At 52.8% G+C, this 56,727-nt stretch carries 56 protein-coding genes (2 of these 56 cut by a window edge); 50 read left to right on the top strand and 6 right to left on the bottom strand.

Translation table 11 applies throughout. The features are described 5' to 3' along the window. The 7 genes in view from ACN06F_RS10815 to murB are tightly spaced (at most 56 nt apart) and all read left to right on the top strand, a layout consistent with a single transcriptional unit that may run on beyond the window. Window positions 1-1,623: the 3' portion of a DNA internalization-related competence protein ComEC/Rec2 gene (locus tag ACN06F_RS10815; RefSeq protein ID WP_198349119.1), read on the top strand. It extends 645 nt beyond the left edge of the window; 1,623 of the gene's 2,268 nt are visible here — the last part of the coding sequence; its start codon lies beyond the left edge, outside the window; its stop codon occupies window positions 1,621-1,623. Window positions 1,624-1,679: 56 nt separating this feature from the next. After that, window positions 1,680-3,416, top strand: a complete 1,737-nt coding sequence (gene msbA / locus ACN06F_RS10810) for a lipid A export permease/ATP-binding protein MsbA (protein ID WP_038485347.1) — start codon at window positions 1,680-1,682, stop codon at window positions 3,414-3,416. Continuing rightward, a complete protein-coding gene (lpxK, locus tag ACN06F_RS10805; RefSeq protein WP_198349118.1) occupies window positions 3,413-4,429 on the top strand; it encodes a tetraacyldisaccharide 4'-kinase in 1,017 nt (338 codons plus the stop codon). The genes msbA and lpxK overlap by 4 nt, the downstream gene beginning before the upstream one ends. After that, complete coding sequence (locus tag ACN06F_RS10800) at window positions 4,422-4,631, top strand: Trm112 family protein (protein ID WP_038485341.1); 210 nt, start codon at window positions 4,422-4,424, stop codon at window positions 4,629-4,631. Before lpxK ends, ACN06F_RS10800 begins: the two co-directional genes overlap by 8 nt. Further along, window positions 4,631-5,422 (top strand): 3-deoxy-manno-octulosonate cytidylyltransferase, encoded by a 792-nt coding sequence (gene kdsB, locus ACN06F_RS10795; RefSeq protein ID WP_089037746.1) that lies wholly within the window; start codon window positions 4,631-4,633, stop codon window positions 5,420-5,422. The genes ACN06F_RS10800 and kdsB overlap by 1 nt, the downstream gene beginning before the upstream one ends. After that, the gene (locus ACN06F_RS10790; protein WP_433923897.1) at window positions 5,419-5,904 is read left to right on the top strand and encodes a low molecular weight protein-tyrosine-phosphatase; all 486 of its coding nucleotides are present in this window, start codon (window positions 5,419-5,421) and stop codon (window positions 5,902-5,904) included. Before kdsB ends, ACN06F_RS10790 begins: the two co-directional genes overlap by 4 nt. Then, on the top strand, window positions 5,891-6,946 hold the full coding sequence (gene murB, locus ACN06F_RS10785) for a UDP-N-acetylmuramate dehydrogenase (RefSeq protein WP_232482821.1): 1,056 nt from the start codon (window positions 5,891-5,893) through the stop codon (window positions 6,944-6,946). Before ACN06F_RS10790 ends, murB begins: the two co-directional genes overlap by 14 nt. A gap of 50 nt (window positions 6,947-6,996) precedes the next feature. Here the strand turns inward: murB and rne are convergent, their stop codons facing one another. Continuing rightward, a complete protein-coding gene (gene rne, locus ACN06F_RS10780; protein ID WP_433923896.1) occupies window positions 6,997-10,470 on the bottom strand; it encodes a ribonuclease E in 3,474 nt (1,157 codons plus the stop codon). A 434-nt stretch (window positions 10,471-10,904) separates the two neighbouring features. Here rne and ACN06F_RS10775 point away from each other — a divergent pair, with 434 nt between their 5' ends. The 4 genes from ACN06F_RS10775 (at window position 10,905) to sppA (ending at window position 13,936) form a co-directional block, all read left to right on the top strand. Then, window positions 10,905-11,045, top strand: coding sequence for a hypothetical protein (locus ACN06F_RS10775; protein ID WP_157697981.1), 141 nt, complete (start codon window positions 10,905-10,907; stop codon window positions 11,043-11,045). A 101-nt stretch (window positions 11,046-11,146) separates the two neighbouring features. Then, window positions 11,147-12,088 (top strand): RluA family pseudouridine synthase, encoded by a 942-nt coding sequence (locus tag ACN06F_RS10770; RefSeq protein ID WP_038485329.1) that lies wholly within the window; start codon window positions 11,147-11,149, stop codon window positions 12,086-12,088. Window positions 12,089-12,097: 9 nt separating this feature from the next. Further along, window positions 12,098-12,748, top strand: a complete 651-nt coding sequence (locus ACN06F_RS10765) for an HAD-IA family hydrolase (protein ID WP_038485326.1) — start codon at window positions 12,098-12,100, stop codon at window positions 12,746-12,748. Window positions 12,749-12,808: 60 nt separating this feature from the next. Beyond that, window positions 12,809-13,936 (top strand): signal peptide peptidase SppA, encoded by a 1,128-nt coding sequence (gene sppA, locus ACN06F_RS10760; RefSeq protein ID WP_433923895.1) that lies wholly within the window; start codon window positions 12,809-12,811, stop codon window positions 13,934-13,936. Between the two features lie 3 nt (window positions 13,937-13,939). On the opposite strand, the gene ACN06F_RS10755 is transcribed toward sppA, so the two are convergent. Further along, window positions 13,940-14,542 (bottom strand): Maf family protein, encoded by a 603-nt coding sequence (locus ACN06F_RS10755; RefSeq protein ID WP_433923894.1) that lies wholly within the window; start codon window positions 14,540-14,542, stop codon window positions 13,940-13,942. A 162-nt stretch (window positions 14,543-14,704) separates the two neighbouring features. On the opposite strand from ACN06F_RS10755, the gene ACN06F_RS10750 reads away from it, so the two are divergent. The 15 genes from ACN06F_RS10750 (at window position 14,705) to ACN06F_RS10680 (ending at window position 27,857) form a co-directional block, all read left to right on the top strand. Further along, window positions 14,705-15,253: a YceD family protein gene (locus ACN06F_RS10750; RefSeq protein WP_038485316.1), complete on the top strand. Its 549-nt coding sequence runs from the start codon at window positions 14,705-14,707 to the stop codon at window positions 15,251-15,253. 36 nt (window positions 15,254-15,289) lie between these two features. Next, entirely contained in the window at window positions 15,290-15,460 is a 171-nt protein-coding gene (gene rpmF / locus ACN06F_RS10745; protein WP_009099300.1) for a 50S ribosomal protein L32, read from the top strand. A gap of 42 nt (window positions 15,461-15,502) precedes the next feature. Next, entirely contained in the window at window positions 15,503-16,522 is a 1,020-nt protein-coding gene (plsX, locus tag ACN06F_RS10740) for a phosphate acyltransferase PlsX (RefSeq protein WP_120386781.1), read from the top strand. A 150-nt stretch (window positions 16,523-16,672) separates the two neighbouring features. Further along, the gene (fabD, locus tag ACN06F_RS10735; protein ID WP_095603137.1) at window positions 16,673-17,632 is read left to right on the top strand and encodes an ACP S-malonyltransferase; all 960 of its coding nucleotides are present in this window, start codon (window positions 16,673-16,675) and stop codon (window positions 17,630-17,632) included. A 66-nt stretch (window positions 17,633-17,698) separates the two neighbouring features. Then, window positions 17,699-18,442 (top strand): 3-oxoacyl-ACP reductase FabG, encoded by a 744-nt coding sequence (gene fabG / locus ACN06F_RS10730; protein ID WP_038485281.1) that lies wholly within the window; start codon window positions 17,699-17,701, stop codon window positions 18,440-18,442. A gap of 124 nt (window positions 18,443-18,566) precedes the next feature. Continuing rightward, a complete protein-coding gene (gene acpP / locus ACN06F_RS10725) occupies window positions 18,567-18,800 on the top strand; it encodes an acyl carrier protein (RefSeq protein WP_008956801.1) in 234 nt (77 codons plus the stop codon). A gap of 193 nt (window positions 18,801-18,993) precedes the next feature. Next, window positions 18,994-20,232: a beta-ketoacyl-ACP synthase II gene (fabF, locus tag ACN06F_RS10720; protein WP_038485274.1), complete on the top strand. Its 1,239-nt coding sequence runs from the start codon at window positions 18,994-18,996 to the stop codon at window positions 20,230-20,232. Window positions 20,233-20,238: 6 nt separating this feature from the next. Continuing rightward, window positions 20,239-21,045: an aminodeoxychorismate lyase gene (gene pabC / locus ACN06F_RS10715; RefSeq protein ID WP_433923893.1), complete on the top strand. Its 807-nt coding sequence runs from the start codon at window positions 20,239-20,241 to the stop codon at window positions 21,043-21,045. Window positions 21,046-21,075: 30 nt separating this feature from the next. After that, window positions 21,076-22,083 carry an endolytic transglycosylase MltG gene (gene mltG / locus ACN06F_RS10710; protein WP_433923892.1) on the top strand — a complete coding sequence of 336 codons (1,008 nt, stop codon included), beginning with the start codon at window positions 21,076-21,078 and terminating at the stop codon, window positions 22,081-22,083. Window positions 22,084-22,146: 63 nt separating this feature from the next. Further along, on the top strand, window positions 22,147-22,800 hold the full coding sequence (gene tmk, locus ACN06F_RS10705) for a dTMP kinase (protein ID WP_433923891.1): 654 nt from the start codon (window positions 22,147-22,149) through the stop codon (window positions 22,798-22,800). Next, on the top strand, window positions 22,791-23,774 hold the full coding sequence (locus ACN06F_RS10700; RefSeq protein ID WP_433923890.1) for a DNA polymerase III subunit delta': 984 nt from the start codon (window positions 22,791-22,793) through the stop codon (window positions 23,772-23,774). The genes tmk and ACN06F_RS10700 overlap by 10 nt, the downstream gene beginning before the upstream one ends. Before the next feature lie 38 nt (window positions 23,775-23,812). Continuing rightward, complete coding sequence (locus ACN06F_RS10695; protein WP_095603132.1) at window positions 23,813-24,148, top strand: PilZ domain-containing protein; 336 nt, start codon at window positions 23,813-23,815, stop codon at window positions 24,146-24,148. Window positions 24,149-24,221: 73 nt separating this feature from the next. Continuing rightward, a complete protein-coding gene (locus ACN06F_RS10690; protein ID WP_433923889.1) occupies window positions 24,222-25,055 on the top strand; it encodes a TatD family hydrolase in 834 nt (277 codons plus the stop codon). A 31-nt stretch (window positions 25,056-25,086) separates the two neighbouring features. Continuing rightward, window positions 25,087-25,653 (top strand): DUF1285 domain-containing protein, encoded by a 567-nt coding sequence (locus ACN06F_RS10685; RefSeq protein ID WP_253485488.1) that lies wholly within the window; start codon window positions 25,087-25,089, stop codon window positions 25,651-25,653. Then, window positions 25,650-27,857 (top strand): ATP-dependent helicase, encoded by a 2,208-nt coding sequence (locus ACN06F_RS10680; protein ID WP_433923888.1) that lies wholly within the window; start codon window positions 25,650-25,652, stop codon window positions 27,855-27,857. Before ACN06F_RS10685 ends, ACN06F_RS10680 begins: the two co-directional genes overlap by 4 nt. Before the next feature lie 50 nt (window positions 27,858-27,907). Here ACN06F_RS10680 and ACN06F_RS10675 read toward each other — a convergent pair whose 3' ends face one another. Next, window positions 27,908-29,572, bottom strand: a complete 1,665-nt coding sequence (locus ACN06F_RS10675; RefSeq protein WP_095603130.1) for an electron transfer flavoprotein-ubiquinone oxidoreductase — start codon at window positions 29,570-29,572, stop codon at window positions 27,908-27,910. A 422-nt stretch (window positions 29,573-29,994) separates the two neighbouring features. Here ACN06F_RS10675 and ACN06F_RS10670 point away from each other — a divergent pair, with 422 nt between their 5' ends. The 14 genes from ACN06F_RS10670 (at window position 29,995) to ACN06F_RS10605 (ending at window position 42,608) form a co-directional block, all read left to right on the top strand. Next, a complete protein-coding gene (locus tag ACN06F_RS10670) occupies window positions 29,995-30,744 on the top strand; it encodes an electron transfer flavoprotein subunit beta/FixA family protein (protein WP_038485245.1) in 750 nt (249 codons plus the stop codon). A 14-nt stretch (window positions 30,745-30,758) separates the two neighbouring features. Further along, a complete protein-coding gene (locus tag ACN06F_RS10665) occupies window positions 30,759-31,685 on the top strand; it encodes an electron transfer flavoprotein subunit alpha/FixB family protein (protein WP_038485241.1) in 927 nt (308 codons plus the stop codon). 232 nt (window positions 31,686-31,917) lie between these two features. Next, window positions 31,918-32,529 carry a superoxide dismutase gene (locus ACN06F_RS10660; RefSeq protein ID WP_198349106.1) on the top strand — a complete coding sequence of 204 codons (612 nt, stop codon included), beginning with the start codon at window positions 31,918-31,920 and terminating at the stop codon, window positions 32,527-32,529. Between the two features lie 372 nt (window positions 32,530-32,901). Beyond that, complete coding sequence (gene nrdH / locus ACN06F_RS10655; RefSeq protein ID WP_009722061.1) at window positions 32,902-33,123, top strand: glutaredoxin-like protein NrdH; 222 nt, start codon at window positions 32,902-32,904, stop codon at window positions 33,121-33,123. A 9-nt stretch (window positions 33,124-33,132) separates the two neighbouring features. After that, entirely contained in the window at window positions 33,133-33,582 is a 450-nt protein-coding gene (gene nrdI / locus ACN06F_RS10650) for a class Ib ribonucleoside-diphosphate reductase assembly flavoprotein NrdI (RefSeq protein WP_051626497.1), read from the top strand. Beyond that, on the top strand, window positions 33,549-35,762 hold the full coding sequence (gene nrdE, locus ACN06F_RS10645) for a class 1b ribonucleoside-diphosphate reductase subunit alpha (RefSeq protein ID WP_433923887.1): 2,214 nt from the start codon (window positions 33,549-33,551) through the stop codon (window positions 35,760-35,762). Before nrdI ends, nrdE begins: the two co-directional genes overlap by 34 nt. Before the next feature lie 43 nt (window positions 35,763-35,805). Continuing rightward, on the top strand, window positions 35,806-36,777 hold the full coding sequence (nrdF, locus tag ACN06F_RS10640; protein WP_038485235.1) for a class 1b ribonucleoside-diphosphate reductase subunit beta: 972 nt from the start codon (window positions 35,806-35,808) through the stop codon (window positions 36,775-36,777). A 58-nt stretch (window positions 36,778-36,835) separates the two neighbouring features. Then, entirely contained in the window at window positions 36,836-37,246 is a 411-nt protein-coding gene (locus ACN06F_RS10635) for an NUDIX hydrolase (RefSeq protein ID WP_433923886.1), read from the top strand. A 278-nt stretch (window positions 37,247-37,524) separates the two neighbouring features. Further along, the gene (locus ACN06F_RS10630; RefSeq protein ID WP_433923885.1) at window positions 37,525-38,307 is read left to right on the top strand and encodes a DUF3450 domain-containing protein; all 783 of its coding nucleotides are present in this window, start codon (window positions 37,525-37,527) and stop codon (window positions 38,305-38,307) included. After that, window positions 38,304-39,674: a MotA/TolQ/ExbB proton channel family protein gene (locus ACN06F_RS10625; RefSeq protein ID WP_433923884.1), complete on the top strand. Its 1,371-nt coding sequence runs from the start codon at window positions 38,304-38,306 to the stop codon at window positions 39,672-39,674. The genes ACN06F_RS10630 and ACN06F_RS10625 overlap by 4 nt, the downstream gene beginning before the upstream one ends. 1 nt (window position 39,675) lies before the next feature. Continuing rightward, window positions 39,676-40,218 carry a MotA/TolQ/ExbB proton channel family protein gene (locus tag ACN06F_RS10620; RefSeq protein WP_089037770.1) on the top strand — a complete coding sequence of 181 codons (543 nt, stop codon included), beginning with the start codon at window positions 39,676-39,678 and terminating at the stop codon, window positions 40,216-40,218. After that, window positions 40,211-40,618 carry an ExbD/TolR family protein gene (locus ACN06F_RS10615; protein ID WP_038485222.1) on the top strand — a complete coding sequence of 136 codons (408 nt, stop codon included), beginning with the start codon at window positions 40,211-40,213 and terminating at the stop codon, window positions 40,616-40,618. The genes ACN06F_RS10620 and ACN06F_RS10615 overlap by 8 nt, the downstream gene beginning before the upstream one ends. After that, entirely contained in the window at window positions 40,615-41,373 is a 759-nt protein-coding gene (locus ACN06F_RS10610; protein ID WP_433923883.1) for an energy transducer TonB, read from the top strand. The genes ACN06F_RS10615 and ACN06F_RS10610 overlap by 4 nt, the downstream gene beginning before the upstream one ends. 95 nt (window positions 41,374-41,468) lie before the next feature. Beyond that, window positions 41,469-42,608: a hypothetical protein gene (locus tag ACN06F_RS10605; RefSeq protein ID WP_370687183.1), complete on the top strand. Its 1,140-nt coding sequence runs from the start codon at window positions 41,469-41,471 to the stop codon at window positions 42,606-42,608. Between the two features lie 69 nt (window positions 42,609-42,677). Here the strand turns inward: ACN06F_RS10605 and xthA are convergent, their stop codons facing one another. Together xthA and ACN06F_RS10595 are read right to left on the bottom strand one after the other, a co-directional pair. Next, window positions 42,678-43,511 carry an exodeoxyribonuclease III gene (gene xthA, locus ACN06F_RS10600; RefSeq protein WP_095603123.1) on the bottom strand — a complete coding sequence of 278 codons (834 nt, stop codon included), beginning with the start codon at window positions 43,509-43,511 and terminating at the stop codon, window positions 42,678-42,680. Then, window positions 43,511-43,759 carry a hypothetical protein gene (locus ACN06F_RS10595; RefSeq protein ID WP_038485210.1) on the bottom strand — a complete coding sequence of 83 codons (249 nt, stop codon included), beginning with the start codon at window positions 43,757-43,759 and terminating at the stop codon, window positions 43,511-43,513. The genes xthA and ACN06F_RS10595 overlap by 1 nt, the downstream gene beginning before the upstream one ends. A gap of 145 nt (window positions 43,760-43,904) precedes the next feature. On the opposite strand from ACN06F_RS10595, the gene rhlB reads away from it, so the two are divergent. Continuing rightward, window positions 43,905-45,179 carry an ATP-dependent RNA helicase RhlB gene (gene rhlB, locus ACN06F_RS10590; protein ID WP_038485207.1) on the top strand — a complete coding sequence of 425 codons (1,275 nt, stop codon included), beginning with the start codon at window positions 43,905-43,907 and terminating at the stop codon, window positions 45,177-45,179. Between the two features lie 5 nt (window positions 45,180-45,184). Continuing rightward, window positions 45,185-47,314 carry an ATP-dependent DNA helicase DinG gene (gene dinG, locus ACN06F_RS10585; RefSeq protein WP_038485204.1) on the top strand — a complete coding sequence of 710 codons (2,130 nt, stop codon included), beginning with the start codon at window positions 45,185-45,187 and terminating at the stop codon, window positions 47,312-47,314. 78 nt (window positions 47,315-47,392) lie between these two features. On the opposite strand, the gene ACN06F_RS10580 is transcribed toward dinG, so the two are convergent. After that, window positions 47,393-48,469 (bottom strand): 3-deoxy-7-phosphoheptulonate synthase, encoded by a 1,077-nt coding sequence (locus tag ACN06F_RS10580; RefSeq protein WP_038485201.1) that lies wholly within the window; start codon window positions 48,467-48,469, stop codon window positions 47,393-47,395. Window positions 48,470-48,847: 378 nt separating this feature from the next. On the opposite strand from ACN06F_RS10580, the gene rpoE reads away from it, so the two are divergent. The 8 genes from rpoE to rnc form a co-directional block, all read left to right on the top strand. Further along, window positions 48,848-49,447, top strand: coding sequence for an RNA polymerase sigma factor RpoE (rpoE, locus tag ACN06F_RS10575; protein WP_038485199.1), 600 nt, complete (start codon window positions 48,848-48,850; stop codon window positions 49,445-49,447). Between the two features lie 296 nt (window positions 49,448-49,743). After that, complete coding sequence (locus tag ACN06F_RS10570) at window positions 49,744-50,484, top strand: sigma-E factor negative regulatory protein (RefSeq protein WP_120386795.1); 741 nt, start codon at window positions 49,744-49,746, stop codon at window positions 50,482-50,484. A 116-nt stretch (window positions 50,485-50,600) separates the two neighbouring features. Then, entirely contained in the window at window positions 50,601-51,497 is an 897-nt protein-coding gene (locus tag ACN06F_RS10565; protein WP_231657091.1) for a MucB/RseB C-terminal domain-containing protein, read from the top strand. Between the two features lie 14 nt (window positions 51,498-51,511). Beyond that, on the top strand, window positions 51,512-51,958 hold the full coding sequence (locus ACN06F_RS10560) for a SoxR reducing system RseC family protein (RefSeq protein WP_245846638.1): 447 nt from the start codon (window positions 51,512-51,514) through the stop codon (window positions 51,956-51,958). A gap of 80 nt (window positions 51,959-52,038) precedes the next feature. Next, window positions 52,039-53,457, top strand: coding sequence for a DegQ family serine endoprotease (locus ACN06F_RS10555; protein WP_433923882.1), 1,419 nt, complete (start codon window positions 52,039-52,041; stop codon window positions 53,455-53,457). A gap of 191 nt (window positions 53,458-53,648) precedes the next feature. Next, window positions 53,649-55,466, top strand: coding sequence for a translation elongation factor 4 (gene lepA / locus ACN06F_RS10550; RefSeq protein ID WP_433923881.1), 1,818 nt, complete (start codon window positions 53,649-53,651; stop codon window positions 55,464-55,466). Window positions 55,467-55,481: 15 nt separating this feature from the next. Next, entirely contained in the window at window positions 55,482-56,285 is an 804-nt protein-coding gene (gene lepB / locus ACN06F_RS10545; protein ID WP_038485188.1) for a signal peptidase I, read from the top strand. Window positions 56,286-56,346: 61 nt separating this feature from the next. Then, window positions 56,347-56,727, top strand: the 5' portion of a protein-coding gene (gene rnc, locus ACN06F_RS10540) for a ribonuclease III (RefSeq protein WP_009722084.1). Its footprint extends 312 nt past the window's final position; 381 of the gene's 693 nt are visible here — the first part of the coding sequence; it begins with the start codon at window positions 56,347-56,349; its stop codon lies beyond the right edge, outside the window.

The raw sequence follows: 56,727 nt of genomic DNA, 5'->3' as shown, positions 1-56,727 counted from the left end.
GATAGTGAGCAGTTGTCTCAAGAAGATTGGACCTTACTCAACGCAACAGGTACGACGCATTTAGTGGTTATCTCTGGATTGCATGTTGGGCTTGTCGCTTCATTTGTGCTGCTGCTGGCTCGTTTTAGTGCCAGGCTGATGACGCCTACCAATTGGCGTCTGCGTGTTTGGCCCTGGTGGCTAGCAGGAGCGGCGGCTGTGGGGTACGCCATGTTAGCTGGACTAGCGCCTCCTGCCATGCGAGCTATGATCATGACGCTGTTAGGCTTGTGGGTGCTTAGCGGACGGCATGCACCAGGAGCTTGGCAAGGTTGGTGGCTTGCACTTGGGATAGTGTTAGTGGTTGATCCGCTTGCACCGTGGCGGCCCGGTCTATGGCTATCGTTTATTGCGGTAGGTTGGTTGATTATTATTTGGCAAGGCCGCCCCCGCCCACAAGGGCTCAAAGGGTGGTGCTGGGCGCTACTGCGTTCTCAACTACTCATCGCACCGCTGATGGCGGCAGCAGTGCTGGTGGCGTTTGGCAGAGTTGCCCCTGCGGCCCCGTTGATTAATCTTGTTGCTGTACCTTGGGTCAGCTCCGTCATGGTACCCAGTGCGTTATTGGGGTGGGTGCTATCGCCACTGCCTGGAATAGGGCTTTTTGTGTGGTGGTGTTTTGAGCAGGCACTGCAGATTTTTCATCAGTTGCTAGTCATTACCGTGCAGTGGGCGCCGCTTTGGCAGCCACCGTCAATATTGGTATTCCCGTTGGTAGGTGCACTGTTATTAATGTCGCTGTGCTGGGGGCTTCCTAATGTTCCGGGGTGGCTACGTATTGGCGCGACCCTGCTACTGTTAAGCTTTCCGTGGTGGTCAGCGGATGAGCAGCTTAACCAAGGTGAGCTACGCGTCATTGTTTATGATGTCGGGCAAGGTCAGCTGATTGAGTTACGTAGCGCCAACTATCGATTGCTGTACGACACAGGACCTCGCTTTCGCAGTGGTTTTATGCCATTGCAAACTCTTTGGCCTCCAGGTCAATCGTTCGATCACGTTATTGTCAGTCATGCCGATACCGACCATGCGGGAGGGATTAGTGCGCTCTTAAAAGACCATCAAATAACGCAGTGGTGGGCTCCCCATGGAGAGCTTCTGCCTGTTGCTAGTACAGAGTGTGTTCAAGGACAGCAGTGGCGGCGTGATGGCATTGACTACAAGATGTTATGGCCCCCAAAGGGAGATAACGTACTGTCCTCAAATGATCGCTCCTGTGTGCTTCAGGTAAGCGTTGGTGAGCAGAGTTTGCTGATCACGGGAGATGCGGGCAAGGACATCGAAAGGAGAATCTTAGCGAATGTTACTATGCCGATTAGCGTGTTAGTGGCTGGGCATCATGGCAGCAATACAAGTTCGGGTGTTCAGTTCGTTCAAGTAAGCCGTCCTCGGCATGTCATTTTTAGTGCCGGGAAAGATAATCCCTTTAACCATCCGGTCGACGCGGTAGTGCGCCGCTTTCGGCAACAACAGAGCTGCTTGTGGAGTACCGCCCAGGATGGCGCTCTCGAATTTAGCCTCACAGCGACTCAGCCAATTCAGATCATTCCCATGCGAAAGCAACAGGGCGTTCGTAAGCGGTGTTGATGCGCGTCACCATAAGGTAGAATTCTCGCAACTGCACACTATGGCCGGGAGCGCGTGTGACTGATTCAGGTTGGGTTCTCTACAAGCGATTATTAACTTACGTCAAACCTCACTGGCGCGCATTCGCGTTAGCGATAATAGGGTTTGTTATTTATGCTGCATCGAGTACAGCATTGGCCGAAATGATGAAGCGATTGATTGATGGCATCCAGAACCCTGATGCTGCCTTTCGTTTCTTTTTGCCTTTGTTTGTCGTGATTATGTTTGCGGCGCGAGGGCTAGGGACATTTTTAAGTACCTACTTTATGGCGTATGTGGGGCGCTATGTGATTCATACGCTGCGCTGTGATGTGTTTGCTCATTTACTACACCTACCTGGGCGGTTCTTCGATCACCATTCCAGCGGCCATTTGGTATCGCGGGTGACTTATCATGTGGAGCAAGTAGCGGGTGCAGCTACCAACGCGGTTACCATTATTCTTCGTGAAGGATTATTTGTTATTGGGTTGATTAGCTATTTGTTCTGGACTAACTGGATGTTAACGCTGCTTTTTTTAGGTGTAACACCAGTGATCTCTGTTGTAGTGGGGTACGTTAGTAAGCGTTTTAGGCGTATCTCTAAGCGTATCCAGCACTCTATGGGAGATGTTACTCACGTCGCTTCTGAAGCGCTCTCCGGCTATCGCGTCGTGCGCACGCATGGTGCTGAGGAGTATGAAAAACAGCGCTTTGAACGAGTAAGTGAAGAAAATCGTCGTCAAAGTATGAAAGAGGCGATGACGCGTGCCGTGAGCTCACCTGTGATTTTGATGCTGGTAGCGATTTCCATGGCTATTCTGGTTTGGCTTGCCATGGCGCCTGCGCTTATGGAAAACATGACGCCGGGAGAGTTTGTTGCCTTTATTACCGCGGCAGCGCTAATGATCAAGCCTGTGCGCCAGCTCACAGAAGTGAATAGTGAGATTCAAAAAGGCATTGCGGCGGCTTCTGAGCTATTTGGCTTGCTTGATTTGACTCCTGAACAGGATGAAGGTAAGACAATTCCCCATCAGCTAACAGGCAGCGTGGTGATCGATAATGTCAGTTTCCGCTACGCTGATGATCAGCCTAATGTATTGCACGATATTAATATAAGCGTTGCACCGGGTGAGTTAGTGGCGATTGTTGGCCGCTCTGGCAGCGGTAAATCAACCTTGGTCAGCCTGCTGCCGCGTTTTTATCAGCCCAGCGAAGGGCGCATTTTGATTGATGGTGTGAATGCCGGTGATTATGCGTTAGGCCCTTTGCGCCAGCATATTGCATTGGTATCGCAACAAGTCACGCTATTTAATGCAACCATTGCTGACAACATTGGCTATGGCGTTACTAACCCAGACCCAGCCGCTATTGAAGCGGCTGCTCAGGCGGCTTACGCCAGTGAGTTTATTGAGAAGTTGCCTCAGGGCTATGCAACGGTGGTAGGTGAAAACGGTGTGATGTTATCCGGTGGCCAGCGCCAGCGCCTAGCAATCGCTCGGGCGATTTTTAAAGATGCACCTATTCTTATCCTGGACGAAGCGACATCGGCACTGGATACCGAATCCGAGCGCTATATCCAGAAAGCGCTGGAGCATGTGTGTGAAGGGCGTACCACATTGGTCATTGCCCACCGTCTATCCACCATCGAACGGGCTGACCGTATTTTGGTGATGGATCAAGGGCGCATTATTGAGCAGGGTACCCACCAGGCGTTGCTAGATGCGGGAGGGGCCTACGCGGCACTGCATCAGCTCCAGTTTCAGGAGAGTGAATGAGCCTGGAGCAACGTTGGCTTAAGGCGGCCTATCACGGAAGCAAATGGCTAACGCCACTGTATCCGCTGGGTGCTTTATACCGTTATCTTATGACGCGCCGTAGCTCTCACTACCATGCTGGTAAAAAGCTAGCTGTTAAAGCATCCGTACCCGTTATCGTGGTGGGTAATATTACCCTTGGTGGAACCGGCAAGTCGCCGCTAGTGGCATGGCTGGTCAACTGGCTAGTAAGGCAAGGGTGGTCGCCAGGTATTATTACCCGTGGTTACGGTGGTAAAGCATCGCACTATCCGTTACTGGTAACTGCAATCACTGACCCTGCGCAAAGCGGCGATGAGCCATTAATGTTGGCGCAACAAACGGGCTGCCCGGTCGTGGCTGATCCGCGCCGTCCACGAGGCGTTCAAGCCCTGGTTGATAGTGGGTGCGACATTATTGTCAGTGATGATGGATTACAGCATCTGGCGTTAGGGCGTGATATTGAGTTGGTTGTTGTTGATGGAGCCAGGGGGTTAGGGAATGGGCGCTGCTTACCTGCTGGGCCGCTGAGAGAATCACCCAGTAGATTGGCTCAAGTTGATGCTGTGATTATTAATGGTCAGCAGTGTCGCCCTCTGCCTATAGAGGGAGTATCGATGCAACTAGCGCCGCTAAGCTGGCGCCGAGTGCAGGATGGTAAACGTATGCCGCTTACCCCTCTGCCATTTACGCTACCTGTGAATGCTGTGGCGGGAATTGGCCATCCTGAGCGTTTTTTTAATACGCTGCGCAGTTTAGGTTTGGACGGCGAGATGCGTCCGCTAGCAGATCATCAGCGTTTTGATGACCAGACTTTCCGTTTTAGTCATCAGCGCCCCGTTGTGATGACCGCCAAAGACGCAGTGAAGTGCCAAGCGTTAGCGCCACCCGATAGCTGGGTGCTAGAGGTAGAAGCCGTGCTTCCACCAGAGTTTGAACACTGGCTGGCAGCTAAATTGTCAGCGCTTTCTGAAAAGGGATACACCGATGGATAAAGAACTACTGGCAATGCTGGTTTGCCCGCTTTGCAATGGCAAGCTCAAGTATAATCGTGAAGCCCAGGAGCTTTGCTGCCACTACGACGGTTTGGCGTATCCTATTCAAGAAGGCATCCCTGTGATGCTTCCTGAAGAGGCGCGCGCGATGGATGCCGATGAAAAGTTACCTATCTCGCCTGGTCGTACCGGAGAGGTGTAATGTCAGTCGCTAAGACCGAATTTATTGCAGTTGTTCCCGCGCGTTTTGGCTCATCCCGCTTGCCGGGTAAGCCACTGCTGGATATCGCGGGTGAGCCTATGGTTGCCCATGTCTGGCGAAGAGCCTGTCAAAGCCAAGCAAGTCGTGTCGTGGTAGCAACTGACGATCCTCGTATACGTGATGCGATGTTGCCCTACGGTGCGGATGTCGTTATGACTCGCGCGGATCATCCTTCTGGTACCGACCGACTGGCCGAAGTGGCAGAGCAGCTCGGGCTAAGCGACGACACTTTAGTGGTGAATGTGCAAGGCGATGAGCCGCTTATCCCACCGGCCTTAATTGACCAAGTGGCGATGCGTTTAGCCGAAGATCGAGAAGCGGCCATTGCGACGCTTGCTGAGCCTATTACTGATGTTGAAACGTTATTTAACGCTAACGTCGTCAAAGTTGTTCGCTCCTTGCAGGGGCGTGCTCTGTACTTTTCTCGTGCTCCCATTCCTTGGGATCGAGAGCAATTTAAAGTCCAACCCGCGCTTTTAGCCACCGATGCATGGTTGCGTCATATTGGTATATACGCCTACCGTGCCAGTTTTCTTGCCGCTTACCGTGAGCTGGCGCCGTCGAGCCTTGAGCAGTTGGAGCAGCTAGAGCAGCTGCGCGCGCTACAGCATGGCTATGCCATTCAAGTTGCGCTAGCCAGCACTATCAATCCTCCTGGTGTGGATACGCCGGAAGACTTAGCCAGGGTGAGAGCGCTTCTGGCGAGTGAAAGTGAAGGTGGAAGCGAATGAAGCGCGTCCTATTTGTCTGCTTGGGCAATATTTGTCGTTCGCCAACGGCCGAAGGCGTCTTTTGGCACGCTGTTGAAGAGGCTGGCTTAAATCGTCATATCAGCGTTGACTCTTGTGGTGTAGGTGACTGGCATGTCGGAAAAGCGCCAGACAGCCGTGCCCAGGTAGCTGCTTTACAGCGTGGTATCGATATTAGTCATTTGCGCGCTCGTCAGCTAAGCGCCAGTGACTTTCTTGAGTTCGACTATGTGCTAGGCATGGATCGCGACAACCTCGAGGCAATGCGAGCGCTACAGCCGAGTACCAGTCGTGCCCATGTAGGGCTCTTGCTAGATTTTGCCGACTTGCCTGATGCTGAAGTGCCTGACCCTTATTACGGTGGTGATGAGGGCTTTGAACATGTCCTGAATTTAATTGAGGCGGCTTCTACAGAGCTAATTGCCCAGCTGAGAAATGACGGGCTGAGAAATGACAGGTTGTGAAATCACGAGTTGTGAAAGAAGTAATAATGATCTGCTTAGTCGTTGCCAGTCAGTCGATTTAACCTCCGCGAACACGCTGCGTTTACCCTGTCAGGCGGAGCGGTATGTTGCCCCTAAAACGCTAAGTGCACTCCAGCATGTGGTGCGTGAAGCCGTTGCTAAGCAGTGGCACATTACGCTCTTGGGAGGTGGCAGTAATGTGCTGCTTCCCGCTAAGCTGAAAGGCATTGCGATTCGGCCTGCTATGCAGCAGTGGTGGCTAGAAAGTTGCGGAGAGTCTGTTGTTGCTCATGTGGGAGCTGGCGTTAATTGGCATTCGTTAGTAATGACGCTATCGGCTCGCGGCCTGTGGGGCATTGAAAACTTAGCGCTGATTCCCGGTGATTGCGGCGCAGCGCCAGTACAGAACATTGGTGCATACGGTGTCGAGCTTAAAGACGTTCTGGTAGGGGTGCAGGTAGTAGAGTTGGCGTCGGGTAATGTACGTTGGTTAAGCGCCGATGCTTGCCAATTTGGTTACCGAGATAGCATCTTCAAAAAATCGCTAGCGGATAAAGTCGTTATTACTCAGTTGGCGCTGCGGCTATCAAAAACACCGCTGCCAAGACTGGGTTATGGAGATTTAGCTGCCCGAGTAGCCGCTTCGGCGAATTGCTTGGCGGTGGCTCAAGCAGTGTGTGCTATTCGTCAGGAAAAACTGCCGGACCCTCAGGTGCTCGCAAATGCGGGTAGCTTCTTTAAAAACCCGCTAGTTAACAGCGATCAGTTATCGCGCTTGCTACAGGCATTCCCTAGCATGCCATATTTTCCGCAGGTTAACGGTCAAAGCAAGCTGGCAGCGGGGTGGTTGATTGATCAGTGTGGGTTGAAAGGGATTCGGCAAGGGGCTTTCGGTGTTCACGCGCGGCAGGCCTTGGTGCTTGTGCATTTTGGCGGTGGTGATCGGTGTGAGCTACTGCAGTTTGCAGAGCATATTGCCCACAAGGTCTATAATCAATTTGGTGTTGAGTTAGAGCCTGAGCCACGCTTGGTACAAGCATAAAAAAACCCCGCTTAGCGGGGTTTTTTAGTGCTAGTGTCGAGTGCTAGCGATCACTCATTAGTCGTGTTCTGTGCTTGTTTGCGCAGTTCACGAGGATCGTTATGAGCGCGACGACGGCGGCGACGTGGCTTAGGTGCCTCGTCTTGGGTAGAAGCAGCAGGCGCTTGCTTTGCTTCTTCAGGTGCCACTGTTTCAACGGGGGCCTCTGGTGAGGGCGTTTGAACCTCTTCATTAGTCGCCAATGTAGGCTGCTCTGTGCTTTCTTGAGCAGCAGCGCTGTTATTCGCGGTTTCTGAAGCAGCTGTCGTGTCTGAAGCAGTTGTATTGCTCACTGCGTCACTGTCTAAAGAAGGTGCTTCCGGCTGTTCAGCAAACTCTGGTGAGCTTGCTTCAATGCTAGCTGCTACGCTTTGCGAGAGTGTCTGAGTGTTAGCGTCACTGTCGGCAGTCTCAGCAGTCTCAGCAGTCTCAGCAGTCTCAGCAGCTTTCGGCGCTTCTGCATGTGTGTTGGCGTCTGCGGATGTCTCTTGTGCCGTCTCCTGCGGTTCTTGAGACGCAGGTTCTTGAGACTCAGAAGGTTCTTGAGACTCAGCAGCTTGAGATGCCGACTGCTGGGGCTTGTCAGTCTCTTTTGCAGTTTCTTCGCCACGTGAGCTTACTGATTCGCTGTTGGCGGTATCAAACTCTTTCACGTTTGAACTACTCTCTTCCTCCAGCTCTACTCCCGCATCAGCTTTCACAACCTCAGACGAACCGCTAGCCGCCTCTTGGGGCGCTTCTTGAGCAGCAGTTGCGTCATCAGTTGGCTGTTGAGGTTTGGCCTCAGCGCTTTTCTCTACACGTTCCTCTGCTTCAGGTTCCGCTTTCTCTGCCGCTTGCTGAGGTTGGCGACGCTGGCGCGTAGCCTTGCGTGCTTTCTCCGCCTTTTCGGCAGGGCGCTCAGCCGTTGTTCCATCGGCAGCTGCTGATTCCTCTACAGCTGGTTCAGGCGCTTCAGTCACTGCTTCGGCGGTTGGTGCAGCTGTTGTGCTGGCCCCATCTTGTAAAGAGGGGCTGGCCGGCGCTGCTTTACTGCTGTTCACTTCAACAGCAGGCGCTTCAACAGCAGGCGCTTCAACAGCAGGTGATTCAACAGCAGCCTCAGCAGAAGGAGCGTCTGCAGAGGGAGCTTCAGCCGCTGCGGCTTGCAGTTTCAGCTGTTCCGCTTCGGCTTGAGGATTAACGGCCTGTTTACGCGTGCGGTTGCGCGGATTGTTACGCGTGCGTTTCGGCTTGCCGTCATCCTGTTTGTCGTCCGTTTGTGATGCAGACTCACGGGTAACTTCGTTTTTCGGCTTGGCATCACGTGGTTTGTCGCGACGATTTTCTGGTTGAGCAGTAGGTTTAGCCGCCTCATCTTTAGGTGACTCTTTAGCCGCTAGGTTTGTCTGCTGCTCTTTTTGACGACTGCTCTTTTGATCATTGTCCTGGAGCTTGGCATCGTCTTGCTGAGGGTGGCGTCGACGGTTGCGAGTACGACTAGGACCGCTACGTTTATCGTTAGCGTCGTCGTTATTATCAGCGTTGCGCGGTTGGCTAGGCTGCGGGTTACTCGGCTGTTGATTGCTCGATTGCTGCTGACTGCGCTGCTCGTTTCTGCTGGCGCTTTCGCCACGTTCACGGGCAGGCTTTGGCTTGCTTTCGCTGCGTTGTGAGCGATTTTTGCTCGTTCTCTCAGGCTGCTTGCGGGCAACAGGAGCTTCCGGTTCAGGCTGGCTCGTGCTGGTATCTTCACCGCCTAGCAGTTTGGCGAAGCCTCTGATAAAGCGGCCAATCACACTGGGTTGCTCTTCAGTGGAGGGGGGAGTCGCTGTAACGGCTTTATCTGCTTTGGCAGCTCTCTCTGCCTTCTCTTCAGTCTGAAGAGAGGCGGGCGCTGGTGCGTTATGTACAACGCTTTTAACCGCTGCTTCAGCACGCATGGCGGGCGGAGTGAAGCTAGGATCGGGTTCTTTACCTACTTCAGTATCAGTCGAAAGCTCGAAGCTGGATAGCGTCAGGCTTTCATCATCGTCTAGGTGGTCATCACGTAGTCGCTGAACGTCGTAATGCGGCGTATCCATTTCGGGATTCGGCAGTAGAACTACGCGTACGCCTTGACGTGATTCGATGTCTGCTAGAACGCTGCGCTTTTCATTCAGTAGGTAGGTCGCGACAGGTACTGGAAGAATGGCGCGGATTTGTGCGCTGCGCTCTTTCATAGCTTCTTCTTCAATCAGGCGCATGATAGAGAGCGAAAGCGAGCGAACATCGCGAATAGTGCCTTGGCCGTTACAGCGCGGACAAACAACACCGCTGGTTTCGCCTAGCGAGGGGCGCAGCCGCTGACGTGACATTTCCATTAAGCCAAAGCGAGAAATCCGACCAATCTGAACGCGAGCACGATCCAGCTTCAGGGCATCGCGCATGCGATTTTCAACCTCGCGCTGATTGCGCGCAGGGCCCATATCGATAAAGTCGATAACGACGAGGCCACCGATATCACGCAGGCGCAACTGTCGAGCAATCTCATCGGCTGCTTCAGAGTTGGTTTGCAGCGCGGTTTCTTCAATATCGCTGCCACGTGTAGCCCGGGCAGAGTTGATATCAATAGAGACCAGCGCTTCGGTGTGATCGATAACAATGGAGCCACCAGAAGGAAGTTTTACTTCGCGCTGGTAAGCAGTTTCGATTTGCGACTCAATTTGGAAACGCGAGAAAAGCGGAACTTCATCGGCGTAGAGTTTAATTTTCTGCTGGTAAGAGGGCATTACCTGACGAATAAAGCCCAGTGCTTCTGCATGAATCTCGGGGCTGTCAATTAACACCTCGCCAATGTCTTGGCGTAGATAATCGCGCATGGCGCGGATAATGACATTAGACTCGCGGTAAATCAGGAATGGGGCTGAGCGCTTGCCAGCTTCAGTGGTAATGGACTCCCACACTTGGACGAGGTAATCCAAGTCCCACTGCAGCTCTTCTGGGCTACGGCCGATACCGGCGGTGCGAACGATCAGGCCCATTTTGTCTGGCACTGTCAGTTGGCCCATGGCATCTTTCAACTGGCTGCGGTCATCACCTTCAATGCGGCGTGAAATGCCGCCTGCACGGGGATTGTTCGGCATCAGAACGAGAAAACGGCCCGCTAAGCTGATAAAGGTAGTCAGTGCTGCCCCTTTATTGCCACGCTCTTCTTTATCAACTTGGACGATGACTTCCTGGCCCTCTTTCAGCACCTCTTTGATGCTGGGGCGACCAGACACATCTTTGATAAAATATTCGCGGGAAATTTCTTTTAGTGGCAGGAAACCGTGGCGTTCGGCGCCAAAATCAACAAAAGCGGCTTCAAGGGAGGGTTCTACCCGGGTGATTTTACCCCGGTAAATATTGGCTTTCTTCTGTTCTCGAGCGCCAGATTCGATGTCTAAATCGTAAAGGCGTTGCCCGTCTACCAGCGCAACCCGCAGCTCTTCTGGCTGGGTTGCGTTAATCAGCATCCGTTTCATATTGTCTCACATAGCATTGCGAGCCGACGAGCCGTCTGGGCGTGGCGTAGACGAATCGCTGGGTGCTGCGTGCTTGTGCTCGGCGCATTGCTATGCTGACGCATTAAGCCGGGAAGGCAATCATGCCGACCCGGCCGTAAGGGCGTTGAGTACGTGGCGGAGGCAGAACATGTTTCGGTGGCTGTCACGTCCATCCGGCTCTGCTGACACCGCCAACACCTGGCATTCATCGATTCGTCAACGCCGGTCATCGGCACAGCGTTGAACTTGGCGCCCCAAGTCAAGCAGCACCTTGTGACGAACAGGATAGGCTGCTTGGGGCGTGACGTTTGTTAATTCAATTGCCTGCCATTGCGGGCGAAGCAAAAGTGTCTCTGCCGTCAAAAAGCATGCGACAGAGTAACTGTATATCCAGTACGTAAGGCGCGTGGGTAATGCGTACACTACGCCATTTTGCCTGTGCTCTGGCCTGCGTGTTTGTCGGGCAGGCGCTTGGCAAGAGTGGTAGTGCTCCCGTTACGACGTGTCTGTTTACGGGTAAGCCACACTTGGCCGCTGAACGTTTTGGAATATAACAGTAAAGACAACTACCAGCAATTGACGCAATGCGCATTGGTCTACGCTAGAATGCCGTTTTTAGCCTGTCGCTATTAGATCACACCAGGAGTGAGCGTTAATGTCCGAAGGGCGGGAAGTACAGTGGGTGGATATCGCCCCGGAACAAGCAGGTCAGCGAATCGATAATTTTCTGATGACGCGTTTAAAAGGTGCTCCTCGTGCATTGATTTATCGCATTGTGCGGAAAGGCGAAGTAAGGGTTAATAAAAAACGCGTCAAAGTAGATTATCGACTTCAAGCGGGTGATCTGGTGCGTGTGCCGCCGCTGCGATTAGCGCCGAGAGAAGCGGTTAAAGAGGTGAGTGACAACTTACGTGATTTATTAATTGGTAGCGTCATTATGGAAGGGCCCGATTGGATGGTGATTAACAAACCATCCGGATTGGCAGTCCATGGCGGAAGTGGCGTCAAAATTGGCCTCATTGAAGCGCTTCGGCAAGTGCGCGATGACCTTACTTTTTTAGAGCTTGTCCACCGATTGGATCGTGATACATCGGGCTGCTTACTGTTGGCAAAATCTCGTGATGCGCTCGTCACACTCAACGAATCGCTGAAAAAGCATGCAATGGACAAACGCTACTTAGCGTTAGTGAGTGGTCGTTGGCCTGCTCGGAAGAGTTATGTGAGTGCTCGCTTAGACCGCTTTGATGCGGGTAATGGTGAAAGGCGAGTGCGGGTAGATCCAAATGGCAAGGTTTCACGGACTCACTTTGCGGTAGTGGAAACCTTTGAAAAGGTCACGCTGATAGAGGCGGAGCCTGTAACAGGCCGCACCCACCAGATTCGTGTCCATGCGGCTCATGCTGGGCACGCCTTATTGGGTGACGATAAATACGGTACCCGCGAAAGTAATCATATGGCGCAGCGCCTTGGTTTGGGGCGTCTATTTCTTCATGCCCGTGCATTAACGTTTCCCGAGCCTGGCAATGGTCGACCCGTTACGGTGAAAGCACCGCTGCCTGAGGCATTAGAAGAAACGTTAAAACGCGCTCGTAAATAAGGAAGCGAAATGCGCTATGAGCTAATTATCTTTGATTGGGATGGCACATTGATGAACTCTGTGCCGAAAATTGTCGCCTGCATGCAGGCCGCTGCTTCTGATGCCGAGTGGAATGAGTTAGACGTCAGTGCTATCGAGAATATTATTGGCCTGGGCCTGCCTGAGGCGATAGCGACGTTATGCCCTGGTATTGAAGCGGTTCAGGCCGAGCGCTTGCGTCAACGCTATGCCTACCATTTCGTTCATGGTGATTCGACGCCCATGCCTTTTTTTGAAGGCGTTAAAGAGCAAGTTGCTCGTCTGCGTGAGCGTCCTTATCAGCGTTTGGCGGTGGCGACGGGGAAGAGTCGTCGTGGTCTAGATCGGGTTTTTACCGAAACAGAGTCAGGTGGTTGGTTTAATGCCAGTCGAACAGCAGATGAAACACGTTCTAAGCCTCATCCGCAGATGCTGCTTGAACTGCTCGAAGAGCTAAAAGTGCCCGTTGAGCGTGCTGTGATGGTGGGGGATACCGAGTATGACCTTGAGATGGCAAGGTCTATTAATATGGATCGTGTAGGCGTTACTTACGGTGTGCATGCCCCCGCTCGGTTAGCGGCTAGCCAGCCTGTGTGGCTGGCGGATGATGTAGATAGCCTGTTCGACTGGCTTCACGGTTAGTGGCGTTAACAGCCACTGAGAGTAGTGGTTGTACGATCAAGCGAACACTAGGAATCGTATATGAGTGATGAGCAGCAGCGCGATGAAAGTGGTAATGGTGGTGGCTCTCAGGCGGGTGATGGTTTTTCTGGCCAGGAGAGTGGTGACCGTTGGACTGATGGGCCAGAGGTTGTCCAGCAGGCCAAAAAGCAACCGCTACCGGGAGTGGAGAGTGATGATGCCGAAATACTGCGCGAGCGCCAGCGGTTAGCGCAGTTGGAAATGATGGACCGCTGGGTTGGCGGTGTTTTAACGGAACAGCGCAGAACTCGGCGCTGGAAACTGTTCTTTCGTTTGATGTTGCTGGCGATTGTATTGGTATCGTTAACAACAGTGCTATACCGCGTGTTTCTCGCTGAGCCAACGGCCTCATTGCCCACCGAGAGCCACGTAGCACTGGTGGAAGTGCATGGTGTGATTGCCAGTGATGCACCAGCAAATGCTGAACGCATCATTAAAGGTTTGAATCGTGCATGGTCATCGGGGAGCGCTGCTGCTGTTGTGTTGCACATTGATAGTCCTGGTGGAAGCCCTGTGCAATCGCAGCGTATTTACGACGAAATTATGCGGCTGCGTGATCAGGGCGAAAAGCCCATTATTGCCGTGATAGAGGATATTGGTGCGAGCGGCGCTTACTACGTTGCTTCTGCTGCCGATAGCATCGTGGCGTCTCGTGCAAGCTTAGTTGGCTCTATTGGTGTTATCTATGCTGGCTTTGGCTTCCAGGAAGCGATCAACCAGATTGGCGTAGAGCGTCGCGTAATGACTGCCGGTGAAAACAAAGCCTTTTTGGATCCTTTTCAGCCGATTGATGAAGAGGCTGCTGATTTCTGGCAGGGCGTTCTGACTCAAACCCATGAGCAGTTTATAGACGATGTGAAGGCAGGGCGTGGTGATCGTTTGAGCAATAGCCCTGAGATTTTCTCAGGGCTTATCTGGAGCGGTGAGCAAGCGTTAGAGCTAGGTTTGATAGATGAGTTGGCCAGTCTTGAGCAAGTCGCTCGTGAGCAGGTAGGCGATGCTGAATGGGAAAACTATACGCCTAGCTTAGACCCCTTCGAGCGTTTGACACGCCGCTTTACTCAAACAGCTGCTGAAGTGCTAGGGCTTCAGTATGCGCATGCTCCTTTGCGCTTTCAGGCTCAGTAACGACTAAGCGTCGCCGAGTGGGTTCATGCCTGCTTGGCGAAGCATGTCGCATAGTGCGATGAGTGGAAGCCCTATGAGTGCGTTTGGGTCTCGGCCTTCGAGTTTTTCAAACAAGCTAATCCCCAGTCCTTCCATGCGGAAGCTGCCAGCGCTGTCTAAAGGTTGCTCAAGGGCAACATACCGTGCAATTTCTTGCTGGCTCAGTGAGCGAAAGAACACCTCAAACGGCTCGATATGGACGTGATGCCGTTGGTGGCGGGTATCAACTAATGCTAAGCCCGTCAAGAAAGTCACTTTTTGGCCAGAAAAGCGTGCCAGATTCTCCCGAGCGCGCTCTTCCGTATGAGGTTTGCCTAGAATGTCGCCCTCAAACAGAGCTATTTGATCAGAGCCAATGATGCAATGGTTGGGGAAGCGCTCAGCAACGGCGTTGGCTTTGCTGAGCGCCAAACGGTGCACTAAGGCATTGGGCGTTTCATTAGGGTAGGGCGTTTCGTCGATGTCTGGAGAGCAGCATTGATAGGGCAGTAATAGCCTGTCCAGTAGCGCTTGGCGGAAGCGAGAGCTTGATGCAAGGACAAGTGGCGCGTTATTGGTTTGAGGCACAGTGTTCTCCTTAATAGGTCTGGTTGAGCATTAATCGGCGTTCAAGCGAGTGTAACGAAACCTTGTTAGCCTGCCTATTTACGTGGTTTTGGGAGATAATCTCGTAAGAATTGCACCGACAGCTTTGACAGCAGGGGGGCGAGTGCCTATCATTGCGCGCCTATGTTGACCTCACAAATCCCCAGCCGGGTTGAGCCTTATAAGCTTGCAGCCCGCCGCGAACGACTAGAAGGCATTGTGGCGCTGAACAAGCTGCCACGCCTAGCTGAAGAAGCAGGTGACCAAACCGGCGACTGTCATGTCGTACTCGAGTTTGGCGTTGATGCCCAAGGCCGTCGCGAAATTCGTGGCCATTTGCAAGCGACCCTGGCGTTGCCTTGTCGCCGTTGTCTAGTGCCGCTAAGCCAAGACGTTTCCAGTGATTTCTTATTAGGAATGATTGCAGACGAAGCTTTGGCTGCCGAGCTACCTGCTAGTCATGAGCCGGTGCTGGTGGAAAATGAACAGCTGGACTTGCTGACGGTAATAGAGGATGAACTTATCCTTAGCTTGCCGCAGGTGGTCTATCACGATGAGACCGAATGCCATGTCTCGGCGGAGCAGCTGGTCAGCAAGACCGAAGGCACGGCGGAAGACTCCGCTCCGGCCAAGAACCCTTTCGCAGTGCTTAATGCTTTGAAAAGCAGTGGCGCTTTGAAAGGCAAAAAGTAAGCATCACTTACCTTAATTACCTTGGAGTAAACACCCATGGCAGTTCAACAGAACCGTAAAACTCGTTCCAAGCGCGGTATGCGTCGTAGCCACGATGCGCTGAGCGCACCGACTCTGTCTCAGGACAAAGAAACCGGTACTACTCATCTGCGTCACCACGTTTCTCCCGACGGTTTCTACCGCGGTCGTAAAGTGGTCGAAGTTTAAGCCTTAGCGCTTTTATGAGCGGCAAAACAGGGTGGGTGCTGTGTGCGCCTAGCGATTGATGTAATGGGGGGTGACCAAGGCCCCCGTGCCATTATCGAAGGCTCCGCAAGGGCGGTTGTTGAACGCCCCGACCTAGCATTAACTCTGTTTGGTCCGCGTCAGCAGATTGATGCTGAACTTTCGCGTTTGCCGCAGCCTTTGGCTGCGGCAACGTCACGTTTGGTGGCAGCCGATGCTCCAGAAAGCGTTTCTCAAGCGGCAACTGCTGCCTGGGCAATGCGCCGCGGAGGCGCTACCAGCATGGCGTGTATGCTGCGTAGCCTGTCTTCAGGTGAAGCGGTTGCAGGCGTGAGTGCGGGAAATACCGGAGCTTTGGTCGCTTTAGCGAGGCGCGAGCTTGGTATGTTGCCTGGTATATCCAGGCCGGCAATCAGTACTGCAATCCCCGCGCGTGGAGGGCGACGCTGTTATTTGCTTGATTTAGGGGCAAATGTAGATTCGCCTGCATCCAGACTGTTTGATTTTGCCATGATGGGTGCCGCCATGGCTCAGTGTATGGATCGCATTAGGCGGCCTCGTGTTGCCTTGTTGAATGTGGGGTCTGAAGCCACGAAAGGTAGTGCTAATGTGCGCGAAGCGGATCGTTTGCTGCGTGAAAGTGCCAGCGATTTAAGCTTTGATTACCTTGGTTATGCTGAGGGTGGGGATATTTTTCAGGGCGATCTTGACGTCGTGGTTTGCGATGGCTTTGTTGGTAATGTCACGTTGAAAGCCAGTGAAGGCTTGACTCGTATGTTGGTGGAGCGTGTACAAATGGCGTTTGAATCACGCCTGAGTGGGCGTTTGGCAAGTATACTGGCCAGGCCTGTACTGAAGAGGCTTAAGCGGGAGCTAGACCCTGTACGTTATAATGGGGCCAGCCTCTTGGGGTTGCAGGGTATTGTGGTGAAAAGCCACGGCAGCACCCAAGCGGATGGTTTTTATTATGCAATTCAGCGTGCATTGCAAGAAGTGGAGCATGATTTGCCTGTACGAATTGCAGCGCGCTGGTCGTGTTCTTGAGCGCTATCAGCGCAGTAGATAATAAGACGTTATATATTTTTGCGGACTATTGGTGGTGGCAGGATGTGCCAAAAGCTGTTTTAGCAACGGCGCCAATAGCACGCTTATCGCTCAACTGAGCAAATGCCTACAAGAGCAAAGGTGAACGACATGTCTCAACCCCTTGCCCTCATTTTTCCCGGGCAAGGCTCTCAGCAACTTGGAATGTTGCGAGAGCTAGCCGAGCGCTACAGTGTGGTGGGAACTACATTTGAGGAAGCGTCAGACGCTCTGGGCTACGATTTGTGGAAAGTCGTCCAGGAAGGTCCAGAAGAAGCGTTGAATGCGACGGCATGCACTCAGCCGGCACTACTTGCCTCCAGCGTAGCTATCTGGCGTATCTGGCAAGAGCTGGAAGGGCCTCGCCCAAGTGTCATGGCCGGCCATAGTCTTGGTGAATATAGTGCTATGGTTTGCGCTGGAGTGATGGGGTTCGCTGAAGGCGTGCGCCTTGTTCGCCTGCGCGGTGAAGCTATGCAGGAAGCTGTCCCTGCAGGAGAAGGTGGCATGGCGGCGATCCTTGGGCTTGACGATAGCGCAGTTGAAGCGGCCTGTGCCCAAGCGGCTGAAGGAGAAGTGGTATCTGCCGTTAATTACAACTCGCCTGGGCAGGTTGTTATCGCAGGTGGCAAAAATGCCGTGGAGCGTGCTATCGCAGCCTGCCAGGAAGCGGGAGCCAAGCGAGCGCTTTCACTGCCGGTGTCAGTACCTTCCCATTGTGCGTTAATGCGGCCAGCTGCTGAGCGACTTTCCGAGGCTATGCAAAAAATTGAGCTGCGTGCCCCTCGTTATGCGGTTATCCAAAACGTCGATGCGCAAGCCCATGCTGATATTGAGACATTGCGTACGCGCTTAATCGAGCAGTTGTATCAGCCCGTTCGTTGGTCATCTTGCGTTGAAGCGATGGTCGAGCAAGGTGCTAATGTGTTCATTGAATGTGGGCCTGGTAAAGTGCTTACCGGATTGAATAAGCGCATTGTGCGTAGTGCCAAAGGGTTGGCGGTAAATGATCCTGATAGCCTGGATTCAGCCCTTGAGTTAGCACGTGAGGCGTCGGCGGGTGGTGCGTGAAAAATGGTGCGTGATAAGTCACTATTTTCCGCTACCCTTGCTTAGTTAGGTTGAAGGAAGAACGTTATGACTCAAGAACGAAGAGTTGCACTAGTTACTGGTGCTAGCCGAGGTATTGGGCGAGCCATTGCCCATGAGCTTGGGCGTCAAGGACGTATTGTGGTGGGAACTGCCACTAGCGAATCGGGTGCTGAAAAAATTGATGCGGATCTAAAAGAGCATGGCATTGAAGGTGCAGGTATGTGCCTTAATGTTACTGATCAGCAGAGTATTGATCAGGTGCTCAAAACAATTGGCGAACGTTTTGGTGCGCCCACGATTTTGGTCAATAATGCCGGTATTACCCGTGACAATTTGTTAATGCGCATGAAAGAGGATGAGTGGGACTCCGTGATGGATACCAATCTCAAATCTGTTTATCGCGTTAGCAAGGCATGTCTGCGTGGTATGACAAAGGCGCGCTTTGGGCGTATCGTGTCGATAAGTTCTGTAGTGGCAACGATGGGTAACCTAGGCCAAACTAACTACGCCGCTGCCAAAGCAGGAATGGAAGGTTTTAGTCGTGCTTTAGCGCGTGAAGTGGCTTCCCGTGCTATTACGGTTAATGCGGTTGCGCCTGGGTTTATTGCAACGGATATGACAGAAGCGTTGCCTGAAGCGCAGCATGAAATGCTGCTTAAGCAAATTCCTCTTTCGCGTTTAGGCGGGCCTGAGGAAATTGCCGCTGCCGTTGGGTTTTTGACAAGTGATGCTGCAGGTTATATCACTGGCGAAACGCTACACGTTAACGGCGGCATGAATATGCGTTGATGGCCTTAGGTTTGGCGGTTGCGTCAGCTTAAGGGCGTCTATAAACTACCCCGCAGCTTTTGGCTTGCGGTTTCCAAATGGCTGGTTATCAAAAACGGCTAATGTGAACGACTGGAGTACGTTGATGAGTACTATTGAAGAGCGCGTTAAGAAAGTTGTGGCAGAGCGCCTGAACGTTAAAGAAGAAGATATCCAGAATAGCTCTTCTTTTACTGAAGACCTGGGTGCTGATTCTCTTGACACCGTTGAACTGGTGATGGCGCTTGAAGAGGAATTTGATACTGAAATTCCTGACGAAGAAGCTGAAAAAATCACCACGGTTCAAGAAGCTATCGACTACGTAAACGCCCATCAGTAAGGGTTGAGTCGAAGCAGTGAACCAGGGTGGGGTGCTTACCCACCCGTATGAAAAGCCGTCCTGAGTAGGGGCGGCTTTTTTGCTTTGTTGTCACAATGAATATAACGTTCAATCTCCGTTATACTAGTCACCGAATTTCTGCAGCAAATGACCCAGATGGGTCGTGTCACCATGGATGCCTGGAGGAAAGCTAATGGCGCGAAGAAGGGTAGTGGTAACTGGGTTAGGCCTGGTGACCCCAGTGGGTAACAGTGTTAATGAGTCGTGGGCAAATATTGTCGCCGGCAAAAGTGGCATAGCGCCGATTGAGCACTTTGATACAAGTGGCTTCAACACGCGTTTTGGAGGATCGGTTAAAAATTTCGATATTAGCCCCTATCTGAACCCTAAAGACGCACGCAAGATGGATTTGTTTATCCAGTACGGCATGGCGGCAGGAGCCCAGGCCGTTCAGGACTCGGGGCTTGAATGTACCGAAGAGAATGCTGAGCGCATTGGGGTGGCTATTGGTTCAGGCATTGGTGGTTTGCCGATGATTGAACATAACCATAATGCGCTGAATAAGGGTGGCGCACGCCGCGTCTCGCCGTTTTTTGTGCCAGGTTCAATCATTAATATGATTTCTGGCAACATGGCGATTCAGCACGGCTTCAAAGGCCCGAATATCGCGATTACCACAGCGTGTACAACGGGTACCCATAATATTGGCTACAGTGCTCGCACGATTGCATACGGCGATGCCGATGTAATGATCTGTGGCGGTGCGGAAATGGCCACTACCCCATTAGGGTTGGGCGGGTTTTCGGCCGCGCGAGCGCTCTCTACTCGCAATGAAGACCCTCAGGCGGCGAGTCGCCCGTGGGATACTGATCGTGACGGCTTTGTGCTGTCAGACGGTGCGGGTGTGCTTGTTTTGGAAGAGTACGAGCACGCTAAAGCGCGTGGTGCCAACATCTACGCAGAGCTTGCAGGCTTTGGTATGAGTGATGATGCCTATCATATGACGGCGCCGCCGGAAGATGGGCGTGGTGCTGCACTTTCCATGAGCAACGCCATTAAAGATGCGCGTATTGATCCAGCGGATGTGCATTATATTAACGCGCATGGCACGTCTACCGCAGCGGGTGACTTAGCAGAAAGCCGGGCGATTGAAAAAGTGCTTGGTAGCGCAGCTCAGCAGGTTGCCGTGAGTTCTACCAAATCAATGATTGGCCACCTATTAGGTGCTGCAGGAGCGGTTGAAGCGGTGTTTAGTATTCTGGCTATTCGAGACCAGATTGCGCCGCCGACCATTAACCTGGATAACCCGCAGGAAGGCTGTAATCTTGATTACGTACCGCACACCGCACGGAAGATGCCCATTGAAATAGCGCTCTCAAACTCGTTTGGGTTTGGTGGTACCAACGGTTCACTGCTGTTTAAAAAGGTATAGCACGCAATGCCAATGCCCCAGGTGCCGTTTGACGACCGAGGGCTTGCGTATGGTGACGGAGTATTTGAAACAGTGCTGCTGCGCGCTGGTGTCCCTGTGTTATGGGATTATCATTACGCACGCTTACTGCTGGGCTGTCAGCGTTTGAATATTCCGTTGCCCTCCATAGAGCAACTGGTCGCCACCTGGCAATCTCCGTCTCGCGCCGAGCTTGAAATACTCAAACTAATCCTAACCCGAGGAAGCGGTGGGAGAGGGTATGCAACGCCGGATAGCTCTCAACCTCGCTTGCTTAGCCGTAGAACGCCTTTTGTGGTAAATGCTGACCGTTGGCATGAGGGAGTTAACGTACGGATTTGTCAGTTGCGTTTGGGGCATCAGCCGCTTTTAGCAGGCATTAAACACCTTAATCGATTGGAAAATGTACTCGCGCGCCAGGAGTGGAGTGATCCCGACATCGCCGAGGGGTTGCTTGGAGATGCTGATGGCTGGCTGGTGGAAGCCACCAGTATGAATGTCTTTTGGCAGCAAGCGGGAGTGCTCTTCACACCGCCATTATCGCAGTGCGGCGTGGCGGGTACGCTGCGAGCGGCATTATTGGATCATGGCGTCGTGCAGGAAGCCCCTATTGCGTTGAACGCTATCCATAACGTTGAGCGTCTTTGGGTGGCTAACTCGGTACAAGGTGTGTGGCCAGTGAATAAGCTGTTAAGTGAAACAGGTGTGGTCCTGAAGTCCTGGTCGCTGACAGGCCAAGATAGGCTGCAAGCAATAGGCCATGACTTACTTGGTTATTCGTTGACATCCCGTTAGGCAGAATTTTATCAACATTATTGAGGTGTCATGGTGAAACGGTTTTTAGCTGCCGTAGGTGTCGTGGTCGTGGTTGGATTTGCAGCCGTTGTGGGCGGCTATGCTTACTGGCAGCAGCGCTTATCGGCATCGGTCTCACTTGAGGAGCCCGCGCTTTACCAGGTTCCTGCGGGTGCTGGGTTCAATCAGGTCGTTCGAGAGCTGGAAAGCCAGGGTTTTATTGAAGATGCTTGGGCATTTCAATTATTGGCGCGTGTTGAGCCTGAGCGTGTACCACGCTTACGGGTGGGGGAGTATCAGCTAACCCCTGGCATGAGCGGTCTTGAACTGATTGCTCTATTGGGCAGCAATAACGTTGTCACTTATCCGTTAACGATTCCCGAAGGCTGGACGTTCCGCCAGATGCGCGAGCTGTTGGACAGTGCGCCAAAACTTGAGAATCGGACGGCAGAGTTAAGTGACGACGAAATTATGTCGTTGCTGGATCGAGAGGGGACTTTTCCTGAAGGCTGGTTTTTCCCTGATACCTACCGCTACCACCTGGGTATGAGTGACGTAGATATTCTACGTCAGGCGCTTTCCCGCATGGAGCAGATTCTAGAAGAAGTCTGGGACGGGCGTGATGATGATCTGACCATCGACACACCTTATGAAGCGCTCATTATGGCATCGCTAATTGAGCGTGAAACAGGCGCGCCGGAAGAGCGTCGGGAGATTGCAGGTGTCTTTAAACGTCGTATGGAACAGGGAATGCGTTTGCAAACAGATCCCACCGTCATTTATGGCATGGGCGAACGCTATGAAGGGAGGATCACACGTGCTGATTTACGTGAGGCGACCCCCTATAACACCTATGTGATTGACGGCATGCCACCAACGCCGATTGCCTTACCCGGGCGCGCCTCCCTTGAAGCGGCTGTTAATCCGCTACCTGGAGAAACGCTTTACTTCGTCTCGCGCGGTGACGGTACCCACCATTTTTCACGGACGTTGCGTGAGCACAATAATGCGGTTAATCGCTATATTCGCAATCGCTAATTAGGTCGAGTCATTGTTTAACTGCGATGTGTTTTTTTCGAATTTACTTAGTAAGGGGCTTCAATGAGCAAGCGCGGACGCTTCATCACCCTTGAGGGTGGTGAGGGAGTCGGAAAATCTACTAACGTAGCGTTTGTAGAGACATGGCTACAAGAGCGCGGGATAGAGGTTGTGCGAACCCGTGAGCCCGGAGGGACGCCGCGCGCTGAAGCGATTCGAGGATTGCTGCTTGATCCCTCTTTCGATGAGCCCTTGCACAGCGATGCCGAATTGCTATTAATGTTTGCCGCGCGAGCCCAGCATCTAGCGCAAAAAATAGTGCCAGCCCTTGAGCGCGGTGCCTGGGTGATCTGTGATCGTTTTACCGATGCTACCTTTGCTTACCAGGGCGGTGGCCGCGGCATTGAGACAGATCGGATTGCTCAACTGGAACAGTTCGTGCAAAAAGGTCTCTCCCCAGATCTAACCCTGTTACTCGATATGTCACCCGATGCTGCTAAAGAGCGTCTTGAAGGGCGTTTAAGAGACCAGCAAACGCAGCGTGATCGCTTTGAACAAGAGCAAATAACCTTTTTCGAAGCAGTGCGGCGAGCTTACTTAGCGCGCGCTGCCGCCGCCCCCCAGCGCTTTGCAATTGTTGACGCGGGGCAAGCGCTTGATCAAGTGCAGGCGTCTCTAGCTCAAGCGCTAGAAGAGCGAGTGGCGTTATGGCAATAATGGGAGTGCTGCCTTGGCATCAGTCTACGTGGCAGCAGTTAACTCGTCTCACCAATGAAGGACGACTGCCGCATGCGCTGTTAATCAGCGGTGCTCACGGAGTTGGCAAGCAGCAGTTGGCGGAAGCGTTGATTGCTCGAACGTTATGCGCCCAGCCTGGCGAGCTAGCCTGCGGTCACTGTCATAGCTGTGCCATGCTGGCTTCGGGCTACCACCCCGACTTGATGCGCATTTCTCCCGAAGAGGGGAAGCGCCAGATTCGCATTGACCCCATACGTGATGTAAACCGTTTTGTTTCGCAAACCGCGCAGCAGGGCGGTTATCGTGTGATCGTGATCTCTCCCGCGGAAGCAATGAATATTGCAGCGGCAAACGCACTTCTCAAAAGCCTTGAAGAGCCCGGCGATAAAACGCTATTTATTCTGCTGTCAGACGTGCCTTCGAGAACGCTACCCACGATTCGCTCCCGCTGTCAGCAGTGGCCATTAGCCAGTGTTCCCTTTGAGGATTGCCGAGGCTGGTTGACTGAAAAACTCGGCGGCGACGAAGCACATTTTTGGTGGCGAGTGTCGGGTGGTTTGCCGCTGCTTGCTGTGGAGTTGGCAACGCCTGAGGAGCGCGCTCTTCGCCATCAAATTCATGACAGTTTCGAGCAGTTAGTGCGTGGTGCTGAGCCTGTTTCAGAAGCTGCCAGGCTTGATCGTCAGGCCATTGATGCCATCTTGTGGTACGGTATTGCTTGGCTTGAAGACTTGATCCGGCTGGGTTTGTCTGGCGAAACCTCGGTGCTGCATAACCCCGATTTAGAGCCGTTATACCGCCAAGCGATGAAAAATGGGCGGGTGCAGGATTGGTTCCGATTACTGGATTATGCTCGAGAGCAGCGCCGTTTATTCGCAGTCGGCGCTAACCCGAACCCTCAGCTAGTGCTTGAAGCGTGGCTGGTACGCTGGTCGGCGCTGTTACGCTCCTAGGGCTGTTGCTAAATAGGGTTGTTGCCAAGGAGGCTGTTATGACGGTTCAAAAAGCACTTTCTTTGACAATGCCGGATATACCGACGTTACTTTCCGCGTATATGCCTTTTCTAGATAGAGGCGGTATTTTTGTCCCGACTAAAGCGCTTTATCGACTTGGACAGCAGGTCTATCTATTGCTGACCCTGCCAGGAGAGAGTGAACGTCTTTCTATCTCCGGCCATGTTGTTTGGGTTTCTCCTGAGGGCGTGAGTGGACAGCGAATGCCAGGTATTGGGGTGCATTTCAGCCAGCAGGACTACTCAGTACGTGATCGCATTGAAACGTTGTTGGCCGGCCAATTAGATAAAGCACCTCCATCCTTTACGCTTTGATAGCCGCTTAGCACCGCAATAACATTGAACAAAGCCTGCCCTTCACCTGTTTACGAGAATTTAAGAGAGCTGCATGTTTGTTGATTCCCACTGCCATTTAGACCGTTTATCTGAGCTAACCCACGACGGTGATATTGCCGCAACGCTGGCAGCTGCTCGTGCTGCTAATGTGAACCAGTTCTTGGCTGTTGCGGTGACGCTTGAGGAGATGCCGGGGTTGGCGGCAATCGCTCGTGAGCACCACGACGTGGTTATTTCGGCGGGACTGCATCCACTTCATCAGGCTCCGAAAGAGCCAATCGTTAGCGATATTGTTGATGCTGCTGAGCAGTATGGTGCAGTCGCCATTGGTGAAACAGGGCTGGATTATCACTATCAGGACAGCGTGCCTGTAGAGGTTCAGCACGAGCGGTTTAAGCGCCATTTAATTGCGGCCAATGAGCTAGAGCTGCCGGTAATTATTCATACTCGTGAAGCGAAAGAAGACACGTTAGCGTTGCTGCGTGAGCACACTAATCCGGAGGTGGGCGGCGTATTACACTGCTTTACTGAAGATTTAGACATGGCGCGTGAGGCTGTGCGGCTTGGGTTCTATATTTCGTTATCGGGTATTATCACCTTCCGTAATGCCGCGTCGCTTAGAGAACTAGCCAGAAAGCTGCCGCTTGACCGACTACTGATTGAAACCGATAGCCCTTATTTAGCGCCTGTACCTTATCGTGGAAAACCCAACGAACCTGCTTGGGTGGTTGAGGTGGCAGAGTGTATCGCTAAAGAACGAGGGATCAGCGTTGATGAAGTGGCGATGCAAACCAGCGCCAATTTTTATCATCTGTTCCGCGCTGCCGTGCCTGATGCACCTGATAACGTAAAGGAAGCGTTGGCGCAGTCCGGTTTAGTGGTATAAGTGGCTGTAAGCACAGCTTGGGAGGTAAGCGATGAATATTGATCGGCTTATGCAGCAATTTAACGGTTCGGCGACGATTCCCCCCGTTGATCAGTGGCAGCCAGCACTTAGTGGCGATATTGATATCGTTATTCAGGCTGATGGCACGTGGCTGCATGAAGGAAAGCCGTTTGAGCGCCTTGCCATACCACGGTTGTTAGCGAGCCTATTACGACGCGATGCCGATGGCTATTGCCTGGTAACGCCTGTTGAACGTTGGCGTGTCACCGTGGTTGACTGCCCGTTCGTGGCGGTAGAAGCAGATTTTCACGATGATGCCTGGTGGCTGACGACCCAGTTCGATGACGTTGTTCGTGTGGATGCAGAGCACCCGCTTAGTCTCTCCAAAACGCCTGAGGGTGTCCTTGCCCCTGAGTGTGCCGTGCGCTTTGGGCTAGCGGCTCGCTTGCATCGCAATGTGTATTATCGATTGGTAGAGCAGGCCACGCTGAGCGAAGCAGACGACGGCGAATGCCAATGCCGACTCTACAGCGCAGGATCTTGGTATGTCTTAGGTCAGTTTAATGCCAATGATGCGATGCCAGGCGAGGTGACGTGAAGTTAACCGCTGAACAGCAAGCCGTTGTCCATCATCGCGAGGGGCATGCCCGCGTAGCGGCTGTCGCGGGGGCGGGTAAGACCACTACCATGGCGGCAAGGGTGCTCCACCTGTTGGCGTCTGGTGTGTCGCCGAAGCGTATGCTGGTGCTGATGTTTAACCGCTCAGCTCGAGACGATTTTCAACGTCGCCTGATCAGCATGGCGCCTCAAGGGCAGCCATTGCCAGATGTGCGTACCTTTCACTCCCTTGGTCATCGGTTGACGCAGAGTCTGTGTCGCTGGGGGGCGCTTGCGCCGAGACGCCTGCTGTCTGCTGATTGGCAGCTAGAGCGCCTTTTGCGTCAGGCGAGCTTGAATGTGCTTCACGATGCCGTTGAGCGTCGCGATGCGGCTATCGAAGGCGACCGATTAGAAGCGCTTGCTCACTTCTGTGGGCTGGTAAAAGCGGAAATGCTATCGGCTGATGTACTTTACAAGCGTCTTAATTACGAGCCGGATACTGACTACTTTCCCAGAGCATTTGATGAAGCTGAACGGTTGTTGCACGTTGAAGGCGTCATGACCTACGCTGACTTGCTCTACCGGCCCCTGCAAGTGTTAGAAGCTGAACAGACCTTGCGCAGTCGTGTGGAAGGTTTTCTTGATCATGTGATCATTGATGAATATCAGGATATTAATACTGCCCAGCAGCGGTTGCTGGCGGTGCTGGCGGGTTCTAGCGCCAATGTGATGGCGGTAGGTGATGCGAATCAGTGCATCTACGAATGGCGGGGCGCACGCCCTGACACCATGCTGGAAAACTTTACCGCCACGTTTGGCAGCGCCACAGACTACCCGCTCTCTATCACGTTTCGTCATGGCCACGCGCTGGCGCTAACCGCAAACCATGCCATCATGGCTAATCAGCGCCGACCAGACCAGCTCTGTTTAGCGGATGCTAATAATCCTGAGACCCATATATCTGTTGGTCAGGGCAGCAGATTGCTGCTCGATGCCTTAGTCGATTGGCAAGCGCAGGGGCGCGCGTTGAGCGATGTTAGTCTGCTGGTGCGTAGTTGGGCGCTTTCGGTGCCATTTCAGTTGGCGTTACTGCAGGCGGGTATTCCATTTCGTCTTCAACGAGAAGACCGTTTCGTTTTCCGACTCCCTCTCGTGCAGGCATTGGCTGGCTATTTGAAACTGTCTCGCCAGCCAGAGCTGCTGCACGACCCAGAGCAACTCTTGCTTTTGCTCTCTCAGCCAACGCCTTTTGTTGCCCGTGAGCGGCTTCAGAAGCTCGCTTATCAGCTGGCCAGCACCCAGCGCTGGCCTGAACGCCACGAGCCGGTACTAACCTCTCTAAAGCCGCTGCAGCGCCGCACGCTCAAAAAACGCTGGGCGCTGCTATGTGAGCTGCCCAAATTAAGTGGTTGGCCGCCTGCAAAGCTGCTGAGTCATGTGGTGGAAACGATCGAAGCGGAAAAAACCTTAAAGCGAGCAGCGGCAAGACGCGATAAGGGCGAAGAGGACGTTCGTCTATTGGATGTGCTTATCGAGCAAGCCGATAGCGTGAAAGATCCAGATGCGTTTATCGAACTGCTCGAACGTCCAGTAGAGAACCAAGCTGGCGGTGTTCTGATTAGCACGGTTCACGGAGCGAAAGGTCTGGAGTGGCCGTTGGTCGCCGTTGTTGGAGTGAACGAAGAGGACTTTCCGCACTACAGTCGAGACAATCCGCTCAATGATGAGAGGTTAGAAGAAGAGCGACGACTGTTTTACGTAGCGATTACGCGGGCTCAAGAGCAGCTGCTGGTGTTGCATGATGGTGGTGTTCATCGGCCTAGTCGCTTTATTGCGGAAAGCGCTTGGCAGGATAGTTTGCGGGTGGCGTCATGTCTGTCGCGCCAAGATACACCCGTAACGGCTGTGCAGGTAACATCGCCGAGCTTGGTGAAGCGCTATCTTGAGCGGTTAGGACGAACAGACATTGAGCTGGCGGCGCCGCAGGTCAATGAGGCGGCGGCAAGTTACCAGGCTGATGCACACTTTTACCCAGGACAACGCTTGATGCATGCCGTGTTTGGAGAAGGTGAGGTGGCCTCGGTAGAAGGTAACCCCTCCGATCCTGTTATCGATGTGCGCTTCGCACAGGCTGGCCGGCGTCGTCTCATTGCTCGACGTGCGCCGATTGAGTGCTTAGAGCCACCGGCGCAGCCAGCGTAACTGGCCGCGCCGTATGGCACCCTAGTGATGCGGATTACATAGTCGGATGGTTACATATTGGGATAGTTAGGCCCGCCGCCGCCTTCTGGTGCTACCCAGGTAATATTTTGGGCAGGGTCTTTAATATCGCAGGTTTTGCAGTGCACGCAGTTCTGGAAGTTGATCTGGAAGCGTGGCTTGCCTTGATCATCTTCCACCACTTCATAAACCCCCGCAGGGCAGTAGCGTTGGGCCGGTTCTGCATAGGTTGGCAGGTTGTCGCGAATCGGCAGCTCTGGATCTGCTAGGCGCAGATGGCAGGGCTGGTCTTCTTCGTGGTTGGTGTTGGACAAAAAGACGGAAGTCGATTTATCAAACGACAATTTGCCATCGGGCTTCGGATAAGTGATTTTTTCAAACTCGGCTGCAGGTTTTAGCGCGCCGTGGTCGGTGGTGGTGTCGTGAACGTTGGGTAGCTTATTGCCCAGTAGTTGATTGGCGAAGTTGTAAGCACCGCCGCCTACCGTGCCATATTTATGGATAGCAGGGCCAAAGCTTGCGCTCTCTTTTAGCTCTTCATAGGCCCAGCTGGCTTGCCATTTCTCAGTGAAGCTACTTAGCTCCTGAGCACCTTCATCACCCCCCTTAATGGCTTCAAAGACGCTTTCTGCAGCGACCATGCCGGATTTCATCGCTGTGTGCAGGCCTTTGATTTTGGCAAAGTTCAGCGTGCCCGCATCGCAGCCAATCAATAGACCACCCGGGAACGTCATTTTCGGTAGGCAGTTAAAGCCGCCTTTGGTAATGGCGCGCGCACCATAAGCAACCCGTTTGCCGCCTTCTAAATATTGGCTAAGCACCGGGTGATGCTTCATGCGCTGGAATTCATCAAAAGGTGACAGCCAGGGGTTTTTATAACCAAGATCCATAATGAGGCCAACGACGACCTGCTGATTTTCTGCGTGGTAAAGGAACCAGCCGCCGTGAGTGTCTTTTTCAAGCGGCCAGCCCGAGCCGTGAAGCACAAGTCCGGGTTCATGTTTGTCGGCGGGAACATCCCACAGTTCTTTCAAGCCAATCCCATAGTGCTGCGGGTCACGACCAGCATCTAGTGAGAACTCTTTGATTAACCGTTTACCCAAGTGGCCGCGGGCACCTTCGGCAAATAGCGTGTATTTCGCGCGCAGTTCCATGCCTGGCATATGGCCATCTTTGGGAGTGCCATCTGCGCTAACACCCATGTCGCCAATGAGGATGCCGCGTACTGCACCATCTTCGATAATTACGTCCTGGGCAGCAAAGCCAGGGAAAATTTCCACCCCAAGAGCCTCGGCTTGCTCGGCCAGCCAGCGGCATAGGTTGCCTGCGCTAATCACATAGCGGGTAAGATCGCCGCCAGTGTTATGCATGCTTTTTGGCACTAGCGCATTAGGAATTTTTTGCGCTTTTTGAGCATCTTTTAATAGATAAACATCGTCACGAACGGCAGGTGTGTTAAGCGGTGCGCCGCGCTCTTCCCAATCAGGAAATAGTTCTGCCAGTGCGCGGGGCTCAAAGACAGCACCAGAAAGAATATGGGCGCCGACTTCGGAGCCTTTTTCTACTACACAAACCGTCAACTCTTGTTCTGCTTGATTTGCCTGTTGCATTAGGCGGCAAGCGGAAGCTAGGCCAGAGGGGCCAGCCCCGACAATGACTACATCGAAGTCCATGACATCGCGTTCAACATTTTCCACCCGGCTTCTCCTTATTCTCATAAGAGCCATTATTTACAAAAACTAGCCTGTACAAACGTCAAATGAGCGTTATGAGAACTAGCTTATAAAAAGATGGCCTTAATTTTAAACGGTCGTTTGCTTCTGGTTATGCTCCATGATAGGCATAATACCCCTGTAAGGTCACCCCTACGATGGCAAAAGCACCATTTATCCATGGAGTTTACATCGCTGCTACGACCAAGGCCGTAGTTAATCGGTGTTGTCGCTAGTCACTAGGTTGTGGCAAATTGATAGGGTTTTTCATTTACAGACCTATCAAACGCTTGCATGAATTTTTTAAGGTGTCGTTTTAAATACACGTCGCCCCTATTTTAGAAGCATCAGCTGGTACGATGCTGAGACAAGCTAACGGCTTCCATCACAAGCCAAGCGAGGAATCTATGAAAGTACTCGTCGCGGTTAAACGCGTCATCGACTATAACGTCAAAATCCGCGTGAAAGCGGACAACTCTGACGTTGATCTTACCAACGTCAAAATGGCGATGAACCCCTTCTGCGAAATTGCCGTAGAAGAAGCGGTGCGCCTCAAAGAGAAGGGTGTTGCGACAGAAGTCGTGGCCGTTACCGTTGGCCCTAAGGCGGCTCAAGAGCAGTTGCGCACCGCGCTAGCGCTTGGGGCAGACCGTGCTATTCATATTGAAACCGACGAGCGCGTTGAGTCGCTTGCGGTAGCCAAGTTGCTAGCTAAGGTTGTTGACGAAGAGCAGCCTGGTTTAGTGATTCTCGGTAAGCAGGCTATCGATACCGACAACAATCAAACGGGCCAAATGCTGGCCGCGCTGACCAATCTACCCCAAGGTACTTTTGCCTCTGAGGTTGCTGTTGACGGTGACAAGGTCAACGTCACTCGCGAAATCGATGGTGGTCTGCAAACCGTAGCGCTTTCTCTGCCCGCTATCGTTACCACCGATTTGCGTTTGAACGAGCCGCGTTACGCGAAGCTTCCCGACATCATGAAGGCTAAGAAGAAGCCGCTGGATACCAAAACGCCCGCTGATTACGGGGTTGAAGTGGCCTCCAAGGTGAGCCTGCTCAAAGTGGAGTCCCCGGCAGAGCGCAAAGGTGGTGTTAAAGTCGCCTCGGTAGATGAATTGATCGACAAACTGAAAAACGAAGCCAAAGTGCTTTAATAGGAGCTGATCTCATGAGCATTCTGGTACTTGCCGACCTTCATGAAGGTCAGTTAGCGGGCGCAACCGCTCACGTAGTTGCTGCTGCCAAGGCGATTGGTGGTGACATTGACGTGCTGGTGGCCGGTGAAGGCGTTCAGGCGGCGGCTGATGCTGCTGCAAAGCTTGAAGGCGTCAATAAAGTTCGCGTTGCCGATAACGCTGTTTACGCCCATCAGCTTGCCGAGCCAATGGGCGCTCTATTGGTTGAGTTGGCTGGCGACTATACCCACGTGTTGGCTAGCGCCTCTACCACTGGCAAAAACGTACTGCCGCGCTTGGCTGCCTTAAAAGATGTTAGCCAGCTGTCCGACGTGATTGGCGTTGAAAGTGCTGATACTTTCCTGCGTCCAATTTATGCGGGCAACGCCATCGCCACAGTAAAAAGCGACGACGCACTGAAAGTGATGACCGTGCGTACCACTGCGTTTGATGCGGTCGAGAGCACGGGTAGCGGCTCTGTAGAAGCGGTAGAAGTAGTGGTCGAAAATGGTCAGTCTAGCTTTGTTAAGCAAGAGCTGGCGCAATCCGACCGTCCGGAACTTGGCGGTGCCAAAGTAGTGGTGTCTGGTGGTCGTGGTATGGGCAACGGCGAAAACTTTAAGCTGCTTGACGGCATTGCTGACAAGCTGGGTGCTGCCATTGGTGCATCACGAGCGGCCGTAGACGCTGGGTTTGTGCCCAATGATATGCAGGTTGGCCAAACCGGTAAGATTGTGGCCCCTGAGCTGTATATTGCTGTGGGTATTTCTGGTGCTATTCAGCACTTGGCGGGCATGAAAGACTCTAAAGTCATTGTTGCGATCAACAAAGACGAAGAAGCGCCCATTTTCCAAGTCGCCGATTACGGCTTGGTGGGTGATCTCTTCGAGGTTCTGCCGGAGCTTGAAAGCAAGCTATAAGCCACTGAATCTAAACTGGCTAAAAGCCGACTTCACCAGAAGTCGGCTTTTTTATTGGCGATGAGTTCGATAAACTGCCAATAGTTGACTAAGGTACTGGGGTATAAAACGTATCGGTTATCAATAATCGCTGCTCACGGTAATTAATTATAGCCGTGATGGTTGAAAAAGGTGGGGTAAGACCACACCTAGTTGAGTGAACGTAACAAAAGCCACTTAAGGAGAAGTTAGCATGGCACATACACTTCCAGAATTACCGTACGCTTATGACGCACTTGAGCCGCATATCGATGCGATGACGATGGAGATTCACCACTCTCGTCACCACAACACTTACGTCACTAGTCTGAATGCTGCGCTTGAAGGCACGGGCCTTGAAGACGTGCCGGTAGAAGAGCTGGTTGCCAATCTTGATCGTGTACCTGAAGAGAAGCGTCAAGCCGTTATTAACCACGGCGGCGGCCATGCCAACCACTCTATGTTCTGGCAAATGATGTCACCTAATGGCGGTGGCCAGCCTCAGGGTGATGTAGCAAAAGCTATTGAAGCTGAACTAGGCGGTCTTGATGCGTTCAAGGAAGCGTTCAAGAAAGCAGCGTTGGGTCGCTTTGGTAGCGGCTGGGCATGGCTTTCCGTTACACCTGAGAAAAAGCTGGTCGTTGAAAATACCCTGAACCAAGACAGCCCGCTAATGCATGGCAACACGCCGGTATTGGGTCTGGATGTTTGGGAGCACGCATACTACCTGAAGTTCCAAAACAAGCGCCCTGATTACGTAGAAGCCTTTTTTAACGTAGTCAATTGGGAAGATGTTGAGCGTCGTTATCAGGCGGCTATCGCCTAAACTCACGCGCTGTGAGAAAGGCGCCAAGCTCGTTGGCGCCTTGGAAAAAAACCGCTTCCATTGAGAAGCGGTTTTTTTGTTTTTGGGAGAAGGTTTAGCTATTTCTGAAGCCGCTCTTGTGATGGCCCTAATGAGAGCTATTGAGAGCGTTCCTGGGGTGGTTAGGGGAGGGGTGTTTTAGACGGCTATTGAGAGGCTGCTGGGTATGATATTGGGTACGAGCTGTCAATAACCTGTGGATGAAAAAATACCATATATGCTTGAATTGATTTTCTCATGGTCTATATATAGTATGCGTTGTGTCTTCCAGAGAGGGCGAGCACAAGATATGCTCTACCCGAAAAACACCGCTATGAAAAGGAAAAAATAGCCATGGATATCCAAATTTATAGCAAGCCTGCTTGTGTTCAATGCACTGCTACCTACCGTGCGCTGGATAAGCAGGGCCTAGAATATACCGTTATCGATATTACTGCTGAAAGCGGTGCCCAGGAGGAAGTGGAAGCGCTGGGTTATCGTCAGTTACCCGTCGTGGTTGCGGGTGAGGATCATTGGTCTGGTTTTCGTCCTGACCGCATTCAAGCACTAGCGTAAAACGTCGCTATGCAAAACGCTGATGTGGAAGCTGGGCGTAATCGTTCTTTAGTTTATTTTTCCACTAAGTCAGGCAATACCCACCGTTTTATACAAAAGCTTGGCTTAAGCGCTCAGCGGCTGCCACTAAACCGTGAAGAACCGACACCACGCATAGAACAGCCCTACATATTAGTGACACCTACCTATGGTGGCGGCTATGCCGAAGGGGCAGTGCCGGGGCAGGTGATCCGATTTTTAAACGATGAGCACAATCGACATCTCTTACGGGGTGTTATTGCCGCTGGTAATACGAATTTTGGTGAAGCATATGGGTTGGCAGGGCGAATCATTGCCCAAAAGTGCCAAGTGCCGCTGCTTTATCGATTTGAACTGTTTGGCACTGACGACGATGTCGCCAAGGTCCGCAAAGGAGTAGAAGAGTTTTGGAAACGTCAAGCTCAGTCTCTAACAACGTAGCTTCTAACAACGTTGCTACAAAAAACTCGGCAGAAACAAAACGGCCTGCTGCGGGGGCATCCGAGGCGCGTACCCTGGATTACCATGCGCTGAACGCGATGTTGAATCTATACGGTGCCAACGGTGAATTGCAGCTCGATAAAGATCGCGAAGCCGCCCGCCAGTATTTCCTGCAGCACGTTAATCAAAACACCGTGTTCTTCCACTCGTTGGAAGAGAAGCTCGATTACCTAGTGGAAGAGCAGTATTACGAGGCAGAAATGCTGGCCCAGTACAGCTTTGCCTTTATTAAGGCGCTGTTTGAGCAGGCATACGCCTATAAATTCCGTTTCCCGAGCTTCTTGGGCGCTTTCAAGTATTACACCAGCTACACGCTGAAAACGTTCGACGGTAAGCGTTACCTTGAGCGCTATGAAGACCGTGTCTGCATGGTGGCGTTGACGCTGGCGCGTGGCGATGAGGCATTGGCCAAGTCACTGGTTGATGAAGTTATTAGCGGCCGTTTTCAGCCTGCTACGCCGACTTTCCTGAACTGCGGTAAACAGCAGCGCGGTGAGCTGGTTTCCTGCTTCCTGCTGCGTATTGAAGACAACATGGAGTCGATTGGTCGCTCGATTAACTCCGCGTTGCAGCTCTCTAAGCGCGGCGGCGGTGTTGCCTTCTTGTTGACTAATATCCGCGAGTCCGGCGCACCCATTAAGCGTATCGAGAACCAGTCCTCGGGTATTATCCCGATTATGAAACTGCTGGAAGATGCCTTCTCCTACGCTAATCAGTTAGGTGCGCGCCAGGGCGCAGGTGCGGTTTATTTAAATGCTCACCACCCGGATATTCTGAGTTTTCTCGACACTAAGCGTGAAAATGCCGATGAAAAAATCCGCATTAAAACGCTGTCGCTGGGCGTAACGATTCCGGACATTACCTTTGAGCTGGCCAAGCGCAACGACGATATGTACCTGTTCTCGCCCTACGATGTTGAGCGGGTTTATGGCGTGCCGTTTGGGGATATCAGCGTGACCGAGAAGTACCATGAAATGGTCGCGGATGCGCGCATTCGTAAGCACAAGATCAATGCACGTGCATTCTTCCAAACCCTGGCCGAGCTACAGTTCGAATCGGGCTATCCGTACATCATGTTTGAAGATACGGTTAACCGTGCGAATCCGATTGCCGGTCGTATCAATATGAGCAACCTTTGCTCTGAAATTCTCCAGGTGAATACGCCCACCGAATACGATGACGATCTTGGCTATCGTCAGGTCGGTCAGGACATCTCCTGTAATCTTGGTTCGATGAACATCGCTAAAGTGATGGACTCAGGCGATATTGGCACCAGCGTTGAGATTGCCATTCGTGGTTTGACCGCGGTTTCTGAGATGAGCAACCTGCGCAGTGTGCCTTCCATTGCTGAAGGTAACGCCAAGTCTCGCGCCATTGGCCTCGGGCAAATGAACCTGCACGGTTTCCTGGCGCGTGAACACATTTATTATGGTTCGGAAGAGGGCTTGGACTTTACCAATCTCTACTTCTACTGCGTGGCATTCCATGCGATTCGTGCGTCTAACCAGCTGGCGATCGAACACAGCGAAGCCTTTGCAGGGTTTGAAGACTCCACCTACGCATCGGGCGCTTTCTTTGATAAGTACACAGATCAAGCGTGGCTGCCGAAAACTGAGAAAGTGCGTCACTTGTTCGAGCGTAGCGGTATTGCATTACCTACCCAGGAAGATTGGCAGGCGCTAAAGGCATCGGTAATGGCGCACGGACTGTATAACCGTAACCTGCAGGCGGTGCCGCCAACGGGTTCTATCTCATATATCAACCACTCTACCTCTAGTATTCACCCGGTGGCAGCGAAAATTGAGATCCGTAAAGAAGGCAAGCTGGGGCGTGTTTACTATCCGGCGCCATTCTTGAACGAGGCGAACTTCGATTATTTCCAGGATGCCTATGAAATTGGCCCTGAGAAAATTATCGATACCTATGCTGAAGCGTCTAAACACGTTGATCAGGGTCTGTCGTTGACGCTGTTCTTCCCTGATACCGCCACCACGCGGGATATCAACAAAGCGCAAATTTACGCGTGGCGTAAGGGCATCAAGACGCTTTACTACATCCGTTTACGCCAGAGCGCGCTTGAAGGTACGGAAGTAGAAGGCTGCGTCTCCTGCTCGCTGTAATCGTATATCGCTTTTATTAGATCATGTTGGTGAGAGAATTCTGATGACCACTATGCAACGCTTATCGCGGGTCGATGCGATCAACTGGAACCGCCTTCAGGATGATAAAGACCTGGAAGTGTGGAACCGCCTGACCAGCAATTTCTGGCTGCCGGAAAAAGTGCCGCTCTCCAACGATATTCAGTCGTGGAACACCCTGACACAGCAGGAAAAACAGCTGACGATTCGTGTGTTCACTGGCCTGACGCTGCTCGACACAATCCAGAGCAGCGTGGGAGCGCCGGTATTAATGGAGGATGCACGCACACCCCATGAAGAGGCGGTTTATACCAATATCGCCTTTATGGAATCGGTGCATGCGCGCTCTTACAGCTCGATTTTCTCAACACTGTGCGCGACGCGGGATGTAGATGATGCGTTTCGCTGGAGTGAAGAAAACCCGACGCTGCAGGCGAAGTCTGAGTTGATTCTTGAGCGTTACCGCTCCGACGATCCGTTAATGCGTAAAGTGGCTAGCGTCTTCCTTGAGTCATTTCTGTTCTACTCGGGTTTCTACCTGCCGATGTACTGGTCGAGCCACGCCAAGCTGACCAACACGGCTGATCTGATTCGTTTGATCATTCGTGATGAAGCCGTGCACGGCTACTACATTGGCTACAAGTTCCAGCAAGCGCTGGCAGAAGCCACGCCCGAGCGCCAGCAAGAAGTGAAAGACTACGCTTATGAGCTGCTGCTAGAACTTTACGACAACGAAGTGCGCTACACCGAATCGCTCTATGATGAGGTGGGTTTAACGGAAGACGTGAAGAAATTCCTTCACTACAACGCCAATAAAGCGCTGATGAACCTCGGGTTTGAACCGTTGTTCCCCAGCAGCGTCACCGACGTCGATCCAACCATTATGGCCGCGCTTTCTCCGAGTGCGGATGAAAACCACGACTTCTTCTCCGGTTCTGGTTCTTCCTACGTGATTGGTAAGGCCGTTGCCACCGAAGACGACGACTGGGCGTTTTAAGCTTACCATCGGCGGCTTTTCAACGTCGTTGATAGCTTGATGAGGCAAGGAGGGAGCAGTGTCGGGCAATAGTGATAAGGCGCAGAATTTGCTGAAAATAGCAGCGGCAGTCGTGAGCGACTCTTCAGGGCGCTTGCTACTAGTACGCAAGCAGGGCACGCGATTTTTTATGCAACCAGGCGGTAAAATTGAGCAGGGAGAGGAAGCCATAGCGGCACTCTGCCGTGAGTTAGAGGAAGAAGTTGGCTTACGTATAGCAAGTGATCAGTTACTTCCTTTGGGCATGCAGCGTGCTTTAGCAGCCAATGAGCCAGACACCGTGATTGAAGCGCAGTTGTTCAGTCTGGTGATTGATCAGCCTGTCCATGCTGGGGCGGAGATTGCTGAAACGGTTTGGGTAACCCGCGAAGAGGCATTAAAGCTGCCGTTGGCACCGCTGACCAAGCAGCATGTTGTGGTTGCTGCTTAGAAGCGCTTTCCCTGTATTTTACTGCCCCTGTGTTTTTACTGAACCAGTATTTTTACAAACCCTATGTCTTTACTGAAGGGCGCCACTTGGCGCCCTTTTTTATGCTGGAGTGACGGTCTGCAGCGAAGCACTATTGAATGCTAATGATAAATATTGTCATTTATTCTATTAGTGTTAGGCTATGCACTGCTTAAACGAAACGCAAATCGTTCATTATACCTAATGAGTTTCTAGCGCGCCGTTAATGGCGACGTGCTAATCAGTAACGGAGACGTAACGTGCTGAAAAGGCCTTTCTTTGCCTTGCATGGAGGCTGGCTTGCCGGAGTGCTGGTCAGCGGTACGCTAATGGCAAGTGATGAGACAGTCGATCAAGCGGCCCAGAGTGTCGAGGCCCAGCAAGCGCAGTCCGCACTTCAGCAGCAAATTGATGAGGCTGATGACGCCACGCGTTCAGCGATTGAAGAGCTACGCCGCCTAGAGCGGGAAACCCGCCAGATGGAAGCATCCAATGCTGCTTTAAGTGGCCGCCTGGCCAGTGAAGCCGAGCGCCAGCAGCGCCTTGGTCAGGCGCTCGATACGTTAAGCGACACGCGCGCCGCGCTGCCTGCTGTTGAGCAGGATATGACAGAGCAGCTAATCAGTTGGATCGAGTCTGACCTGCCGTTTCTGAAAGCCGAGCGTTTGGCGCGTGTTCAACCCACTGAGCAGCAGCCTTCAGAAAGTGCGGCGCGCATTGCCAATTTGCTGGAAGCTTGGCGTGCTGAATTGTCGTATGGCCGTGAAGTGGATAGCTGGCGTGGTCGTTTGCAATTAGCAGAAGGTAATCCGCGTGAAGTGGAATATTTGCGCATTGGCCGAATCGGCTTTTATTACCTAACCCCTGATGGTCGAGAAGGGGGTATGTGGGATAAGGCGAGCGGTGAGTGGCAGCCACTTGATGAAAGCGTCCGCCGCGAGGTGCGTAACGGTCTACGTATTGCTGACGATCAGCGCACGCCAGAGCTGCTGCGCCTACCGCTTTCCATTATTGCTAACGACCACGCAGGGGGCCAGCAATGAGTCTGTTAACACGCCAGCGAGGCGCGCGCAGAAGCATAATCTGTTTTGCATTACTGGCAAGCCTTCTGGGCGGCAGTATGGCAATGGCGCAAACTGACAGAGTTGGTTCGTTACGTGAAGCTCGCGAAGCCGCTGAGGCGCGTGACCAAGCGCGCTTGCAGTCGTTCCTTGAAGATCAAGAGGCACTGGATGAAGCGTTAGCAGAGGCGCGGGCTGAGCATCAAGCTGCAGAAGAACAGCAAGCAGCATTAGCTGCGCAACAGCAGGAACAAGCGCAGCAGGCTCAAACGCTGGCCGCGCGCCAGGCAGAGCAGGGCGAAGCGCTCACCTCGCTACTGGCGGATCTGTCACGGCACAGCGAAGAGGTGCGTAACGAACTAGGCGGTGATAGCTGGCTGACGCTAGATGCTAATGCGTTACCACCGCGTCTCAATGAGATCGAGGTGCTGGAGCGTCAACAAATCGAAACTGTCGTGGACAGTTTAGCGACGCTAACGCTGAGCACTGGGCGTGCCGAGCGCCTTGAATTACCGGTGGCCGATGCCAGTGGCGAGATTGAATCGAGAAGCGTTGTGCGCTTGGGTGATTTTGCAGCGTTTACTGACACAGCGTTGCTCAGGAAAGGCCAGGATGATGGTGGCTTGGCTGAAGTGCCGCATACTCCTGCTGAAATCAGTGATGTGCTGGCGGCCTATCATCAAGGTGAAAGCCGCGTATTTGCCATTGATCCTACCCAAGGTAGCGTGTTGCAAGCTCTTGCTCAGCAGCCAAGTCTCTGGGAGCGATTCCAGCAGGGCGGTTATGTCGGTTACGTAGTGGTAGCGCTGGGTGGCTTTGGTCTATTAGTGGCATTGGCGCAGTACCTTTACCTGGTCGTCGTCAGTGCACGGCTGCACCGCCAGCGTAAAGCGCTGGATCAACCGAATGCTAATAACCCGCTGGGTCGCGTGCTCCAGCGTTTCCAGGAGATGGATAAGCACCAAGCACCGGAAGCACTGGAAGCGAGGTTGGATGAGGCGGTGTTGGCTGAACTACCGCGTATCGAGCGTGGCCAGCCGATTGTTAAGCTGTTGGCAGCCATTGCGCCGCTACTGGGTCTGCTGGGTACTGTGACCGGCATGATTGTCACCTTCCAGGCAATTACCGTGTTCGGTACCGGCGACCCGCAGCTAATGGCGGGTGGTATCAGTCAGGCGCTGGTGACAACGGTGCTGGGGCTTGTGACAGCAGTGCCGCTGCTATTTGCTCAGACGGCCTTGGCGAGTCGGAGTCGCTTGATTACCCAAGCCATTGAAGGTGAAGCAAGTGCCACCTTAGCTGATCATCTTGAAGCGCAGTCGACGGCTAATGCGCAAGCGGTGACCTAATATGCCCACGTTACCTCTTTGGCTTGAGCCCGTTGAGCGGCTGCTTGATGCCGGTGGTGCCGTTTTAGTGGTGCTGGCATTCGTTGCCGTGCTGGTGTTTGGGATGGCAATTGAGCGCTGGTGGTATTACCGCTTTAGTTGGCGGCGTGCCCGTCGCCAACTGATTCGTCGCTGGGCGGCACGCAGTGATCACCGTAGCTGGAGTGCACGCACGCTACGCAATGTCTGGACAGAGGCGCTGGTTGCTAAGCTACGCCGCCCGTTGCCCTGGATCAAACTGCTTGTAGCGTTATGCCCACTGCTAGGCTTGCTGGGTACTGTCACCGGTATGATTACCGTGTTCGATAGCCTTTCTCTTAGTGATACTCATCAGGCGCGGGCCATGGCCGACGGTGTTGCCCGTGCCACGCTGCCCACGCTAACCGGCATGGCAATTGCTGTGGTGGGGTTGCTGTTTATTAGTCGTTTAGAGCACGTGATTCGTCGCGAAGACCAGCGGTTACACGACCGCTTAGCCCGTGCCTTGGAGGAGAATGATGCGTAGACGCCGTTCCATAGACACCACGGCTGATAGTAATGAAGTTAACCTAACGCCGATGCTGGACGTTGTCTTTATCATGCTGATCTTCTTTATTGTGACGACCAGTTTCATTAAAGAGAGCGGTGTTGAGATTGAACGCCCCGAAGCGGCAGCGGCAAGCCCGCGCCCCGACGCACAGGTACTGATTGCTGTGACGCCGGAGGGGGCTGTTTGGGTCGATGGAAAGCCAGTTGATGTGCATCGTATTGGCCAGCAGGTCGCCGGCATGTTGAGTGATGATGGCTCCGTTGTTATCCAGGCCGATCGGGAATCCACGACTGGCTTGTTGATTGAAGTGATGGATCGCCTCAAGCAGGCGGGGGTTGACCAGATCGCCGTGGCAGCGAGCCGGAGTGCACCATGATTCGTCATGTCCTCTCGATACTGGGTGGCATTGCCTTAGCCGTTGGCTTGTTTTGGATGTTGGCGCTACTGGTGGCGCCCCCGGAGCGCTCGCCAGAAGAACCTATAATGTCAATGTCGATGACTATGATAGAAGCGCCAGAGATGGCGCCAGAGCAGGAAGCGCCGCCGCCTGCGCCTTCAGAGGCAGCGCCAGTAACACCGCCGCCGATGCCTATGCCAGCGCCGGCACCTATCGCTGAGAGTACGATTGCGCTACCTGAGGTAGAGCTTCCTGACGAGCCAGTGGAACCGGTTGAGCTGGAGAGTGAGTTACCAGAGCTGACTGAAATTACCCCCGAACCCACCCCGCAACCCACGCCGAAGCCGTCTCCACGACCAGCGCCGCAACCTGACCCTGCGCCACCACAGCCAGCAGAAGCGGCAGCGCCTTCGACAGCGCAGCGTGAGGCCGCGCCAGTGGCAGAGCCCGCGCCATCGAATGAGCCTGTCAGTGTCGGGCAAGTTGCCCCGACCAGTCGCGTGAACCCTTCTTATCCGCCGCGTGCTCAGCGGCGGGGCATGGAGGGCTTTGTTGAGGTGGAGTTTGTTATTCGCCGAGATGGTAGTGTCGATAACGGCACGATTCGCGTGACGCGGGCACAGCCGAGGCGAGTGTTTGAAGACGCAGCCCGCGAAGCGATCGCGCGCTGGCAGTTCGAACCCGGTCAGCAGCTTCGTCGCGCCACGCAGCGTATTGAATTCCAGTTGAGATAGCCCGTTGAGTTAGTCCGTTGGAACAGCTCGTTGGAATAGCTCGTTGGAATAGTTCGTTGAAATGGTTTGTTGGAATGGTTTGTTGGAATGGTTCGTTGAGTCAGTCCATTGAAAATGCCAGTCGAGGAAAGAGTATGCAGCGTTGGGTGGGAATCGCCGTATTAAGCGCGCTAAGCGTCATGGCGCACGCGAACGAACCGCTGCCGGGTGATATTGTTCGCGATCTTAATGGGTTGCAAAGCCAATTAGCTGAGCAGCCCAGCGGCGAGGCTGATAGCGATGTGCTCAACCGTATTACGCGACATGCGCGATCCCAGGCAGAGCGCCTCGCTGGCGGCAATCGTGCGGACCAGTGGGCGAGTGCGCTCTATCATCAACTCGCCGCGAGTGCGTTGGTGCGTCAAGGTGATCACGTTGCGGCAGCTGATGAGTTAGCCAGCGCACGACAGCGCCCTAGCGTGCCTAGCAGCCAAATTCTGCGCTGGCTGCGTGATGAGGCGTCGCTACGTCGTGCAGGTAACCAGAGCACTGAAGCTATCACGCTATATGAGCAGTGGCTAACCCAGTCCAAGGGCAATCCGCACTACGATGAATCTGCGTGGCGACTCGTTCGCTTATTAGCGGAAGAGGAGCGCTGGGAAGACGCCGCTGAATGGTTGTCCCCGCTACTGCAAAAAGGCGGATTGACTGATGCGCAGCAGGCACTAACCACGGTGGTGTTACGCAATGCGGGACAAAACGAGCAAGCTCTAGGTTGGCTAGTGGGTGATTTGAATGCGCAGAGCGAGCCTGATGCTTGGCGTCAGGCGGCAGGGCTTGCCCAGCAAGCAGGGCAGGCCGGTGTGGCGGCTGGCGTGTGGGAGATGGCGTGGCAGCTGGGGAAGTTCACCACGGTCGAAGATCGCTTAACGTTAATTCGTCTGCATTTAGCGGGGGGTACGCCAGCTAGGGCAGGTGAACACTTGGAAGTGGCTATTCAAGAAGGTGTGTTGGCGCGTGATGAAGAAACGTTGCGGCTGCTGGCGGGGGCGTGGCAGCAGGCGAGGCATGTTGATAAGGCGTTAAGCGCTTGGAGAGCACTTGCTGAGAATACTCAGCAAGCGGAAGACTGGCGGCAGTATGGACAGCTGGCTTATCGCTGGGGGCAAGATGATCAGGCGGAGGGAGCGCTTATCAAGGCGGCGAATCTGGGTGATGATCAGGCAGAGCAGTGGTTGGCGAATTTTGAAGAGTGAAGTGACAAGCCCTCGGTAGACGCCCCTCGAATAACGTAAGGGGCGTATGTGTGTTTGGCTTGTTTGTGCTTAGTCTGTCTGTGAAAGCGTCAGCGCAAAATCACTCCAGGTAGGAGCGTGATCGGAAGGCCGCTCCATGCTGCGCAGTTCATAATCAATGCCTGCACCGGTGACGCATTCGGCAAGCGGTTTAGACACCAGAATGTAGTCAATGCGCAGGCCGCGTTTTGGCTCGCGGTCAAAACCTTTTGAGCGATAGTCAAACCAGCTGAACCACTCACTGTTATCTGGGTGGCACAGCCGATAGCTGTCGCTAAGGCCCCACGCTTTTATACCTTCAAGCCATTCTCGTTCGATAGGCTGAAAGCTGGCTTTGCCCTCGCGCAACCAGCGTTTGCGGCTTGGTTCGCCAATACCAATATCCTGATCTTCCGGCGATATGTTGAAATCTCCCATAATCGCCAGCTGTTCTTCAGGATGGTGCTGGTTTTGTAGCAGGCTTGCCAACTGCTGATAGAAGCGCGCTTTATGAGGGAATTTAGTTGGGTGTTCAACGTTTTCACCCTGGGGGAAGTAGCCATTCCAAACAGTGACCGGTTCACCATTATCGGCTAGTAACCGTACGCCAATCATCCGGCGTTGGGCGTCTTCCTCATCATCAGGGAAGCCATAAAATACCGCTTGGGGTTTTTGCCGACACATTAAGGCAACCCCGTAATGGCCTTTTTGACCGTAATAAAAAACGTGATAGCCCATGGCTTCAACGTCAGCCAGAGGAAACTCGCTGTCGTGTACTTTGGTTTCCTGTAGGCCAATGACGTCTGGCTGCTGCGTATCAATCAGCGCTTGAAGCTGATGAAGCCGTGCCCGAATGCCATTGATATTAAACGAGACCAAACGCATTACGAACGATCTCCTGAAGGGTTGTCTCCTTCTTTATCAGGATGGATGGCAATATTCTGTCCGTCTTGCTGGCGTGCCAGTTTACGCACCGCTTGAAGCTTGCGTTGTTGCTGCTTCTTAGCCACAAAGCGGCGTGAAGGAGCCACTTGGTCAGGGTTGTCATGGCGCCATTTTTTGTAATCTTTGCGGCGACCAGTGCGGATAGTTACCTTATCCGCTAGCGAACGAGTTTTTTTCTTACGCGTCATGTCGCGCTCCTTGGGTTAATTTATGCCTCATTCTAACAGGCAAGCGCACTCCTTCGACAGCAGGACGCGCTCTTATCGCCAACCCCTGGTACAATGCGCACTTCGTGATGCCTAACATCCACAGCAATGGACAGATACACAGCCTATGAGCGAGTCGGAACAGACCACAGCATCGGCCCAGAACCGCAAGCCTAAACGCCGCCGTCGGAAGCCGCGTCGTCGTCAATCGAACTGGGATCTTCGTCAGTTTCAGGTGCCCGCCGTTGCCGGCAAGTGGCGCTTCCATGACTTTGATTTACCGCTGCCTTTAATGCGTGCCATTCATGCCCAAGGGTTTGAGTACTGCACGCCTATTCAGTCAGAGGCACTGCGTCACACGTTGCTGGGTGGCGATATTGTCGGCAAGGCGCAAACAGGCACCGGAAAAACCGCCGCCTTTTTGATCTCGGTAATGGCTTATTTTCTGGAAGAGCCGACCCCTGATGGCCAAAAACAAGGCGCACCCCGTGCGTTGATTATTGCGCCTACCCGGGAGCTGGCACTGCAAATTGAAAAAGATGCTAAAGCGCTTGCTCGCTTCACGCAGCTCAATGTGGCCAGTGTTGTCGGCGGTATGGACTATCAAAAGCAGCGCGACAGCTTGGGTAAGAAGATCGATATCCTGGTGGCAACACCCGGTCGCTTGCTGGATTTCCACCAGAAGCGCGATATTGACCTCTCCGAAGTTGAGGTGTTGGTATTGGATGAAGCGGATCGCATGCTTTCCATGGGCTTTATTCCCGATGTGAAACGTATTATTCGCTATACGCCTAAGAAAGAGGAGCGCCAGACGTTTCTGTTCTCGGCAACCTTCACCGACGATATCTTAAGCCTAGCGAGTCAATGGACGCTCGATCCTGCTCATGTAGAGATTGAAGTCACCGTTGAGAACCAGGCAGATATCGATCAGCGTGTTTATCTAGTCTCTGATGACGACAAGCAGCGACTGTTGGTTAACCTGCTGACGCAGGAGAGCTTCGAGCGCGTGATGGTGTTTGGTAACCGTCGTGATCTCGTGCGCAAGCTAGATGATTTGCTGAAAAAAGCAGGCGTCAGTGTTGCTATGCTGTCTGGTGACGTGCCACAAAATCAGCGCATCAAAACCTTGGAGAGCTTCCGTGAGGGAGAAATCCAAGTGCTGGTGGCAACGGATGTCGCAGGGCGTGGTATTCATATTGAAGATGTCAGCCACGTGATCAACTACACGCTGCCGGAAGACCCAGAAGATTACGTTCATCGCATTGGACGTACCGGTCGTGCGGGTGCCAAAGGCGTCTCGATTAGTTTTGTTGGCGAAGAAGATGCGTTCTCGCTACCAGAAATTGAGCGCTACATTAACGGTAAGCTGCCCTGCGAACATCCGCCGGAAGGCATGCTGTAACGCGCATGCTCGATAATGCGCTGAAAAGTGATATTCAAGACGCCTATCGTCGCGTGGTGGAAAAGCTTGAGCTGACACCACGCTACGGCCAGCGTCTGATGATCGCAGAAATCGCTCGTACGCTAGGTGGCATTGAGCAGGATAGTGAAGGCAAGCGCACAAACGATAATCATGTGTGCGTGCTGGAAGCGGGTACTGGAACCGGTAAAACGCTTGCCTATCTGATTGCCGCATTGCCGATTGCTAAGGCGCAGGGAAAGCGATTGATTGTTTCCACCGCGACGGTGGCACTGCAGGAGCAGGTGCTTAATCAGGACTTGCCTTCGCTTGCCAGTCATAGCGGTATTGCCTTTCGTTACGCCTTGGCAAAAGGGCGTGGCAGATACGTATGTGTTGCGCGCCTTGATCAGGCGTTAGAAGGCTCTGAGCCGAACCCGACACTGTCGCTGTTTGAGCAGTCACTTCAATCCCACAGCAGTGACTTTTCCCTATTAGCCACGGATCTGGCCGAAGCCTACGGAAAAGGTGAGTGGGCAGGTGATCGCGATACATGGTCGGCGTCGATCGACGACGGTCATTGGCGACAGCTTACGGTGGATCATCGTCAGTGCACCGGGCGTCGTTGTGGTCATTTCGGTGCCTGCGCCTTTTTCCGTTCCCGGCGTGATCTGGAAGATGCCGATATAATCGTGGCCAACCATGACTTGGTTCTTGCTGACCTAGCACTGGGGGGGGGGGCGATTCTACCTGATCCCGCTGACTGCATTTTTGTCTTTGATGAAGGCCACCACCTGCCGGATAAGGCACTTTCCCACTTTGCCCATCGCTTTGCGGTGCATGGTTGCCTGCGTTGGTTAAAAACACTGAAAAGCAGTCTAACCGATCTGCATCAAGGGTTAGCAGTTCAGCCGACGATTGCGCGTTTGCTCGCTGGGCTACCTGAGCTGCTGCATAGCTTAGAGCCCGCTTTGGGCGATGTGTTTAGCATGGGGCACCAGCTGGCTGGGCGGGAAAACGGCTTGTCGGATGAAGAAGCTAATCATCAACTTCGTTTTGAAAAGGGTCAGGTACCAGAAGCGCTTCGCGAACAAGCTCAGCAACTACTGGTTATGTTCGCCACGCTGTCACGCAGTCTGGAGAGCATTAGCGATATCCTGCGCGAAAGCCTCGACCCTGATAAGCAAACAGGGTTGGATAGGGATCAAGCCGACACGTGGTTGCCGCTGATTGCACTGCTGCATGGGCGTTCGCTTGATGCCCATTCACTATGGCAAGCGTTCAGTGAGCAGGATGCTGCCAATGCGCCGCCCAGTGCTCGTTGGATTACGCTTAGTCGTGTGGCAGGAGAGCCGGAAATTGAGTTTTCGGCAAGCCCCGTATCCGCGGCGCATACCCTTGCGAAACATTTGTGGGGTCGCTGCCATGGCGCGGTAGTAACGTCAGCAACACTTACCGCGCTGGGGCGTTTTGAGCGAATCCAAGAGCGCGCTGGGCTAGCAAACCGCTATCGCTATCAGGCGTTGCCGAGCCCCTTTGATTACGCCAATGCCATTCTGCGCGTACCTAAGGAGGCGACCGATCCCAGTGATCGTGATGCCCATGAAAGCGCCATTGTGAATTTCGTGACCCAACTGGGAGACGACGAAGCTGCACTGGTGCTGTTTTCTTCCCGGGCGCAATTGCGAGCAGTGGAAAAAGCCTTGCCTGCGGCGGCTAAGGGGCGGGTGTTAGCGCAGGATGCGTTACCCAAGCACGAATTGCTTGAGCGTCATCGCGCGGCTGTCGATGATGGCAATGGGAGCATCATTTTTGGCTTGGCTAGTTTTGCTGAAGGTATCGACTTGCCTGGCGACTATCTCACCCATGTGGTGATTACCCGGCTGCCATTCGCAGTGCCAGATGATCCTGTGGGGGCTACGCTTGCCGAATGGATTGAAAGCCAGGGCGGTAACCCATTTATGCGGATTAGCGTTCCAGATGCGTCAATCAAGCTAGTGCAGGCCTGTGGGCGATTGATCCGTAAGGAGAGCGACCGCGGTGTCATTACGCTGTTGGACCGCCGGGTGATTACGCGTCGATATGGCCAGGCGTTGCTAGATGCACTGCCGCCGTTCAAGCGAGAAATCATGCCGTAATAAAAGGTAGCAATAAAAACGCCCCGCTAAGGCGAATTACCTTGCGGGGCGCTTATGGCTAGCGTTGCTAGCCGTTTTTTACTGTGCGATACGCTGGGCGAGCACTGGTGCAAGCTTGTCGTTCATGCGGGTAAAGGTTTCTACCGTTGTGTCCCAATCAATGCAGGCGTCGGTGATGGAAACACCATACGTTAGCTGGCTAAGATCGGCAGGAACTTTCTGGTTGCCCCAGCCAATGTTTGATTCAACCATCAGGCCAATGATGGACTTGTTGCCTTCTAGGATTTGGTTGGTGACGTTTTCGAGCACCAGCGGCTGTAGGCCAGCATCTTTGTTAGAATTGGCGTGAGAGCAGTCGATCATAATGTTGGCTGAAAGATCAGCTTTTTTAAGCTCTTTTTCAGCCAGAGCAACGCTGACGCTATCGTAATTTGGCTTGCCATTACCACCGCGCAACACGACGTGGCCGTAAGCGTTACCCCGTGTACGGATAATCGCAACTTGGCCTGCGTTGTTGATACCCAGGAAGTTATGCGGGCTGGCAACAGACTGCAGGGCATTGATAGCGACGTCGAGGCTGCCGTCGGTGCCGTTTTTGAAGCCGACTGGGCAGGAGAGCCCTGATGCCATTTCACGATGGGTTTGCGATTCTGTAGTGCGTGCGCCGATCGCAGACCAGCTAATGCAGTCTTGCATATACTGGGGGGAGATCGGGTCTAACGCTTCCGTTGCGAGCGGCAGGCCAAGCTCAGCCAAATCGACAAGTAGCTTGCGCGCGATATGGAGGCCTTCATCAATTTCGAAAGAGTCGTTAAGATGAGGGTCGTTTATCAGCCCCTTCCAACCTACTGTGGTACGGGGTTTTTCGAAATAGACGCGCATGACAATGAACAGGCTGTCGCTCACTTGATCTGCCAATTTACGCAGGCGGCGGGCATAGTCCAGTGCGGCATCGACATCATGGATGGAGCATGGACCTACAACGACGAGAAGCCGGTGATCTTTACCATCGAGGATGTTTTGGATGGTATGGCGGCCCTCAATAACAGAGCGTTCCGCAGCTTCTGTCAGCGGAATAGTCTCTTTAAGGGCTTCGGGGGTGGTGAGAACATCCTGTGCAAGGACGTTAAGATTACTAACCTGCTGATCTGACATCTTGCTACCTGTGCGTGCGCTATGGACTAAAAGTGGCTCTACTATGGCGTGTCAGGCAGGTAAAAATCAATTGTTACGGAACTTGATCTAGACGAAAAGTGTCATGGTCAAGATTTGCGGGGGCTGTGGGTCAAGTTGAGCGGAATGAGGGGGGGAGTGTGTGTAAGCGCTTGATGCCCCGCTAAGAACGCGCAACACTAAGTACCATTGAATACTTTTTTACACTGAATGTGGTTAGCGAATCATTCATTATTATCTGTCATCATTAAGATTAACTAATGCCCAAGGGACACTATGCTGCTTGCTGTGAAGGCCCACATGAAAGGGCGAAGAGAGATAACGCTCGGCGTAAGTCGTACGAGCGGGAGGGGGGGGTGAATGGGCACTCGTGAAACAGACCAGCAGTTGGTTGAACGTGCCCAAAAAGGTGATACACGCGCTTTCGATCTACTGGTCAAAAAATACCAGCACAAAATTATTGGATTGATCGGACGTTATGTTCACGATCACTCCGAAGTACAAGACGTGGCGCAAGAAGCCTTTATCAAAGCGTATCGAGCACTGGGGAAATTTCGGTCGGAAAGTGCGTTTTACACATGGATGTACCGTATCGCGATTAACACTGCCAAAAATCATTTAGTGTCTCGGGGGCGTAGACCGCCCGGCAGTGATCTGGATATTGTCGATGCTGAAATGGTTGACCAAAGTGGACGGTTGGCTGACGCAGAGTCGCCAGAGGCATCGATTGCTCGGGATCAGTTGGAAGCAGCCGTTTACGAAGCCATCGAAAATCTGCCAGATGATTTACGCACAGCGATCACGCTGCGTGAACTGGATGGTCTTGCGTATGAGGATATTGCCCAAGTGATGCAATGCCCCGTAGGAACCGTGCGTTCGCGTATTTTTCGCGCCCGCGAGGCGGTTGATGAGCATATACGCCCATTAGTGACAACGGCCCGGAATAGTCGTGATGAGTAAGGGGCAGAGAGCTGTAGGAGCAGAGCTTTAAATTCACATTTGATTACGTTTTTACATTTTTTGTGAACTGTCTGGAAAGTGAAGCGTCATAAAACCTGACGATCTTAGTTGGGTCGAGTAAGCGCCAAGTGAACGTTCAATGTTCAGTAGTCAAACAGTTTAATCTGCTGATAATTAAGCGTTTAGGAATTGGCGATTTGAAACGAGGTCTTGGCCTGTGGAGTGGCTGTGGTGGTAAACACTGGGTAGCAGTGCCACCGCAGCGCTTCTAATAACACAGTGTGAGGGTGTGAAGTATGAGTCATAACACACGGGAGTCGCTTTCAGCATTGATGGATAGCGAAAGTGACGAGCTTGAATTGCGCCGAGTGTTGAAGTCATTGCCTGACGATTCTGATGCGGCAGAGACATGGCGGCGCTACCATTTGGCGCGCAGCATGATGCAGCGTGAAAGAAATGTTGATGTGAGCATCGATCTTTCCGCTGGCATTATGGATCGATTGCGCGATGAACCTGCTCCAGCCCTTGAAGACGACACCGTGGTTATTCCCACTCGTTCTGGTGGACTTTCCTTTGCCCGTGGTGCCGGGGTGGCGGCTGCCGTTTCACTGATGGTGATTACCGGGGTGCAGTTCTTTAACAACGGCAACACAACGTCAGGTAGCGCGCAGAGTGCAGGCGATAGCATTGCTGCCCAGTCCGGCAGTGGTGTGCAGGTTCAGCCTGTTAATCTCGCGGCTTCTCAACCCGCTTCCATGACGCCATCAGAAATGCCGATGTTTGAACGAACGCCGTTTCGTGTGAATGGTCAGTCTGGACAAGGCGGCTTTATGAATGTCAGCGACGCTGGGTTCTCAACACCCCATGCGCCCCAGGGGGATATGGCCCAGCAGACACTGGCTATTGATGCTGACCAGATTCGCCTGCTTAAGACGTACCTTGAACAGCACGCGCAGGGTGCTGCCGGTGGAAGTGGTGATAGCTGGATGCCATTAATGCGCTCTTCTTCAGTAACGGAGCCTTTAGGACAACGTTAATATTAGGTGCGTTGGCCAACTTTTTTAACCAAGTGAGGGCCCGCGTGGCTGGAAACGTGATAGGTAAATATCTTTACGGGAGAGGTAGAGGTAGGCTTGCAGTTGGCCTGTGCGTATTGAGCACCTGTTTACTGCCTCTCCATTTGAAAGCTGATAGCTACCCATCGCTTTCCTGCGCAGATGCTCCCAGCCAAGCCCCTTTCACTACTGCTCATGAGTGGCTAGTGGCTAGTGTCTATGCTGGGCACTGCTTTGAGTTTCAAGCGCGTGCGGTTTCTATTGATGCTATCGGGGTTAGAACGCTGGCGCTCTCCCACCGTGTGCGAGATGGCGTTCGCCAACAAGTTGTGCAGCATTTGGATGGTCCGTCCGTTAGCGTTGAGCGCCGTTCCATCGCTGGGCATTTAGCTTGGTTTCCATCTGGCGAGTCTGACTCAGTATCTGCACCAGAAGCATGGGCAGAGCATGTTGCCGAGTACTATGACATAACGCTTCAGGATGAAACACGAGTCGCCGAGCGTGATGCTGTAGAGCTTCGCTTTTCGCCTATCGATAGCCAGCGATATCAACATACTTGGTGGATCGATCAAGCGACAGGACTATTGCTTAAGCATGTGCTTAGCGATGCTCAAGACCGTGTCCTTGAAACCTTCCAAGTTACCCAGCTTCGCTCTCCTACCGCCTATAGTGGTGAAGTGCCCAGACCCACCGATGAGCAGATGCTTGACCAGCCTTGGCAAGCAACTTGGCTGCCTGAAGGATTTGTCGAGCAGCCATTGGAGCCAGGGCAGCAAAGCGGCCAGCGTGTGTATAGCGACGGATTAGCGGCGGTGAGCGTGTTTGTGTCGCCCGCCAGTCAGCCAGCGTTGGAGGAAGGTCTTCATCGAGTCGGTGTATCTAATGCTGCTGTGTCGTTGATTGATGTCGGAGATCAGAGCTGGCAATTAGTGGGCATCGGCGAGCTGCCCGTTGAATTGTTGCAGCGCATTGTTCAGTCAGTGCAATTTGAATAACCAGGTACATCGTTGTGAACACTATAGATTGCAATGCTATCGTACGCTCAGGCACCGTCATTGCTCACTCTGGAGCAGGATTAGTGGTAGATGTGTCGAGCAATGTCGCTTGCCAACAGTGTGCTGAAGGGCGTGGATGTGGCGCAGGGTTGTTAGCTCGCCGTCAACCACGCACCGTCATTGATCCGGGCGGTTTGCCCTCGCAATATTCAAGCCTTTATCCAATAGGTAGCTCAGTTTCGTTCACCGTTACTAAAAGTGATGTAAGTATTCTGGCGCTGCTCGTTTATGCATTGCCTCTCCTATTTACCATCATCATTACGGGTACGGCGTCAGGAATGGGGGCGAGTGATGGGGTTTGTGCGATGCTATTTTTTAGTACGTTAATTGGCTCTGTCGTCATCCTGAAATATCTACTACGCGGACGAGTGGAACGCTTCCGCCCGCGTCTGGTCAGTTAATACTCCTGTAACTCGCTGAGAGTTGCACTCCCTTGTGTTTAGTACGTGGTTAGTACTTTTGCTTGATTAGGAGCTGTTGCATGAAGCGCTTGGTTTTTCCTTCCGCACTTTGGTTGTGCTTTATTATATTTTTGTTCGTTGGGCAAAATGCCCACGCGCAGAACTTGCCAGACTTTACCAAATTGGTAGAAGACGCTGCCCCTGGTGTGGTCAATATTTCTACTAGCAGGACGATTCAGCGTAGCTCTGGGCCTTCTATTCAAGGGTTCGGTGGCCAGGATATCCCCGAAATATTCCGCCACTTTTTTGGCGATAGTTTTCCTACGCCTCCCCCTAGTCGAGGGCCAAACCGCAGTGAAGAGCGTCAGTCACTTGGTTCTGGTTTCGTCATTAGTGCGGATGGTTACGTGCTGACGAACGCTCACGTGGTTCAAGATGCTGATGAAATTCTTGTGCGATTAAACGATCGTCGAGAACTAACCGCAGAGCTAGTGGGTAGCGATACGCAAACAGATGTTGCGCTACTGAAGGTGGATGCCAACAATTTACCAGTGCTTGATCTGGGCGACTCCGATGAGTTAAAAGTCGGTGAGTGGGTGGCTGCCATAGGCTCACCCTTTGGTTTTGACCACTCTGTATCTGCTGGCATTGTGAGTGCTATTAACCGCACGCTGCCTCGTGATGTTTATGTACCCTTTATCCAAACCGACGTTGCCATTAATCCAGGTAATTCCGGTGGCCCCTTATTTAACCTTGAAGGGGAAGTCGTCGGTATTAACTCACAAATACTTACGCGTAGCGGTGGCTTCATGGGGCTCTCTTTTGCTATTCCCATTAATGTCGCCATGGACGTGGCTGACCAGCTACGTGAAGACGGACACGTGAACCGTGGATGGTTAGGCGTAATGATTCAGCCTGTGTCTCGTGATCTTGCTGAGTCGTTTGGCATGGAGGAAGCCATTGGCGCGCTGATTGCTGACCTAGATCCGGATGGGCCCGCGGCGCAAGGTGGTCTTCAAGCAGGGGATGTCATTATTGCAGTGAACGGTGAAGAGGTTGATCGTTCCAGCACGTTACCGCGTCTGATTGGTCGCGTTGCTCCTGGCAGTGATGTGGATTTAACACTGATGCGCGATGGTGAAGAGGTGACCGAAACGCTTGAACTGGGTAGCTGGCCTGATTCAGAAGCTGGTCATAGCGATAGTTCGAGCAGCAATAATCAGGTTCGTCTGGGTGTGGCTGTGGTAGAAGTTGATGAGGCAACCCGTGAGCGCCTAAATATTGGTGGTGGCGTGGAAGTGCGTCAGGTTGACCCCGACAGTGTTGCCTCGCAAGCGGGGCTGCGTGTGGGCGATATATTAGTCAGCATTGACCATCGCAGCGTTGCTTCGGCAGATGAGCTGTTGAGAATTGTTGAAGAACTGCCAGATGATCGTGCAATTCCACTGCGCTTGTATCGAGATGGACGCTCGCTATTTGTGGCATTACGTCTAGAGTAATCCACTGATTGTCTCTCCAGTCCGGCGGTTCTCGCCGGACTGCTGTTCCTATCCCGCGCATATCGCTACAATAGCGCTTATCTTTTTGACGAACATTGGCAAAGTAGTCGTGCGGCAATCTTTATTGCCTGCGCATATTGGCTCTATAAAGCCAGCTACACCTTGCACACCCATAAGGCAGAACACACTCGATGTCTCAAGACGTTTCCAGCGGAAAGCTCAAGCACATACGCAACTTCTCCATCATCGCGCATATCGATCATGGTAAATCGACGCTATCAGATCGTTTGATTCAGACCTGCGGCGGTTTGACCGAGCGAGAGCTTAAGGAGCAAGTGCTCGACTCCATGGATATTGAGCGCGAGCGTGGTATTACCATCAAGGCGCAGTCCGTCACGCTTGACTACACGGCTGCAGACGGTGAAGTCTATCAACTCAACTTCATTGACACGCCTGGGCACGTGGACTTCTCTTACGAGGTGTCGCGTTCTCTTTACGCCTGTGAAGGGGCGCTGTTGGTGGTAGACGCCGCACAAGGCGTGGAGGCTCAATCGGTTGCTAACTGTTACACTGCAATTGAACAAGGCTTGGAAGTACTCCCCGTACTTAACAAGATTGATTTGCCCCAGGCTGACCCTGATCGTGTCGCACAGGAAGTCGAAGAAATTATCGGTTTGGATGCCACCGATGCCTGCCAAGTGTCGGCTAAAAGCGGTATCGGCATCGACGCCTTGTTAGAGCGGTTAGTGCTGGATATTCCGCCTCCTAAGGGTGACCCAGAAGCACCTTTGCAAGCGCTTATTATCGACTCTTGGTTCGATAACTATCTTGGGGTTGTCTCTCTAGTGCGCTTATTCGACGGAACATTGCGCAAAGGCGACAAAATCCGCATCAAGTCCACAGGGCGTGATTGGGGGGCCACCGAGGTAGGGATCTTTACACCGCTTCGCAAAGAGACCAATATTCTGCGCGCTGGTGAAGTAGGCTTCATTGTCGCTGGCATTAAGGAGATCCACGGAGCACCGGTGGGCGATACAATCACCCACACCAAAACCCCTGATGTTCCCCGCTTGCCTGGTTTCCAAAAAGTGAAACCGCAGGTATATGCAGGTATGTTCCCGGTTAGTGCCGATGACTACGAAGACTTTCGTGACGCGCTTGAGAAGCTTGCGCTCAATGATGCTTCTCTTGAGTATGAGCCGGAAAACTCGGATGCATTGGGCTTTGGTTTCCGCGTCGGCTTCCTGGGTACGCTGCATATGGAGATCATTCAAGAGCGCTTAGAGCGTGAATATGATCTTGATCTGCTGACTACAGCGCCGACAGTGGTGTATGAGCTCGCCATGAAAAACGGCGAGATTCAATACGTATCGAACCCCTCGAAATTGCCTGATATGGCAGACGTTGATGAGATGCGTGAACCCATCGTGCGCGCCAGTATTCTGGTTCCTCAGGAGTATGTTGGTAACGTGATTGCTGAGTGTGAGCAGCGCCGCGGTACGCAATTAGATATGCAGTTCCTGGGTAATCAGATCCAGTTAACCTATGAGCTGCCCATGTCAGAAGTGGTCATGGATTTCTTTGATCGTTTGAAGTCTATTTCTCGTGGTTATGCATCACTTGAGTACAACTTCGAACGTTTTGAAGCGGCTAAGTTGGTTCGCCTGGACGTGCTGATCAACGGCGATAAAGTTGACGCACTGGCCGTCATTATCCACCGTGACCATGCGCATAACCGTGGTCGCTTGCTAGTGGAAAAAATGAAAGAGCTGATTCCGCGGCAAATGTTTGATGTGGCTATTCAAGCCGCTATTGGTGGCCAGGTTGTTGCGCGTTCAACAGTCAAAGCGCTGCGTAAAAACGTGACGGCCAAATGTTACGGCGGTGATGTAAGCCGTAAGAAGAAACTATTGGAAAAACAGAAGGCCGGTAAGAAACGGATGAAACAGGTGGGGCGTGTTGAAATTCCCCAGGATGCCTTCCTTGCTGTGCTCAAGGTAAACGACTAGGGATACTTACCCCACATGGATTTTTCATTACTACTGGTGATCGCCGTTGCACTTTCTGGGGCAGTATATTTGCTAGATGTGCTTTGGTTTAGACCTAAGCGGCGTGAGCGATTAGCCACTGCTGAAGCAGCTACCACGGAAGGCTTGGATGAAACAACGCGAGAGACATTGCTAAAAGAACCGTGGCCGATTGATTACTCCCGCTCTTTTTTTCCAGTTCTGCTGGTGGTGCTTGTCGTACGGAGCTTTATTGTTGAGCCGTTTCAAATTCCATCTGGATCAATGAAGCCGACGCTTGAAGTGGGTGACTTTATCTTGGTGAATAAGTTTGCCTACGGCCTGCGATTACCGGTGCTGCACAGCCGTTTTTTAGAGGTTGATGATCCTGAGCGCGGAGACGTGATGGTGTTCCGCTTTCCAGAAGAGCCGTCGGTCAACTTTATTAAACGTGTGGTAGGGTTGCCGGGCGACCGTATTCGTTATGAGGGGAAGCAACTGTATGTGAACGGTGAACCCATCAATAAAACTTTAATTGAAGAAGGTCCCGCGCTTTCGCCACAGCAACTATTATTGGAAGAGCAATTAGGTAGCATTAGCCACTATATATATAATAACCCCCGTGATCCTGGCCCCCAGATGCGTGAAGTGGTTGTTCCGGATGGGCACTATTTCACGATGGGTGATAATCGTGACCACTCCAACGATAGCCGTTATTGGGGGTTTGTTCCTGAAGATAATATTGTTGGAAGAGCATTTGCTGTTTGGATGCATTGGGACGGTGGCTTGCCTAGCTTTACCAGCGTGCGGCGTATTGAATGAAAAATAGTTTAGAAATTGTTAATGCTGTCATATTAGTTAACGTCAACGACGTAGGAGCACTGTGAGTAATTCCTTAACCGCTTTTTGCCGACGAATCGGCCATACCTTCGGTGACCCAACGCTGATGGAACTGGCCATGACCCATCGTAGCTACGGTGGTCGTAACAATGAGCGCCTGGAATTTCTGGGTGACTCTATCGTCAATTTTGTAATCGCTGAGGCGCTTTTTCAACGTTTCCCTCAGGCTAGGGAAGGACAGTTATCACGTCTTAGAGCGCGTTTGGTAAAAGGCCAGACATTGGCTGAGTTGGCTCGAGAAATGGAGTTCGGCGAATGCTTACGGCTTGGTTCAGGAGAAATGAAGAGCGGCGGGCATCGCCGCGAATCCATTTTGGCTGATGCAGTAGAAGCTGTGATTGGCGCTATTTATTTAGATGCGGGC

Origin of the sequence: Vreelandella sp. 21 (assembly GCF_050995515.1) — a bacterium.
Classification (GTDB): domain Bacteria; phylum Pseudomonadota; class Gammaproteobacteria; order Pseudomonadales; family Halomonadaceae; genus Vreelandella; species Vreelandella alkaliphila.
The sequence above is the reverse complement of the archived record's forward strand: the minus strand, read 5'-3'. Positions and strand labels throughout refer to the sequence as shown.

Bases quoted from the DNA above. Each gene is read 5' to 3' on its own strand.
- lpxK (WP_198349118.1), top strand. From the start codon at position 3,413: ATGAGCCTGGAGCAACGTTGGCTTAAGGCGGCCTATCACGGAAGCAAA.
- ACN06F_RS10800 (WP_038485341.1), top strand. From the start codon at position 4,422: ATGGATAAAGAACTACTGGCAATGCTGGTTTGCCCGCTTTGCAATGGC.
- kdsB (WP_089037746.1), top strand. From the start codon at position 4,631: ATGTCAGTCGCTAAGACCGAATTTATTGCAGTTGTTCCCGCGCGTTTT.
- ACN06F_RS10790 (WP_433923897.1), top strand. From the start codon at position 5,419: ATGAAGCGCGTCCTATTTGTCTGCTTGGGCAATATTTGTCGTTCGCCA.
- murB (WP_232482821.1), top strand. From the start codon at position 5,891: ATGACAGGTTGTGAAATCACGAGTTGTGAAAGAAGTAATAATGATCTG.
- rne (WP_433923896.1), bottom strand. From the start codon at position 10,470: ATGAAACGGATGCTGATTAACGCAACCCAGCCAGAAGAGCTGCGGGTT.
- ACN06F_RS10775 (WP_157697981.1), top strand. From the start codon at position 10,905: ATGCGTACACTACGCCATTTTGCCTGTGCTCTGGCCTGCGTGTTTGTC.
- ACN06F_RS10770 (WP_038485329.1), top strand. From the start codon at position 11,147: ATGTCCGAAGGGCGGGAAGTACAGTGGGTGGATATCGCCCCGGAACAA.
- ACN06F_RS10765 (WP_038485326.1), top strand. From the start codon at position 12,098: ATGCGCTATGAGCTAATTATCTTTGATTGGGATGGCACATTGATGAAC.
- sppA (WP_433923895.1), top strand. From the start codon at position 12,809: ATGAGTGATGAGCAGCAGCGCGATGAAAGTGGTAATGGTGGTGGCTCT.
- ACN06F_RS10750 (WP_038485316.1), top strand. From the start codon at position 14,705: ATGTTGACCTCACAAATCCCCAGCCGGGTTGAGCCTTATAAGCTTGCA.
- rpmF (WP_009099300.1), top strand. From the start codon at position 15,290: ATGGCAGTTCAACAGAACCGTAAAACTCGTTCCAAGCGCGGTATGCGT.
- fabD (WP_095603137.1), top strand. From the start codon at position 16,673: ATGTCTCAACCCCTTGCCCTCATTTTTCCCGGGCAAGGCTCTCAGCAA.
- fabG (WP_038485281.1), top strand. From the start codon at position 17,699: ATGACTCAAGAACGAAGAGTTGCACTAGTTACTGGTGCTAGCCGAGGT.
- acpP (WP_008956801.1), top strand. From the start codon at position 18,567: ATGAGTACTATTGAAGAGCGCGTTAAGAAAGTTGTGGCAGAGCGCCTG.
- fabF (WP_038485274.1), top strand. From the start codon at position 18,994: ATGGCGCGAAGAAGGGTAGTGGTAACTGGGTTAGGCCTGGTGACCCCA.
- pabC (WP_433923893.1), top strand. From the start codon at position 20,239: ATGCCAATGCCCCAGGTGCCGTTTGACGACCGAGGGCTTGCGTATGGT.
- mltG (WP_433923892.1), top strand. From the start codon at position 21,076: ATGGTGAAACGGTTTTTAGCTGCCGTAGGTGTCGTGGTCGTGGTTGGA.
- tmk (WP_433923891.1), top strand. From the start codon at position 22,147: ATGAGCAAGCGCGGACGCTTCATCACCCTTGAGGGTGGTGAGGGAGTC.
- ACN06F_RS10700 (WP_433923890.1), top strand. From the start codon at position 22,791: ATGGCAATAATGGGAGTGCTGCCTTGGCATCAGTCTACGTGGCAGCAG.
- ACN06F_RS10695 (WP_095603132.1), top strand. From the start codon at position 23,813: ATGACGGTTCAAAAAGCACTTTCTTTGACAATGCCGGATATACCGACG.
- ACN06F_RS10690 (WP_433923889.1), top strand. From the start codon at position 24,222: ATGTTTGTTGATTCCCACTGCCATTTAGACCGTTTATCTGAGCTAACC.
- ACN06F_RS10685 (WP_253485488.1), top strand. From the start codon at position 25,087: ATGAATATTGATCGGCTTATGCAGCAATTTAACGGTTCGGCGACGATT.
- ACN06F_RS10670 (WP_038485245.1), top strand. From the start codon at position 29,995: ATGAAAGTACTCGTCGCGGTTAAACGCGTCATCGACTATAACGTCAAA.
- ACN06F_RS10665 (WP_038485241.1), top strand. From the start codon at position 30,759: ATGAGCATTCTGGTACTTGCCGACCTTCATGAAGGTCAGTTAGCGGGC.
- ACN06F_RS10660 (WP_198349106.1), top strand. From the start codon at position 31,918: ATGGCACATACACTTCCAGAATTACCGTACGCTTATGACGCACTTGAG.
- nrdH (WP_009722061.1), top strand. From the start codon at position 32,902: ATGGATATCCAAATTTATAGCAAGCCTGCTTGTGTTCAATGCACTGCT.
- nrdI (WP_051626497.1), top strand. From the start codon at position 33,133: ATGCAAAACGCTGATGTGGAAGCTGGGCGTAATCGTTCTTTAGTTTAT.
- nrdF (WP_038485235.1), top strand. From the start codon at position 35,806: ATGACCACTATGCAACGCTTATCGCGGGTCGATGCGATCAACTGGAAC.
- ACN06F_RS10625 (WP_433923884.1), top strand. From the start codon at position 38,304: ATGAGTCTGTTAACACGCCAGCGAGGCGCGCGCAGAAGCATAATCTGT.
- ACN06F_RS10620 (WP_089037770.1), top strand. From the start codon at position 39,676: ATGCCCACGTTACCTCTTTGGCTTGAGCCCGTTGAGCGGCTGCTTGAT.
- ACN06F_RS10615 (WP_038485222.1), top strand. From the start codon at position 40,211: ATGCGTAGACGCCGTTCCATAGACACCACGGCTGATAGTAATGAAGTT.
- ACN06F_RS10610 (WP_433923883.1), top strand. From the start codon at position 40,615: ATGATTCGTCATGTCCTCTCGATACTGGGTGGCATTGCCTTAGCCGTT.
- xthA (WP_095603123.1), bottom strand. From the start codon at position 43,511: ATGCGTTTGGTCTCGTTTAATATCAATGGCATTCGGGCACGGCTTCAT.
- ACN06F_RS10595 (WP_038485210.1), bottom strand. From the start codon at position 43,759: ATGACGCGTAAGAAAAAAACTCGTTCGCTAGCGGATAAGGTAACTATC.
- rhlB (WP_038485207.1), top strand. From the start codon at position 43,905: ATGAGCGAGTCGGAACAGACCACAGCATCGGCCCAGAACCGCAAGCCT.
- dinG (WP_038485204.1), top strand. From the start codon at position 45,185: ATGCTCGATAATGCGCTGAAAAGTGATATTCAAGACGCCTATCGTCGC.
- ACN06F_RS10580 (WP_038485201.1), bottom strand. From the start codon at position 48,469: ATGTCAGATCAGCAGGTTAGTAATCTTAACGTCCTTGCACAGGATGTT.
- rpoE (WP_038485199.1), top strand. From the start codon at position 48,848: ATGGGCACTCGTGAAACAGACCAGCAGTTGGTTGAACGTGCCCAAAAA.
- ACN06F_RS10570 (WP_120386795.1), top strand. From the start codon at position 49,744: ATGAGTCATAACACACGGGAGTCGCTTTCAGCATTGATGGATAGCGAA.
- ACN06F_RS10555 (WP_433923882.1), top strand. From the start codon at position 52,039: ATGAAGCGCTTGGTTTTTCCTTCCGCACTTTGGTTGTGCTTTATTATA.
- lepA (WP_433923881.1), top strand. From the start codon at position 53,649: ATGTCTCAAGACGTTTCCAGCGGAAAGCTCAAGCACATACGCAACTTC.
- lepB (WP_038485188.1), top strand. From the start codon at position 55,482: ATGGATTTTTCATTACTACTGGTGATCGCCGTTGCACTTTCTGGGGCA.